A 57,671-nucleotide genomic window follows, 5' to 3' on the forward strand; every position below is an offset into this window, starting at 1 on the left:
ACCGTCCCGCTGCCGATGGCCGCGATGATCGTCGGCTGGATCTTCACCGAGATGGGCCGCCAGCCGTGGCTCGTGTTCGGGTTGCTCAAGACGAGTGACGGCGTCTCGCCGAACGTCACCGGGGTCGAGGTCCTCATCTCGCTCATCGTCTTCACGCTCATCTACGGCTCCCTGGCGGTGGTCGAGTTCCGGCTCATCAAGAAGGTCGCGCAAGAGGGCCCCGCCGCCCCGGCGGAGGTCGACGAGGAGACCGGCGAGGTCAAGCACGAAGTGACGGTCTACTGATGGATCTCCCCGTTCTCTGGTTCGCGATCGTCGGCGTCTTCTTCGTCGGCTACTTCGTCCTCGACGGCTTCGACTTCGGTGTCGGCATGTCCCTGCCGTTCCTCGGCAAGGACGACACCGACCGTCGGGTCCTGATCAACACGATCGGCCCGGTGTGGGACCTCAACGAGACCTGGGTCATCGTCGCGGGCGCCTGCCTGTTCGCGGCGTTCCCCGAGTGGTACGCCACGATGTTCTCCGGGTTCTACCTGGCGCTCCTGCTCATCCTCGCGGCGCTCATCGCCCGCGGCGTCTCGTTCGAGTACCGGCACCAGAACAAGCACCTCGAGTGGAAGCGCCGGTTCGACCTCATGATCATCGTCGGCAGCGCGGTGCCGTCGTTCCTCTGGGGCGTCGCGTTCGGCAACGTGGTCCGGGGCATCCCGATGGACGCCGGCCACAACTACACCGGCACGGTGTTCGACCTGCTCAACCCCTTCGCGCTGCTCACCGGCGTGGCGACGCTGCTGGTGTTCTTCACGCACGGCGTCGTCTTCGTCGCGCTGAAGACCGAGGGTGAGATCCGTGCGCGTGCGAAGCGCCTCGCGACCCGGGCGGGCGTGCTGACGATCGTCGTCGGCGCAGCGTTCCTGGTCTGGATGGCCTTCGTGCGGTCCACCCCGACGTCGATCGTCCTGTCGGTCGTCGCCGCGCTCGCCCTGGTCCTCGCGGTGCTCTGCAACGCCTGGGGCAAGGAGGGCCGGGCGTTCACGCTCATGGCGGTCACCATCGCCGCGATCGTCCTGGCGATGTTCACGGCGATCTTCCCGGACGTCATGCCCGCGACGAACGACCCGGCGAACAGCCTGAACGTCTACAACGCCTCGAGCGGCTCGTACACGCTCACGGTGATGAGCTGGGTGGCATTGATCTTCGTGCCCCTCGTGTTCGCCTACCAGGCGTGGACCTACTGGATCTTCCGCAAGCGCGTGTCCCGGGCCCACGTGACCCAGGCCGCGCACTAGGCGGCGACGGTGAAGCCGCTCGACCCGCGCCTGCTGCGGCTGTCGCGGACGGCCCGTGGCTTCATCGTCGCGGCCGCCGGCACCGGTGTCCTCCGCACGCTCGCGACCATCGCGATCGCGTGGGGGATCGCCGCGGCGGTGACCCTCGGCGTGGACGCCGTCCGTGACGGCAGCGTCCCGGACGCGTTCACCCCGGCGCTCGCGCTCCTCGGCGCGGCGTTCGTCGTCCGGGCCGTGGCCGCCTGGGCCACCGACGACCTCGCCGCACGTGCGGCGGCGAAGGTGAAGAGCGAGCTGCGCGCGACCGTCCTGGCCCGGGCGGCCGAGCGCGGACCGTCGTGGCTCGCCGAGCGCTCGAGTGCGGCCTTCGCGACCACGCTCGGCCCCGGGCTGGACGCCCTCGACACCTACTTCGGCCGGTACCTGCCGCAGCTGGCCCTCACCGCGATCGCCACGCCGATGCTCGTCGTCGCGATCGGGCTCGGCGACCTGACCAGCGGCCTGATCGTGCTCTGCGCCCTGCCGGTGATCCCGGTGTTCATGATCCTCATCGGCCTCGCGACGCAGGCGCTCCAGCGGAAGCAGTCGGACGCGCTCGCGAAGCTCGGCGGTGCCTTCACCGAGGCGGTCGAGGGGCTGGCGACGCTCAAGGTCTTCGGCCGTGCGCGGCGCCAGGTCCGACGCATCGGCACCGTCACCGACGAGTACCGCGGTGGCACCGTCGGGGTCCTGCGGCTGTCGTTCGTGAGCGGGTTCGCGCTCGAGCTCGCCGCGAGCCTGTCCGTCGCGCTCGTCGCGGTGTCGATCGGCATCCGACTCGTCGACGGCTCGCTCGGGCTCGGCGCCGCGATGTTCGTGCTCGTCCTCGCTCCGGAGGCCTTCGCCCCGATCCGCCAGGTCGGCGCCGACTTCCACGCGGCACAGGACGGCGTCGAGGCCTCGACCGCCGTGCTCGATGTCCTCGACGACACCACGGCGCCCGCGGCACGTCCCGGAGCCGTCCCCGCCGCCGACCACCTGGTGCTGGACCGACTCACCGTGCGCCGTCCCGACGTCGTGATCGGTCCGCTCGACCTCCGCGCCGGACCGGGCACGGTCGTCGTCCTGGCCGGCCCGAGCGGCTCCGGCAAGTCCAGTCTCATCGCCGCGGTCCGCGGTGCCCTGCCCCACGACGGCACGGTGACCGTGCCGGGCCCCGACGGCAGCACGGTCGCCGAGCGCACGACCTGGGCCGACCAGCGCCCACGACTCGTCCGCGGCACGATCGCCGAGAACGTCGCGCTCAGCGCGACCCCCGACGAGCCAGCGGTCCGCACCGCCCTGGGCGAGGCGGGGCTGGGACTCGACCCGCGCCTCCAGGTCGGTTCCGGCGGCAGCGGCCTGTCCGGCGGCCAGGCGCAGCGCGTCGCGGTGGCGCGCGCCCTGTACCGCGCAAGGCGGACGGGGACGCAGCTCGTGCTGCTCGACGAGCCGACTTCCGCGCTGGACGCCGACGCCGAGGCGCACGTCGTCCGCACGCTCCGCCGCCTCGCCGACGACGGGGCCGTCGTCGTGGTCGCGAGCCACCGGCCCGCGGTCGTCGCGACGGCGGACGTCCGCGTCGACGTGCGGCCGGACGGCGCGGTCGCGGTCACCCGTGTCGACGGGCGACCTGGTGGCGCGGTCGCGGTCACCAGCACGGACGGGGTGCGGGCATGACCCGGGAGGCGCGAGGGGCCCACGACGCCGGTTCCGGTCCGACGCGCCAGCGGCGGGGCGGCCGTGCCGGCGGGGACGCCTCCGTCCTGCGGCTCGCGATGCCGCACGGGGCCGGTTGGGCCAAGGCGGTCACGGCCGGTGCGCTCAGTGCGGTCTGCGCCGTGGCGCTCCTCGCCGCGAGCGGGTACCTCATCACGCGTGCGGCCGAGCACCCGCCGATCCTCTACCTGACGCTCGTGATGGTGGGTGTCCGCGCGTTCGCGCTCGGCCGTGCGGCGCTCCGGTACGTGGACCGCCTCGCCGGACACGACGCCTCGTTCCGGCAGCTCGCGGTCGTGCGCACCGAGATGTACCGCCGACTGTCGTCGATCGCTCCGGCGGGACTCGGCTCCACCGGTCGCGGCGACCTCCTCACGCGGCTCGTCACCGACACCGACCGGCTGCAGGACCTGCCCATCCGCGTCGTCGGTCCGCTCGTGTCCGCCGGCGTGGCCGCGCTGCTCTCCGTCGTCGCGGTCGCGTTCGTGTCGGTGCCAGCGGCGCTCGTGCTGCTCGTCGCCCTCGCCGTGGCCGCGCTGCTCGGGTCGGTCGTCACCCTCTCGATCGCACGGCGCTCCGACGAGCAGACGGCCGCGGAACGCGGGCACGTCGCCGACCTCGTGCTCGACACGGTGCGGACGCTCGACGTCTTCGCCGCATACGGCACGCTCGACGAACGGCTCGACCACATCGCCCGGCTCGACGCCCGGGTGACCGCGGCCGTGCGGCGCCGGGGGACGATCGAGTCACTCGTCGGGGCCCTGGTCGGTCTCGTCGGCGGTGGCGCGGTCATCGGGATCCTGGCCGTCGGCGCCCCCGCGGTCGTCACCGGCGCGCTCGACGGACCGCTCTGGGCCCTCGCCGTGTTCGTGCCGCTCGCCCTGTTCGAGGTCGTCGGCGGGGTCCCGCTCGCGGTGCTGACGCTGCGCCGGGTCCGAGCCGCGGCCGACCGGGTGGAGCGGGTCGTCCCGGCGGAGGTGCCGGCCGGCATCGTCCCGGAGCCGGACGCGGACGCCGATCCCGCTTCGCTCGTGGTCGACGGGCCCGTCGCCGTCTCGCTGCGCGACGTGACGGTGCGCTGGCCCGGTGCCGCGGCGGCCGCCGTCGACCGGGTGTCGATGGACCTCCGACCCGGCGAGGTCGTCGTGCTCGAGGGACCGAGCGGCGCGGGCAAGTCGACGCTCGTGGACGCGCTCGTCCGGTTCGTCGACCACGAGGGCTCGTACACGCTCGACGGGGTCGAGGCGAAGGACATGCACCCCGACGCCGTCCGCGCCCGCGTCGGGCTGATCGAGCAGGACCCGTTCGTGTTCGACCAGTCCGTGCGGCAGAACCTGCTGTTCGCCCGCGACACCGCGACCGACGAGGACCTGCTCGCCGTGCTCGACCGGGTCGGGCTCGGGTCGTGGGTGCAGCGACGCGGTGGACTCGACGCGGGCGTGGGGGAGCGCGGTGCCCTGGTGTCCGGCGGGCAGGCGCACCGGCTCGCGCTCGCCCGGGCGCTCCTGCACGCGTTCCCGGTGCTCGTGCTTGACGAGCCCACGGCCGACATCGACCCCGACCTCGGCGACACCGTGCTGCGCGACCTCGTCGGGGCCGCGCGGCAGGACGGCAGGACGGTCGTCGTCGTGTCGCACGTGCCGGTGGCGGCGGACCTCGTCGACCGGACGCTGCGGATGCGCGACGGGCGGCTCGCGGCGGTGTGAGCCGAGCACCTGCCGGTGGTGGGTCGACTCCGGTGCGGTGATCCGTTCCTCCAGGCTTATATCCTTGATGACCGGAGCGCGTCCGACGGACGTGATCCGTGCCTCCAGACTGAATGAGAGTTCCGTGACCACCGAGCCGTACCCCGAGGACCCGAACGCCTACGACTTCCGTCGTCTGCAGGAGAAGTGGCAGCCGCGCTGGGAGGAGCTCGGGCTCTTCACGACCGACCTCGACGACACGCGTCCGCGGAAGTACATCCTCGAGATGTTCCCGTACCCGTCCGGCGACCTGCACATGGGGCACGCCGAGAACTGGGCGCTCGGCGACTTCGTGGCGCGGTACTGGCGGCAGCAGGGCTTCAACGTGCTGCACCCGATCGGCTGGGACTCGTTCGGGCTGCCGGCCGAGAACGCGGCGATCAAGCGCGGGGTCGACCCGAAGGACTGGACCTACGCGAACATCGAGCAGCAGAAGGCGTCGTTCAAGCGCTACGCGCCGTCGTTCGACTGGACCACCGAGATCCACACCTCGGACCCCGAGTACTACAAGTGGAACCAGTGGCTGTTCCTGAAGATGTACGAGAAGGGGCTGGCCTACCGCAAGGACAGCTGGGTCAACTGGGACCCGGTGGACCAGACCGTCCTCGCGAACGAGCAGGTGCTGCCGGACGGCACCTCGGACCGATCCGGTGCCGTCGTCGTCAAGAAGAAGCTGACGCAGTGGTACTTCAAGATCACCGAGTACGCGGACCGGCTGCTCGACGACCTCAACCAGCTCGAGGGCCGGTGGCCGGCGAAGGTCATCGCGCAGCAGCGGAACTGGATCGGGCGCTCGGTCGGTGCGGACGTCGACTTCGTGATCGAAGGCCGCGACGAGCCCGTCACGGTGTTCACCACGCGTCCGGACACGATCCACGGGGTGACATTCCTCGTGGTGGCGCCGGACTCGGACCTGGCTGCTGCACTGGTGGCTGACGGATCCGTGTCGGACGACGTCCGGGCTGCGTTCGACGCGTACCTCGTCGCCACGCAGAAGACGTCGGAGATCGACCGGCAGAACGCCGACCGTCCGAAGACCGGTGTGCCGCTCGGTCGCTTCGCGATCCACCCACTGACGGGGGAGCGCCTGCCGATCTGGGCCGCCGACTACGTGCTGGCCGACTACGGCCACGGTGCGGTCATGGCGGTCCCGGCGCACGACCAGCGCGACCTCGACTTCGCGCGGGCGTTCGACCTGCCGGTGAAGGTCGTCGTCGACACGAACGCCGCGGTGACCGGGGCGATCCCGGTGATCCCCGAGGGTGCCTCGCTCGAGGACCTGCCCGCGCTCGACCCGGTGTCGACGGGTGAGGCCCTGACCGGCACCGGTCGGATGATCAACTCCGGCCCGCTCGACGGCATGTCCAAGCAGCACGCGATCACCGCGGCGATCTCCCTGCTCGAGGAGCGCGGCACCGGACGTGCCGCCAAGACCTACCGTCTTCGCGACTGGCTCATCTCGCGCCAGCGCTTCTGGGGCACCCCGATCCCGATCATCCACGGTGCCGACGGCACCGAGCACCCGGTGCCGATGGACCAGCTGCCCGTCCGGCTGCCCGACACCGAGGGGCTCGACCTCAAGCCGAAGGGCACCTCGCCGCTCGGTGGCGCGACCGACTGGGTGAACGTGCCGAACCCGGTGGACGGCACCCCCGCGCTCCGCGACACCGACACGATGGACACCTTCGTCGACTCGTCGTGGTACTTCCTGCGCTTCCTGGCGGCGAACGACGACACGCAGGCGTTCGACCCCGCCGTCGCACGCAAGTGGGCCCCGGTCGACCAGTACATCGGCGGCATCGAGCACGCGATCCTGCACCTGCTGTACGCGCGCTTCGTGACCAAGGTGCTGTTCGACCTCGGCTACCTCGACTTCACCGAGCCGTTCTCGGCGCTGCTCAACCAGGGCATGGTGCTGTCCGGCGGCTCGAAGATGTCGAAGTCGAAGGGCGGCGTCTCGCTCGGCGACGAGCTCGACGCGAACGGTGTCGACGCGATCCGCCTGGTGATGGGCTTCGCCGGGCCTCCAGAGGACGACATCAACTGGGAGGACGTCTCCCCGTCCGCCTCGGCCCGCTTCCTCGCCCGTGCCTACCGGCTGGCGCTCGACGTCACGTCGTCGCCGGACGTCGTGTGGGCGGACGGCGACCGCGCCCTGCGGCAGGTCACGCACCGGTTCCTGGCCGATGCGCCGGGAATGATGGAGTCGTTCAAGTTCAACGTCGTGATCGCCCGGCTCATGGACCTGGTGAACGTCACCCGCAAGGCGATCGACAACGGTCCGGGCGCGGCTGACCCCGCCGTCCGCGAGGCCGTCGAGACCATCGCGCTCGGCCTGAGCGTCTTCGCGCCGTACACCGGCGAGGAGATGTGGGAGAAGCTGGGCTACGAGGCCACCGTCGCCACGTACGGCTGGCGGAAGGCCGACCCGACGCTGCTCGTGCAGGAGTCGCTGACCGCGGTCGTGCAGGTCAACGGCAAGGTGCGGGACTCGTTCGAGGTGTCGAAGTCGATCGAGCCGTCGGAGCTCGAGGCGCTCGCTCGGGCGTCGGCGAACGTCCAGCGGTACATCGGGGACCGCGAGATCGTGAAGGTGATCGTGCGGGCGCCGAAGCTCGTGAACATCGCGATCAAGGGGTAGCGCGCCGTTCGTCCTCCACAGGTTGGGCGGGCGGACGGTCGTCCACCGATCGTCGTTGCGGGGTCCGGCCGGGTGGTCGGGCTCCGTAGCGTGCGGGCATGTCGTCTGGTGATGGTGGAGCCACGGGGCCGTCCGGCGGGGCTGGGGCGGTGTCGGCGGGTGGGTCTGCGCGGTCGTGGGCCGCTGGGCTGGCGTTGTCGCCGCGGACGGCGGTCCTGCTGGCAGGCCTCGTCGTCCTGGTCGCCGGGGTCGTGGTGGCGGTCGGGTCGTGGTCGGGTACGTCATCGTCGGCGGGCGGTGGGGGCGACGGTCAGCTGTCGGTGGCGGGTGCTCCGTCAGCGGTGCCGTCCCGTTCTCCGGCAGGGGGTCCTCCGTCCTCGTCGGCCGCCCCGCTCGTGGTCGTGCACGTCGTCGGGGCGGTGGCACGTCCGGGCATCGTGACCCTGCCCGGGGGCAGCCGTGTGTCCGACGCGGTCGAGCGGGCCGGGAGTGCTCGTGACGACGCGGACCTGGCTCGACTGAACCTCGCGCGGGTGCTGGTGGACGGCGAGCGGTTGTACGTGCCGAAGGTGGGGGAGACGGACATCCCGGCAGCGCTCGACGGCTCGAGCGGTTCGGTCGGTGGGGGCGGTGCCGGGTCGGATGGTGCCGGTGGTGGTGCCGGGTCTGCCGTCGATACCGTCGTCGACCTCAACACGGCCGACCAGACCCTGCTCGAGACCCTGCCCGGGATCGGGCCGTCGCTCGCCGGCCGGATCCTCGCGTGGCGCGACGAGCACGGACGGTTCGCCGCCGTCGAGGACCTGCTCGACGTCAGCGGCATCGGTGACGCCCGGTTCGCGGAGCTCCGCGACCGCGTGCGGGTCTGATCGGGGCCGGCGGTGGCGGTCGACCTCGCTCCCGGCGTGCGTGACCTGCGAGTGGCCGGTCCGGCGTCGGCCGCGTGGGTCTGCGCGGCGGTGCTGGTCGGGTTGCCCGGCAGCGCGGGGTGGTTCGTCCTCGCGGGCGCGGCCGTCGCGTGTGGCGGCATCGCATGGCTGGTGGTGGGGTGTCCGCGGCGGGCTCTCGGCGTCGTGGGGCTCGTGGTGGCGTCGGCCGCGTTCTGCACCACGGTGGCGGTCGCCGTGGTGGTCGGCGACGACCGGCGGAGCCCTGCCGTCCTCGACGGTGTCCGGACGGCCGCCGTCGAGGTCGTGCTCGACCGGGACCTCGCGCCGGGTGCCCGGTCGGTCGTCGGGACCCTGGTGGCTGCGGAGGACGTCGACGGGCTGCGTGTGCCGGTTCGGGTCGTCCCCGCAGCGCAGGGCGCGCCCGAGGCCGTCGCTGCGGGGAGTCGGGTGCACGGGGTGGCGACGCTCCAATCGGACGAGCCGGGGAACACGACGTCGTTCGTGGCGTTCCTGCGCGGCGGGGTCCGGACCGAGCCGCCGACGGGACTCCTCGCGGCCACCGATCGGGCGCGCCGAGCGTTCGTGTCCGCGAGCGCGACCCTGCCGGAACCCGGAGCCTCGTTGTTGCGCGGTCTGGCGATCGGCGACCGGAGCGGACTCGACCCCGCGACCGAGGCCGCGATGGAGACCTCGGCGCTCACCCACCTGACCGCCGTGTCCGGCGCGAACTGCGCGGTGATCGTGGGACTCGTGGTCGTGCTGGGGCGGGTCGTCGGCCTCCCGCGAGCGGGTCGGGCGGTGGTGGCGATCGCGCTCCTGCTGGCGTTCGTCGCACTGGTCCGTCCGGACCCCTCGATCGTGCGGGCGACGGTGATGGCGGTGGTCGTGCTCGTGGTGCACCTCGCGGGACGTCCGGTGCGAGGGGTCCCGCTGATCGCCCTCGCCGTGGTCGGGATGCTCGTCGTCGACCCCTGGTACGCCCGGTCGTTCGCGTTCGCCCTGTCGGTGCTCGCGACGAGTGGGATCGTGGTCCTCGGTCCGCCGCTGACGGCGCTGTTCGCACGACGGGTGTGGACGCCGGTGGCGGCAGCGCTCGCGATCCCCGTCGCGGCGCAGCTCGCCTGCTGGCCGGTCACCATCCCGTTGTCGGCCACGTTCCCGACCTACGCTGTCCCGGCGAACCTGCTGACCGAGCCGCTCGCGCCCGTCGTCACGGTGATCGGGCTCGCCGCGTGCCTGACCGCGCCGCTGTGGCCGTGGGGCGGTTCGGTGCTCGCCGCGGTGGCGTGGGCGCCCGCCAGCGCGATCGGAGGCATCGCGCACGGAGCGGCTGCGCTCCCGTACGCCGCCGCGCCCTGGCCAGCCGGCGTGCTCGGGGTGGTCGGCGCCGCCGTCGTGAGCGCCTCGGTCGCGGTGGCGGTCCTCGCGCCCCGAGCGGTCCGCTTCCGCCTGCTCCTCGCCGCGTGCACGGTCGCAGCGGTCGGGATCGTGTCCGTCGCCGTGCCGCGACTCGTCGTGCGCGCGGGGCTGCCGGGCGACTGGGCCGTCGCCGCGTGCGACGTGGGACAGGGTGACGCGGTGCTCGTCCGCGGCGGGAGCGGCACCGCACTGGTCGACGTCGGCGACGATCCGGAGCGACTCAGCGCGTGCCTGGACCTCCTCGGCGTCGACCGGGTCGACCTGCTCGTGCTGACGCACTTCGACCGGGACCACGTCGGCGCGGTCGCGTCGGTCGCGGACCGTGTGACGACCGCGCTCGTCGGGCCGACGGGTCGGGCTGAGGACGAGCGCGTCCTCCGGTCGCTCGTCGATGCGGGCATCGACGTCCGGACGGCCGACGACACGACGTCGGGCACGCTCGGGCCGCTCCGGTGGCGGGTGCTGTGGCCGCGGTCGGGTGCGCGGGACGCCGGCAACGACGCGAGTCTGGTCCTCCGCACGGAACCCGGGCCGGGCTGCACGTCGTGTGTCGCCGGGCTGTTCCTCGGAGACCTGGGGGAGACCGCGCAGCGCCGGCTCCGCGGTGTCCTGGCGACCCAGGCCGACACCGGAACGCAGGCCCGGCCCGGGACCACGATCGAGGTCGTGAAGGTCGCGCACCACGGTTCGGCCGACCAGGACCCGGTGCTCTACCGCGAGACCGCGGCCGCGGTGGGGCTCATCGGCGTCGGTGCGGACAACACGTACGGCCACCCGACCCGCTCGGCGCTGGACGTGCTCGAGGCCGCGGGCACCCGTGCGTACCGGACCGACCAGCAGGGGACCGTGGTCGTCGGACGGGACGGACCCGACGCCCTCCGGGTGTGGACGGAGCGTTCGGCGTCAGCGGTCGCCCGTAGGATCGAGGCATGGCCGCCAAGAAGCCCGTCCGCGCCGCAGCGAAGATCGACCAGGTGCCCTGGTCGGGCATCCGCCCTGCGCCGGTGGTGCTCGTCACGGGGCCCGAGACCTTCCTCGCCGAGCGAGCGAGCAGCGTCCTGCGTGACCTGCTCCTGGGCGAGGACCCCGCGCTCGAGGTGCACGACCTCGAAGCCGACCAGTACGCTCCCGGCCTCCTCGCCACCCTCGCGAGTCCGTCCCTGTTCGGCGAGCCCCGGTTGGTCCGGGTCACCAACGTCGAGAAGTGCACCGACGCGTTCATCACCGAGACGATCTCGTACCTCGGTGCCCCGGCGGACGACGTCACGCTCGTGCTGCGCCACGGCGGGGGAGTGCGCGGCAAGAAGCTGCTCGACACGATCCGCAGCGGTGTCGGCGGGGGCGTCGAGGTGCAGTGCGACGAGCTCAAGCGCGAGACCGACCGGATCGACTTCGTCACGGCGGAGTTCCGCGCTGCCCGACGCAAGATCGCGCCCTCGGCGGTTCGCACCCTCGTCGCGGCGTTCGCGGACGACCTGGCCGAGCTCGCGGCCGCGTGCCGACAGCTCCTCGCGGACGAAGCCGCCGAGATCACGGACAAGGTCGTCGACAAGTACTACGGCGGTCGCGTCGAGACGAACGCGTTCAAGGTCGCCGACATCGCACTCGCCGGCCGTTCGGCTCCGGCGATCGTCGAGTTGCGGCACGCGCTCTCGACGGGCGAGGCTCCGGTGCCGATCGTGGCGGCGTTCGCGTCGAAGATCCGCACGATGGCGAAGGTCAGTGCCTTCCGCGGGCCGAGCGGTCAGGCCGCCTCGGCACTCGGCATGGCGCCGTGGCAGGTGCAGCGGGCGCAGCGTGACGTCGCGGGGTGGAGCGAGTCCGGGCTCGCGAACGCGCTCATCAGCATCGCCGAGGCCGACACCGCGGTGAAGGGTGGCTCGCGCGATGCGCACTACGCGCTCGAGGTCATGGTCCGCACCATCGCCCGGCGCGGCGAGGCGCGCTGAGGCGAGCCGAGCCTCCTGAACTGCGCACGCGACGCGAGTCGGACGGCACCGCACACGCGTTGCGACGTTCTGCGTGTCGATCGACGCGCAGCATGTCGAACCGCGCGTGTCACGCCGCCAGGCGCCGGCGCCGCCCGCCCCGCCCCGCGCCGCGCGCCCCGCGCCGCGCGCCCCGCGCACGCAAACAGGCCCCGCACCGAACGGTGCGGGGCCTGTTCGACCAGAAGGGTCAGTGCGTCAGAGCGACGCGACCTTCTTCGCGATGGCCGACTTGCGGTTCGCAGCCTGGTTCTTGTGGATGACGCCCTTGCTCACGGCCTTGTCGAGCTTCTTCGACGCGAGGGTCAGGGCCGCGACGGCTTTGTCCTTGTCGCCGGCGACGACTGCCTCGTTCGTGTGACGGATGACCGTCTTGAGCTCCGAACGGTAGGCCTTGTTGCGCTCCTGGGCCTTGAGGTTGGTCTTGATGCGCTTCATCTGCGACTTGATGTTCGCCATGCGTGTTGCTCCTTGATCGTCTCTACGGGTGGTCGCGACCGCTGGGTAGAGGGGCCCTTGGTCGCATCGCGTTCCACCCGTGGGCGGGGAACGCGGAAGCCAGCCACCAACATTACCAGGCCGGAGCGTCTGGACCAAAGCACCGAAACGCCGAAACCGTGCCGCAACAACCGTTCGCTACCGTGACGAGCATGCCATCGCTCGCGCCCCGCATCGAGACCGTCCCCGCCTCCGGCATCCGCCGCGTGTTCGAGCAAGCCGCACGCATGCAGGCCGAGCAGACGGACCAGGCGACCGGCACGGACATCGCGATGCTCGTCATCGGCGAACCCGACGTGCCCGTCGCGGCGCACATCGGCGAGGCCGCCCGGCGCGCCTGGACCGAGGACCGCACCGACTACACCCCGAACGGCGGCATCGCCCCGCTGCGGGAGGCCATCCGCGACAAGCTCCGCCGCGAGAACCGGATCGAGGTCGACGTCGAGCAGATCTGGATGACGATCGGCGCGACGCAAGCGCTCTTCCAGGCGATGACCCTCGTGCTGAGCCCCGGTGACGAGGTCCTCGTGCCGGACCCCGGCTACACGACCTTCACGATGAACGCCCACATCATCGGAGCGACCCCGGTGCCGTACCGGCTCGAGCCGCAGCACGGGTTCGAGCCCGACCTGCAGGCCCTCGAGGCGAGCATCACCGAGCGGACCCGCGCCCTCGTCGTGAACTCGCCCTCGAACCCGCTCGGCTCGGTGTTCGGCGAGCAGACCCTCCGCGACCTGCTCGCCCTGGCGAAGCGGCACGACCTCTGGGTGATCAGCGACGAGGTCTACGAGTACTTCACCTACGGCACCCGCCACGTCAGCCTGGCGAGCCTCGACGAGGACGACCGCGTCTTCACCGCCTTCTCGCTGAGCAAGACCTACGCGATGACGGGCGTCCGTGTCGGGTACCTCGTCACGCCGAAGGGACTCGGCCCGACGATGCGGACGACCCAGGAGGCGATGATCAGCTGCGTCGCCGAACCCGACCAGTGGGCGGCCCTCGCGGCGATCGTGGGGGACCACTCCGCCGTGCAGGACGCCGGCGAGCACTACCGCGCCAACCTCGGCGTCGCGAAGGAGGTGCTCGACGCCGCCGGCATCCACTACCTCGACCCGCGCGGCGCCTTCTACCTGTGGATCGACATGTCCCACGCCTCGCAGGGCGACGTCGCGGAGTGGGCGCTCGGGTTCCTCCAGCGGGAGCGGGTCGCCGTGGCGCCCGGGAGCGCGTTCGGCCGGACCGGCGAGGGCTGGATCCGCGTCTGTCTCGCGGCGACGCCGGCGGACCTGCGCCGCGGACTGGGTGCGCTGCCGGCGCCGGAGCACGCCGTGGTCTGACCGGACGTGCGCGCCGCCGCCGCGCGGACGTGGGACAATCGTTCGACCGTCCGACCCACCCCGAGGAACCGTGAGCCCACAAGCATCCGCGCCGCTCGAGCCCGCCTCGACCCCGGCCGACGCGATCCGCAACTTCTGCATCATCGCGCACATCGACCACGGCAAGTCCACGCTGGCCGACCGCATGCTGCAGATCACCGGCATCGTCGAGGACCGCGCCATGCGTGCGCAGTACCTCGACCGCATGGACATCGAGCGCGAGCGCGGCATCACGATCAAGTCCCAGGCGGTGCGCATGCCGTGGGAGCTCGACGGGCAGACGTACGCCCTCAACATGATCGACACGCCCGGTCACGTGGACTTCTCGTACGAGGTGTCCCGGTCGCTCGCGGCGTGCGAGGGAGCGATCCTCCTGGTCGACGCCGCGCAGGGCATCGAGGCCCAGACGCTCGCCAACCTCTACCTGGCGCTCGAGAACGACCTCGAGATCATCCCGGTCCTGAACAAGATCGACCTGCCGGCGGCCGAGCCGGAGAAGTACGCGGCCGAGCTCGCCCAGCTCATCGGCGGCTCGCCGGACGACGTCCTGCGCGTGTCCGGCAAGACCGGCGTGGGCGTCGCCGAACTGCTCGACCGGGTCGTCGGCTCCGTGCCGGCCCCCGTGGGTGACGTGGACGCTCCGCCCCGCGCGATGATCTTCGACTCGGTCTACGACAGCTACCGCGGCGTCGTGACGTACGTGCGGATGGTGGACGGCACGATCCACCCGCGCGAGAAGGTCCAGATGATGTCGACCAAGTCGACGCACGAGATCCTCGAGATCGGCGTGTCCGCGCCCGAGCCGAAGCCGACGAAGGGCCTCTCCGTCGGCGAGGTCGGTTACCTCATCACCGGGGTGAAGGACGTCCGCCAGTCGAAGGTCGGCGACACGGTCACGACGGCGCAGAAGCCCGCGACCGAGGCGCTGGCCGGGTACACCGACCCGAAGCCGATGGTGTTCTCGGGCCTGTACCCGATCGACGGCTCGGACTACCCCGACCTCCGCGAGGCGCTCGACAAGCTCAAGCTGTCCGACGCCGCCCTCGTGTACGAGCCGGAGACGTCGGTGGCGCTCGGCTTCGGCTTCCGCTGCGGCTTCCTCGGCCTGCTCCACCTCGAGATCATCACCGAGCGCCTCAGCCGCGAGTTCGGGCTCGACCTCATCACCACGGCCCCGAGCGTGATCTACGAGGTCACGAACGAGGACAACACCGTGACCGAGGTCACGAACCCGTCCGAGTTCCCGGGCGGCCGCATCGTCGAGGTCCGCGAGCCGATGGTCCGTGCGGCCATCCTCGCGCCGAAGGACTACGTGGGCGCGATCATGGAGCTGTGCCAGTCGCGCCGCGGATCGCTGCTCGGCATGGAGTACCTCGGCGAGGACCGCGTCGAGATCCGGTACGAGATGCCCCTCGGCGAGATCGTCTTCGACTTCTTCGACCAGCTGAAGAGCAAGACCCAGGGCTACGCATCGCTCGACTACGAGCCCACGGGGGACCAGGCGGCCGACCTCGTGAAGGTCGACATCCTGCTCCAGGGCGAGCAGGTCGACGCGTTCAGCGCGATCGTGCACCGCGACAAGGCGTACGCCTACGGCACGCTGATGACCGAGCGCCTGCGCAAGCTCATCCCGCGCCAGCAGTTCGAGGTCCCGATCCAGGCCGCCATCGGCGCCCGGATCATCGCCCGCGAGAGCATCCGGGCGATGCGCAAGGACGTCCTCGCGAAGTGCTACGGCGGTGACATCACCCGCAAGCGCAAGCTCCTCGAGAAGCAGAAGGAGGGCAAGAAGCGCATGAAGATGGTGGGTCGCGTCGAGGTCCCGCAGGAAGCCTTCATCGCGGCGCTCTCCGGCGACGTCGAAGAGAAGAAGAAGTAGCGGAGCGCGTCAGACGCGGCGGGCGCGAGCCCGCAACGCTGCCAGGCCCAGTGCCGGGAGGCTCGCCGCGGCCAGTCCTGCGAGTGCGGTCCGCAGGATGACGAGTCCGGCAGCCGTGTCGTAGTCGGCCTGCGCCGCCGCGGCGAACCCGGCCACGACCGACCCGACCACCATCGCCAGCGTGCAGAACCCGAGCACGTAGGGCAGCCGGCGTGCCGAGTGCCGGCGCACCGCGAGCACGAGCGTCACCCCGAACAGGAGCACTCCCGCTCCGGCGCTGCACGCCCCGAACGCCGCGATGGCGTTCGCGGTGTCGAACACGTCGACGTCCCCCGGCGGCGTCGTGACGTACCGGGAGGGAGCGCCGAGGCCGGCCGTCGCCCACTCGACCGCGGCCCGTGCCGTCGCCGCCAGTCCGAACGCCGCGAGCGTCAGGACGGCGAACGCGGCCGTCGTGCGGTCGACGGACCGCGCGCGAGCGAGGGGGGAGCGGGGCACGCACCCACGATAGGGGCGTGTCGGACGGGTGTCGGGCCTCCAGTTCGGGGCGCGCGGAAAGCGGACCGCCGGTTGCGCACCCGAGGGCGACTCGGTTCGATCCGGGGGACGAGTCCCCAGTACAGTGGCCGCATGAGTACCCGCGGGAGCTACCGGACCGCCCTGACGTACGGAGCCGTGGGTGCGACCCAGGCGCCGGACCTCATGACGTACCCGCCGGAGGGGTTCGCCCCGTCCGAGTCGCGCTCCCGGATCGGCCACGGCGACCAGCGCTTCGAGACCGCGGTGACCCAGGCCCTGACCTGGCAGATCCAGGAGCGCAGCGGGATCCGCGTGCACGTCGAGGAACAGCCCGACGACGACGAGGTCCGCTACAACCCGGTGACCTTCGACGAGGACGGCGTGCCGATCGCCCCGGCCTCGATCGGGACGCCCCGGGTGGAGAAGTTCGCCCCGGACGGCACGCCGCTCGTGACGGCGGGGACGAGCGCGACGCTGACGATGCACGCGTTCGGCCAGACGGTGCAGGCGCCGGTCCGGGTCGTCTCGATCATCGACGAGACCGACCGCAAGGGCTTCGCGTACGGCACGCTCGAGGGGCATCCGCTCTCGGGCGAGGAGTCCTTCGTCGTCGAGCGGACCCCGGACGGCTCGGTGTGGTTGCAGATCCGGCAGTTCTCGCAGCCGTCGAGCCGGAAGTGGCAGTTCGTGGCCCCGTTGCTCCGTCGGCAGCAGCGCGTGATGGCGCAGAAGTACCTCGAAGCGCTCCGCGGCGACTAGGTCTGCTCGGCTAGGGGCCCTCGCCGACCGGGCGGAGCGGCGGCAGCGCCGCGATGGCGTCCTCGATGAGCGACGCGTCGTCGACGCAGTTCCGGGCGATCGTCACGGCACCCGTGGCGCGGAGCGCGTCGACGTCGAACACCCCGGTCGCCACCGCCAGGAACGGGATCCCGGCGGCCTCGGCTGCCTCGCCGTCCCGCGGGGTGTCCCCGACGATGACGGCCCGGGTGCCCGCGAGGGCATCGGCAGCACGCGCGGTCACCCCGCTGCGCTCGACCTCGGCGTCCCCGAAGTACGAGTGCTCCCAGTCGAACGCGTCGACGTCGAACCCGGCGCCCTGCAGCTTCACGCGGGCACGGTAGGGGGAGTTGCCGGTCAGCAGTCCGTTGCGCCAGCCGAGCTCGGCGAACCGTCGGACGAGGGCGATCGCACCCGGAGCCGGGCTCCGGTGGTCGCCGGACACGTGCCGTTCCTCGGTCAGGTCGTGCAGGTGACGGCTCACGGTGGGGATGAGCGAGTCGTCCAGGTCGTGGGCCCGGACGTGCTCGGCGATGAGCCCGGCGTCGGTGCGGCCGTGCTGGTGCCCGACGCGGAGGACGAGGTCGCGACCCACCGCCCGCTCGAGCGCGAGGTGGTAGAGGTTGCCCGGCGAGGAGGCGTTCATCACGAGGGTGCCGTCGATGTCCCACAGCACCGTGGTGGGGACGGGGTGGTGCTCCATGCCTCCATCATGACGGACAATGGAGTCCATGCCGAGTGCTCTCCCGATCGCCGATCCCGCACCAGCGGACGGGCTGCTCTCGCCCGCGGCGTCCGCGGGTGACGTCCCGTTCGGCGTCTACGTGCACGTGCCGTTCTGCCGCGTGCGGTGCGGCTACTGCGACTTCAACACCTACACGGCGTCCGAGCTCCGCGGGGTCCGGCGGGACGACTACGCCGGCCACGCCGTGCAGGAGATCCGTTTCGCGGCGGACGTCCTCGACCGCTCCGGCGTCCCGCGGCGCCCGGTGTCGACGGTGTTCTTCGGCGGGGGGACGCCGACGATGCTGCCGGCGTCCGACCTCGTGATGATCCTGCGGGCGATCGACGACACCTGGGGCATCCTGCCCGGGGCCGAGGTCACGACCGAGGCGAACCCGGACTCCGTCGACGAGTCGTCCCTGGCGACGCTGCGCGCCGGCGGGTTCACCCGCGTGAGCTACGGCATGCAGTCCGCGGTGCCGCACGTGCTCGCGACGCTCGACCGGACGCACGACCCCGAGCGCGTGCCGCTCGTCGTGGACGCCGCGAAGCAGCAGGGGCTCGACGTCTCGCTCGACCTCATCTACTCGACGCCGGGCGAGTCCCTCGACGACTGGCGCACCTCGCTGGACGCGGCCCTGGCGTGTGCGCCCGACCACGTCTCGGCGTACTCGCTCATCGTCGAGGACGGCACCGCGATGGGCCGGATGGTCGCACGCGGCGAGCTGCCGGCGCCGGACGACGACCTCGCGGCGGACATGTACGAGCTGGCCGACCAGGTCCTCGGCGACGCCGGGTACTCCTGGTACGAGGTCTCGAACTGGTCCCGCGGCGACCAGCAAGCGAGCCGGCACAACCTGTCCTACTGGAAGGGCCACGACTGGTGGGGCGTCGGCCCGGGCGCGCACTCCGCGGTCGCCGGCACCCGCTGGTGGAACGTGAAGCACCCGGCCGCGTACGCGAACCGGGTGCTGCAGGGCGAGTCGCCCGCGGCCGGCCGCGAGACCCTCGACGACGAGACCCGGTACGTCGAGCGCGTGCTGCTCGCCGCCCGGGTCCGCGGTGAGCTGGCGACGAGCGAGCTGGGCCAGGAGGCACGGGGCCGCGTCGCCGGCCTCATCGCACGTGGTCTCGTGGACGGGTCGGCCGCGGTGCGGGGACGGATCGAGTTGACCTTGCGGGGTCGCCTGCTCGCGGACGCGGTGGTCCGCGAGCTGCTCGACTGAGCTACTGCTTGATGAACTCGATCGAGAGCGGGTAGCGGTAGAACTGCCCGCGGTTGGCGGCGACGGCGGCCATGATCCCGAAGATGATCGTCAGGATCCCGATCACCGGCAGGAGCACCGCGCCGATCAGCACGATGGTCAAGAGGCCCGCGGCGACGTAGGCGATCGCCATCGTGATGTGGAAGTTCAGCGCCACGCGCGTGTGCTCGCGGATGAAGCCGCCGCGATCGCGCAGGACGAGGTAGGCCACGAGCGGCGCGACGAAGTTGAAGAAGATCCCGCCGATGTGCGTGAGCGTGGCCCAGAGGCGCTGGTCCTCGGGCGACATCGGCTGGGGCGGCTGGTACCCGCCCGGGAACTGGGGGCCACCGGGCTGCTGTCCGTAGGTCATGGCGGAAGCGTACTGGCAGGCGTGTGGAGAAGTCCCGGTCCGTCGGTGGTCGGGCGTAGGATCAGCAGTCGACACGTCCGAGTGCCAGATCGAGTGGAAGGGGTCCGGGTGGTCAGCGAACGCAGCCTCGAGGTCCTCAAGGCCATCGTGCGGGACTACGTCGCGTCACGCGAGCCGGTCGGTTCGAAGACGATCGTCGAGCGGCACGCCTTCGGGGTCAGCGCCGCCACGATCCGGAACGACATGGCCCAGCTCGAGGACGAGCAACTCATCGCGGCACCGCACACCTCGTCCGGTCGCGTCCCGACCGACAAGGGGTACCGCGTCTTCGTCGACCACCTCGCCGGCGCGCGGCCGCTGTCCAGCGCCCAGCGGCACGCGATCGAGACGTTCCTCGGGGCGCCGAACGACCTCGACGAGGTCCTCGGCCGCACGGTCCGGCTGCTCAGCCAGCTCACGAACCAGGTCGCCCTCGTGCAGTACCCCTCGATGGTGCGCGCGCGTGTCCAGCACATCGAGCTCGTCCGCCTCGGCGACAACCGCCTGATGGTCGTGCTCATCACCGACACCGCCCGGGTCGAGCAGCGCGTCGTGGAGACCGACGTGGCGCTCGACGAGGGCTCGCTCACCGAACTCCGCACGGTGGTGAACGGCGCCAGCGTCGGGCTGCTGCTGCAGGACGTCTCGACGGCGCTCCGCGCGGTGCCGCAGCAGATCCGCCCCGACGCCCAGCCGCTCGCCGGGGTCGTCGTCGCGACCCTCATCGAGCAGGTCGCCGCCAACCGGCAGGACCGCCTGGTGATGGCCGGTGCGGCGAACCTCGCCAAGAGCGAGCAGGACTTCTCGGGCGGGCTCTTCCCCGTGCTCGAGGCGATCGAGGAACAGGTGACCCTGCTCCGCCTGTTCGGTGAGATGCAGATCGACGACGGCGTCGCGGCGCGCATCGGCGTGGAGAACGCCGAGTACGGGCTCGACGCGACGAGCATCGTCGCCGGCGGCTACCTGGCCGGCGGCGAACTCGCCCGGCTCGGCGTGCTCGGGCCGACCCGGATGGACTACGGCACGAACATGGCCGCCGTGCGCGCCGTCGCACGGTACCTGTCCAAACTCCTGGGTGAACATTGACCAGGTGCCCACGCGCCTGAGCGAGCCGGTCCCGACGGGGCGACCCGCGCCTCCAGGCCCACCGACGACCACCAGAACCGCGGCGACCGCCGCACCTGACCGACCGAACCGAACCGACTGAGGGATACGTGGCAGACCACTACGACGTCCTCGGCGTCCAGAAGGACGCCTCCGATGCCGACATCAAGAAGGCGTACCGCCGTCTGGCGCGCGAACTGCACCCGGACGTGAACCCGAGCCCCGACGCGGCCGAGCGCTTCAAGGACGTGACGCACGCGTACGACGTGCTGAGCGACCCCGAGCAGCGCCGCCGGTACGACGCCGGGCCCCAGGCCGACAGCCCCTTCGGTGGCGGAGCCGGCGGGTTCAGCGACATCTTCGACGCGTTCTTCGGTGGCGGTGGCGGCGGCGGTCGTGGCAACGGCCCGCGCAGTCGTGCCGAGCGCGGACAGGACGCCCTGCTCCGCATCGACGTCGACCTCGACGAGGTCGTCTTCGGTACCCACAAGGACGTCGAGGTCGACACCGCGGTGCTGTGCGAGACGTGCGGCGGTTCCTGCTGCGCGCCGGGCACGAGCCCGCAGACGTGCGACATCTGCGGCGGCACCGGCCACATCCAGCGCCAGGTCCGCTCGCTCCTCGGCAACGTCGTGACGAGCGCGCCCTGCGGCACCTGCCGCGGGTACGGCACCGTCATCCCGAACCCGTGCCCGACGTGCCAGGGCCAGGGACGCGTCCGCGCCCGCCGCACGGTGCCGGTCGACGTCCCCGCCGGGGTCGACTCCGGGCTCCGCCTGCAGATGCCCGGCCAGGGCGAGGTCGGTCCGGCCGGTGGCCCCTCCGGTGACCTCTACCTCGAGATCCGGGTGCGCCACCACGACGTGTTCAGCCGCGACGGGGACGACCTACTCGCCACGCTCGAGGTCGCGATGACCGACGCCGTGCTCGGGACGACCGCGACGATCGACGGGCTCGACGGCCCGGTCGAGCTCGAGGTCCGGCCTGGTGTGCAGAGCGCCGACGTCCTCGTGATCAAGGACCGCGGCATCACGAAGCTCCGGGGCAACGGTCGCGGCGACCTCCGGGTCGGTGTGCAGGTCGTGACGCCGACGAAGCTCTCGCACAAGGAACGGCAGCTCGTCGAGCAGCTCGCGAAGTCGCACAAGGCCGCGAAGCCGCAGCTCGCCCGCTTCCAGCAGGGCATGTTCGGCAAGCTCCGCGACCGGTTCTTCAACTTCTGATGGCATCGCTCTACCTCGTCGGGTCGCTCGACGGCGTCACGGTCGGCGACACCGTCCCGCTCGACGGGGCGGAGGGACGCCACGCCGTCACGGTCGCCCGGGTCCGGGTGGGGGAGACGCTGCGCCTGTCCGACGGTCGTGGCACCGTCGTGACCGGGGCCGTGGCCGCGCTCGGGCGGGACACGCTCTCGTTGGCGGTGTCCACGGTCGCCGTCGACGACGCACCCACACCGACGCTCACGCTCGTGCAGGCGCTCGCGAAGGGCGGCCGCGACGAGATGGCGGTGCAGGCGGCGACCGAGATCGGTGTCGACCGGATCGTGCCGTGGTCGGCGGCCCGCAGCGTCTCCCGCTGGGACGGCGCGAAGGTCGAGAAGGGGCGCGCACGCTGGACGGCGATCGCGCACGAGGCGTCGAAGCAGGCGATCCGTTCCCGGGTGCCCGTCGTCGACGCGCCGGTGACGACCGGGCAGCTCGCGGCTCCGGCTCCCGGAGCGGCCGACGGTGCTCGCGCCGTCCTCGTGCTGGACCCGGTCGGCGACGTCCGGCTCTCCGAGTGGGAACCGCCGAGCGACGTCGCCGAGATCGTGCTCGTCGTCGGACCCGAGGGCGGCATCGACGGCTCCGAGTTCGACCGGCTGGTGGCCGCCGGCGCCGTCCGGGTCCGCCTCGGCGACACGGTGCTCCGGACGTCCACCGCCGGCCCGGCCGCGCTCGCGGTCCTCCAGACGCGGCTCGGTCGCTGGTAGCGCCCGGATCGGGAAGGCGTGGCGTCGGTACCGCGTTCTACGATGGAGCCATGAGCACCAGCACGCCCAGCATCTTCTCCCGGATCATCGCGCGCGAGATCCCGGCGACCGTCGTCGCCGAGGACGACCGCGTGATCGCCATCGAGGACATCGCGCCGAAGGCACCCGTCCACGTGCTCGTCATCCCCAAGACCGAGCAGTACCGGAACGTCACCGAACTCGCAGCCGGTGACCCGGACCTCCTCGCCCACCTGGTCGCCACCGCGCAGCGCATCGCCGACGAGCGTGCCGGCGGCCAGTACCGACTCGTCTTCAACACCGGCGAAGCCGCCGGTCAGACCGTGTTCCACGTGCACGCGCACGTACTCGCAGGTGAACTGCAGGAAGGCACCCTTGCCGGCTAACGAACCAGCACCCACCCCGGCCGACCCGACGGACGTGTCGGCCTCGATCCAGGTCGACGGCATCGCCATGGTGCAGCTGCTCGGCCCCCAGGACCGACTGCTCAAGACCGTCGAACGCCAGTACCCGGGCGTCCGCGTGCTCGTGCGTGGCAACGAGGTCACGCTGACCGGGCCCGAACGCGACGTCGCGCGCGCGCACGCCCTCGTCGACGAGCTCGTCGGCATGGTGAAGCGTGGACAGGACATCGGGCCGTCCGACATCCCCGTCTCCGCGAAGCTCCTCGACGAGGACCGCAAGCCGTCCGACACCTTCGGCACGCCGATCGTGTCGAGCCGCGGCAAGTCCGTGCGGCCGAAGACCGACGGGCAGCGGGCCTACGTCGACGCCATCGACGAGCACACGATCACGTTCGGCATCGGCCCCGCCGGTACCGGCAAGACGTACCTGGCGATGGCGAAGGCCGTCCAGGCGCTGCAGCGGCGCGAGGTCACCCGGATCATCCTGACGCGCCCCGCGGTCGAGGCCGGCGAGCGGCTCGGCTTCCTGCCGGGCACCCTCACCGACAAGATCGACCCGTACCTGCGCCCGCTCTACGACGCGCTCAACGAGATGATGGACCCCGAGCTGGTCCCGAAGCTCCTGGCCGCCGGCACGGTCGAGGTGGCCCCGCTGGCGTACATGCGCGGACGCACGCTGAACGACTCGTTCGTGGTCCTCGACGAGGCGCAGAACACGACGCCCGAGCAGATGAAGATGTTCCTGACGCGGCTCGGTTTCGGCTCGAAGATGGTCGTCACGGGTGACATCACCCAGGTCGACCTGCCGGGCAACCTGTCCGGGCTCCGGCTCGTCACGCGCATCCTCGGCGAGGTCGACGACATCCACTTCGCCCGCCTCGGCAGCGAGGACGTCGTCCGCCACACGCTCGTCGGACGGATCGTGGACGCCTACACCGTCTACGACGAGGAACGCCTCGCCGAGCAGTCCGGGTACCGCCCGGGCGGCCGGGGCAGTGCCGCCACGCCGAACCCCGCCGGTGCGAACCGCGCCGAGCGACGGGGGCGTCCGCCGCAGGACCGCCAGCGCTCCCCGTACCCCCAGAACGACTCCCGAGGAGGGAACCGGTGAGCATCGAGCTCAACAACGAGTCCGGCGTCGAGGTCGACGAGGCAGCCATCCAGCGCCTCGCCGCCTTCGCGCTCGACGCGCTCCACGTCCACGCCGATGCGGAGCTCGCGATCGTGCTCGTCGACGAGGGCGCGATGGAGCAGCTGCACGTCCGGTGGATGGACGAACCCGGGCCGACCGACGTCCTGAGCTTCCCGATGGACGAACTCCGTCCGGGCACCGAGGACGACCCGACGCCCGCCGGGCTGCTCGGCGACATCGTGCTCTGCCCGCAGGTTGCCGAGGAACAGGCGAAGACCGCCGGGCACTCGAGCACCGACGAGATGCTCCTGCTGACCTGCCACGGCATCCTGCACCTGCTCGGGTTCGACCACGCCGAGCCGGACGAGAAGGCGGAGATGTTCGGGCTGCAGGGCGAGATCCTCACGGCCTTCGCCGCCCAGCGCCGCGGGCGGTGAGCTGATGCTGCTCGTCGTCGGCCTGCTGGCGGTGGCGTTCGTGCTGGTCGTCGTCGGTGGCCTGCTCGCCGCGTCCGACGCCGCGCTCTCCGTCCTGTCCCGCGCCGACCTCGACGAGATCGCGCGGGAGAGCAAGCACCGCCGCGCCATCGAGGCGGTCGGCGACGACGTCGGGGCGCACGTCAACGCGCTCAACTTCTTCCGGGTGCTCGCCGAGACCGCCGCCGCCGTGCTCGTCACGATCGCGCTCGTGATGGTCTTCGACACGTGGTGGGTCGCGCTCATCGTGGCCGCCGCGATCATGACCGCGGTGTCGTTCGTGCTGGTCGGGTCCAGCCCGCGCAGCGTCGGTCGCGCGCACGCCGAACGGCTCATCGCGACCACGGGCGGGCTGGTCCGGGCCGTGCGCATCGTGCTCGGTCCGCTCGCCGGCCTGCTCGTGGCGATCGGCGACCGCGTCACGCCCGGGCGCGGGGGCAGTGCCTCGACGGTGTCGAGCGAGGAGCAGCTGCTGTCGCTCGTCGACGAGGCCACCGAGAGCAACGTCCTCGAGCAGGACGACCGCGAGCTCATCCACTCGGTCTTCGAGTTCAGCGACACCCTCGTGCGCGAGGTGATGGTGCCGCGCACCGACATGCTCACCGTCGACGGTTCGGACACCCTCGCGAGCGGCATGGAGCAGTTCCTCGCCGCGGGCGTCTCCCGCATGCCCGTCACCGGCAAGGGCAGCGACGACGTGCTCGGGGTCCTCTACCTGCGCGACGTGGCCCGGGCCCTGTACGAGCGACCGGGGTCCGGTACGAAGCGGGTCACGACGCTCCTCCGCCCGGCGGAGTTCGTGCCGGAGTCGAAGGCCGCCGACGACACCCTGCGCCACATGCAGGTCGCGAAGAACCACCTCGTGCTCGTCGTCGACGAGTACGGCGGCGTCGCCGGGCTCGTCACGATGGAAGACCTCATCGAGGAGCTCGTCGGCGACATCTCGGACGAGTACGACCGCGCCGTGGTCGACCGGGTCGAGGTCGAGCCGGGCGTCTGGCGGATCTCCGCCCGACTGCCGATCGACGACCTCGGCGACCTGTTCGGCATCGAGCTCGAGGACGACGACGTCGACACCGCCGGCGGGCTGCTCACCAAGGAGCTCGGCCACCTGGCGATCAGCGGCGACAGCGTCACCGTGTCCGGCGTCGTGCTCACGGCCGACCGGGTCGAGGGCAAGCGTCGCCACCTCATCACCGTGCTCGCCGAGCGCACGCCCGGACTCGCGGACGTCGAGGACGCCTTCGACGACGCAGCATCCACCACGACGGGAACCACGCACGCATGACCGACACCACGCCAGCCACCGCCGGACCGACCGAGCCGTACCGTGCCGGGTTCGTCTCGTTCGTGGGGCGCCCGAACGTCGGGAAGTCCACGCTGACGAACGCGCTCGTCGGCCAGAAGGTCGCGATCACCTCGTCGAAGCCGCAGACCACCCGCCGCGCCATCCGTGGGATCGTGCACCGACCGAACGGCCAGGTCATCATCGTCGACACCCCCGGCGTGCACCGACCGCGCACCCTGCTCGGCGAGCGGCTGAACGACCTCGTGCAGTCCACCCTCGGGGACGTCGACGTCATCGGGCTCTGCGTCCCGGCGAACGAGCCGATCGGCCCCGGCGACCGGTTCATCAACGACACGCTGGACCAGTACCCGCGTGCGAAGAAGGTCGCCATCGTCACGAAGATCGACCGGGCCGCCAAGGACAAGGTCGGGGAGCAACTGCTCGCGGTGTCGAAGCTCCGCGAGTGGGACGCCATCGTGCCGACCTCGGGCACGAGGGGACTGCAGCTCGAGGACCTGCTCGGCGTGATCACGTCGCTGCTGCCCGAGTCGCCCCAGCTCTACGACGACGCCGCGGTGACCGAGGAGACCGACGAGGAGCGGATCGGCGAACTCATCCGCGAAGCCGCGCTCGAGGGCGTGCGCGACGAGCTGCCGCACTCGCTCGCCGTCGTGATCGAGGACGTCGTCGAGCCCGACGAGGACGACGAACCGGACGGCCCGCTGCGCATTTTCGCGAACCTCTTCGTCGAGCGGGACAGCCAGAAGGCGATCGTCATCGGTCGCAAGGGTGAGCGCCTCAAGGACGTCGGGTCGCGGGCCCGCACCGAGATCGAGGCGCTGCTCGGCGGCCGCCACGTGTACCTCAACATCCGGGTGAAGGTCGCGAAGGAGTGGCAGCGCGACCCGAAGCAGCTCGGGCGACTGGGCTTCTGACCCGACCGTCTGCTGACGTCAACCTGGAGGCGGACGCGCACCGCGCCTCCTGGACGTACCGTGGTGTGGTGTTCCGTCCCATGCTGCGCGCGCAGGTGATCACCGACGTCGTGATCGCGGTCCTGCTCGGCGCGCTCGTGCTCGTCGTGACCGCGCGGGGACTGGACTCGCCGTTCGCGCTGCTGACGGTCCTCGGCATGACGGCAGCGCTGGCGCTCCGGCGCCTGTCGCCGGGGCTCGCGCTCGGTGTGGCGTGGGTGTTCGCCGTCCTCGAGATGGTCACCCTGCAGATGCCCGACCTGTCGAACGCGTTCATCGCCGGGGTGGTCTACTCGACGAGTCGCTACGGCAGCCGGCGCGTCCGGCTGGCGGGCCTGGTGTCGTCGATCGTCGGCCCGGTGACGGCGGCCGTCTACCTCGGTCTCGACGACTACCGGCAGCGGCAGGGCATCGTGACGGCGACGACGCCCGAGCAGGAGTCGCTCAAGGTCGCGATCGCGTACTTCGCGATCGTGCTGTTGCTGCTCCTCCTGCCGTGGCTCGCCGGTCTCGTGCTCCGCACCCGGCGGTCGGCGAGCATGAGCCGAGAGGCTCAGCTCCTCGCCGAGCGCGACGCCGCACGGGCCGATCGTGCCGTCGCCGTGGAGCAGGAACGCGTCCGGATCGCCCGGGACATGCACGACATCGTCGCGCACTCGCTGGCGGTCGTGATCGCCCAGGCGGACGGTGCCCGGTACGCGCTGAAGGCGGACCCGGCGATCGCCGACGAGGCGCTCGGGACGATCTCGAGCACCGCCCGCCGTGCCCTCGGCGACGTGCGCGAACTGCTCGGTGCGCTGCGGCACGAGCAGGGCACCGCACCGACCCCGGAGATCGACGACATCGACCGGCTGATCGGCGAGATGCGTGGCGTCGGCCTCGACGTGCGGGTCGAGCGCGAGGGCGATTCGTCTGGACTGCCGACCACGACACAGCTCGCCGTCTACCGGATCGTCCAGGAGAGCCTGACGAACGCGTGGAAGCACGGCGAGCCCAACACCCCGGTGCGCGCGAGCCTCACGTACCGGCCGGACACCGTCGAGATCACGGTCGTCAACCGGCGCGCCGACGACGGCACGCGCGGGCCCGGTACCGGACACGGGCTGGTCGGCATGCGCGAACGTGCCACCATGACCGGGGGGACGATGACCGCGGGACCGCGGGGCGACGACTTCGCGGTCGCGGTCCGGATGCCGTCCGTCCCCGCGAGCGGCCAGATGCCGCGCGGGCTCGTCCCGACCACACCCTCGACCCTCCAGGAGCGCACCGGCCGATGAACGACACCCCGATCCGCGTCGCGCTCGTCGACGACCAGGCCCTGTTCCGCACCGGCATCCGGATGCTCATCGACTCGCAAGCCGACCTGCAGTTCGTCGGCGAGGCCGGCGACGGTGCCGAGGGCGTGGAGCTCGTGCGGCGCGGGCGTCCAGACGTCGTGCTCATGGACGTCCGCATGCCGGTGATGGACGGCATCACCGCCACCGCCCGCATCGTCGAGGACAGCGGGACCGACGGCGCCAAGGTGCTCGTGCTCACCACGTTCGACTTCGACGAGGCAGCGGCGAAGGCGATCCGAGCCGGTGCGAGCGGCTTCGTGCTGAAGGATGCCGACCCGGAGTTCCTGCTCGCGGCGATCCGCACCGTGCACGCCGGGACCGCAGTGTTCGCGGCGTCGGCGACCCGTGAGCTCCTCCGCCGCTACGAGGACACGAGCGAGCAGGCGGCCTCGGTGCCGGCCGCGTTCGCCGACCTGACGCCGCGCGAACGGGAGATCTTCGACCTGGCGGCGCGGGGCTTCAGCAACAGCGAGATCGCGCAGCACGAGTACGTGAGCGAGGCGACGGTGAAGACGCACATCTCGCGCGTCCTCACGAAGCTCGAGCTGCGGGACCGGGTGCGGCTCGTGGTGTTCGCGCACGAGCACGGTCTGGTCGCGAAGGCCGACTGACCGCGGCTGCGGCTGCGCGCTGTGCGCTGCGCGATGACGGTCCGTCATCCGCCAGGATGACTTCTCCCCAGGCAGTGGAGCCGAGCGGACGATCCACAGGAGCCGCTGGGCCGACGCGGGGCGTGCCTCCTGGCCGTCATCGTGGAGTCATGACCACGAGCAGCAGACCGATCATCCGTCTCGACCGCGTTTCGAAGCACTACGGCGATGCCGTGCGGCGGGTGACGGCGTTGGACGATGTGAGCGTTGACATCGGTGCGGGGGAGTTCACGGCGGTGATGGGGCCGTCGGGTTCGGGGAAGTCGACGTTGATGCACGTCGCGGCGGGGCTCGACCAGGTGTCGTCGGGTCGGATCTGGATCGACGGGGTGGACGTCACGGGGTTGGGTGACAAGGAGTTGACGGAGTTGCGGCGTCGTCGGTTGGGGTTCGTGTTCCAGTCGTTCAACCTGGTGCCGACGTTGGATGTGGGGGAGAACATCCGGTTGCCGTTCCTGTTGGGTGGGCACAAGGTGACTCGCGAGGAGTCGGCGTGGATCGACCGTCTCGTCGAGATGCTGGGGTTGGGGGATCGGTTGTCGCATCGTCCGCACCAGTTGTCGGGTGGGCAGCAGCAGCGGGTGGCGATCGCGCGGGCGTTGGCGTCGCGGCCGGCGGTGGTGGTCGCGGACGAGCCGACGGGGGCGTTGGATTCGCGGACGGGTCGTGATGTGTTGCAGATCTTGCGGGGTGCGGTGTCGGAGTGGGGGCAGAGCGTGGTGATGGTGACGCATGATCCGGTGGCTGCGGCGAATGCTGATCGGATCCTGTTCCTGGCGGATGGTCGTGTGGTGGGGGATCGTCCGGCGATGGATGCCGCGGCGATCTCGACCACGATGCTCGGCATGGAGACCGCAGCGTGAACGGCGTCCGCGCGTTCGCCCCGACCGTCCTCGTCGCGGCGCTCGGCACCACCTTCGGGTCGGCACTGGTCATCGCGCCGGGGATCGTCACCGAGGCCCTGGCGGCCTCCGGTCTCTCCGAGCTCGGCCCGGTGAAGGCGATCCTCTCGGTCGTCGGGTGGCTCTTCCTCGGCATCGCCCTCTACGTCGGTGCGATCGTCACGGCGAACACCTGCGCCACGCTCATCGCCGGGCAGACCCGCATCATCGCGCTGCAGCGGCTCGTCGGGGCGACCGGCGCCTCGTTGCGCGCACGGATCACCCGGACCGGCCTCGTCGTCGGGGTCCTCGGCGGTCTGATCGGGGCGGTCGTCGGCACGGGGCTCAGTGCGCTCTTCGTCGTCGTGCTGCGGGGCAACGGGTTCCTGCCGGACACCGCGTACACGATCGTGCCGTGGGAGCTCGTGCTCCCGGTCGTGGCGGTCGTCCTCGCGACCTGGGGTGCGTTCGCGGCCGGTTCGCGGCGGGTGCTCACCGTGACGCCGCTCGAGGCGCTCTCGTCGAGCGTCGAACCGAGTCACGACGACGTCCGCTCCGGGACCGCCCGGAAGATCTGGGCGATCGTGCTCATGGCTGCGGGCGGCCTGCTCCTGCTCGTCGGGCTGCTCGCCAGCGCGCTCTCGCCCATCGCGGTCCTGCCGGCAGCGCTCGGGGGCTTCGTCTCCTTCGCCGGGGTTGCCGTCGGTGCGACGATCGTGATGCCGCCCGTGCTGCAGCTCATCGGACGCATCGGGGCCCGTGACCCCGTCGTCCTGCTCGCCGGCCGCAACGCCGTGCGCGCACCCGGCCGGTCCGCACGGGCGACCATCGGGCTCGTCATCGGCGTCACCCTGCTCGTCACGTTCGCCGTGGCGCTCGGCATCATGCAGCACGTGCTCGGTGCCCAGCTGCAGGCCATGGATCAGGGGCAGATGACGAAGGAGATGCTCGAGGGGCAGCGTGACTTCTTCGTCCAGCTGAACGCCGTGGTGAGCGTCATCGTCGGGTTCTCCGCCGTGATCGCCGCGGTGGGGGTCGTGAACGCGCTCGCCCTCGGGGTGCTGCAGCGCCGGCGGGAGCTCGGGCTGCTGCGGGTGCTCGGGCTGACCGGGGCGCAGGTCCGACGGATGATCGTCACCGAGGCCGTCCAGATGGTCGTCGCAGCCGTCGTCACCGGGCTCGTGCTCGGCACCTTCTACGGGTGGGTCGGTGGGCAGACGTTGCTCGGTTCGCTCGGCTTCGCGACGACGCCGGTGCTGCCGCCGTTGACGGTGGGGATCGTGGTCGTGGGGGCGTTGGTCCTCGCGGTGGTCGCGACGATCGCGCCGGTGCGGCGTGCGATGCGCGTTCCACCGACGGAGGCGCTGGCGGTCGACTGAGACTGCTGATCGCTCCTGATCACCCCATCGGATGACGCGGCGTGGGTCCGATATTGAAATACTGGACGCATGGACATGCAATCGATCATCCGTCTTGACCGCGTTTCGAAGCACTACGGCGATGCCGTGCGGCGGGTGAGGGCGTTGGACGATGTGAGTGTCGACATCGGTGCGGGGGAGTTCACGGCGGTGATGGGGCCGTCGGGTTCGGGGAAGTCGACGTTGATGCACGTCGCGGCGGGGCTCGACCAGGTGTCGTCGGGTCGGATCTGGATCGACGGGGTGGACGTCACGGGGTTGGGTGACAAGGAGTTGACGGAGTTGCGGCGTCGTCGGTTGGGGTTCGTGTTCCAGTCGTTCAACCTGGTCCCGACGTTGGACGTGGCGGAGAACATCCGGTTGCCGTTCCTGTTGGGTGGGCACAAGGTGACTCGTGAGGAGTCGGCGTGGATCGATCGTCTCGTCGAGATGCTGGGGTTGGGGGATCGGTTGTCGCATCGTCCGCACCAGTTGTCGGGTGGGCAGCAGCAGCGGGTGGCGATCGCGCGGGCGTTGGCGTCGCGGCCGGCGGTGGTGGTCGCGGACGAGCCGACGGGGGCGTTGGATTCGCGGACGGGTCGTGATGTGTTGCAGATCTTGCGGGGTGCGGTGTCGGAGTGGGGGCAGAGCGTGGTGATGGTGACGCATGATCCGGTGGCTGCGGCGAATGCTGATCGGATCCTGTTCCTGGCGGATGGTCGTGTGGTGGGGGATCGTCCGGCGATGGATGCCGCGGCGATCTCGACCACGATGCTCGGCATGGAGACCGCAGCGTGAACGGGCAGCACCGTGCGCGCCGCTCCCGGCGATGGTCCGTCCCGACACGAGCGCTCGCGGACAACGGCGGTTCGGTCGTCGTCGCCGTCCTCGCTGGCACCTTCGGTGGAGTGGTCGTCGCGGCTGCTGAGCTCGCAGGGCGGATCCTCGACGCGGGAGCGCGCACCGGCCAGAGCGGCACCGTCGCAGTCCTCCTCCCGCTGGCGGCGTGGGTCTTCTTCGGCGTCGCACTCTCCGTCGCGTCGGTCGTCACGGTGAACACATGCGGGACCGCGATGGCAGGTCGGACCCGGGTGCTCGCGCTCGAACGACTGCTCGGCGGGTCGGCGTCGCTGCTCCGCCGACGGCTGACCCGTGCCGGCGCGGTCGTCGGGATCATCGGGGCGTTGGCCGGGGTGCTCCTCGCGCTCGCGCTGGCGAACGTGGGGGTCGTCGTGGCGGGGTCGACCGGCATCGTCGAGGACTCGAGTCCGCTGGTGCCCCTGCAGTCCCTGGTCGTGTGGGTGACGGTCGCGGGCGCCGTGGTCATCGCGTTCCGGATCGGGTCCCGTCGGGTGCTCTCGCTCGCGCCCCTCCAGGCGCTGGGGTCGACGGTCGAGTCCGAGGTCTCAGCGCGCACGAATCCGTGGCGCACGGCGGTCGCGGTGGTCCTCTTCCTCGGGGGCTGGATCGGTGTCGCCGGCTCGATCGTCCTCGGAGCGACGTCGTACCTCGCCGTGCTGCTCGCCGTCGCGGCGGGGGCGGTCTCGTTCGCCGGTCTGGTGCTCGGGTCGCCGGTCGTCCTGCCGCCCGTCCTCCGACTCGTGGCCGCGGTCGGCCGGTTCCCGATGGCGATGCTCGCGGGCCGCAACGCCCTGCGGTCGCCGGCGCGCGCCTCCCGGGCCGCCGTCGGGCTCCTCATCGCGGTCACCCTCGTCGTGACGTTCTCGGTCGGGCTCGCCACCTACGAGGCCATGCTCGTCCGACAGGTCGACGGCGACCCGGTCTACTACCGCGGCATCCATGATCAGTTCGTCGCGCTCTCGACGATGTTCACCGTGCTGATCGGTGGTGCCGGCGTGATCGCGGCGGCAGGTGTGGTGAACGTTTCGTCGATGACCGTCGCACAACGCAGGCAGGAGTTCGGACTGCTTCGGACGCTCGGTGCGACCCGGCGTCAGGTGGCCGTGATGGTCACGGTCGAGACGGTGGTCATGGTGACGGTGGCGCTGGTCCTCGGCGTGCTCCTCGGTGTCGGCTACGGCTGGGCCGGCGCGTACTCGATCCTCGGGACGACGCAGGGAGCAGCGCTGATCGCGCCCGTCTTCCCGCTGTCGGCCGTCGCGGTGGTCGTGATCGGGACGCTCGCGGTCGCGCTCTGGTCGGTGCTCGGTCCGGTGCGGCGTGCGATGCGGGTGCCGCCGACGGAGGCGCTGGCGGTCGACTGAGACGCCGCTCGCGGTCGCTCGGGTCGCACGGGTCGCACGTTCGGTCGCTCGGGCCGGCCGAGGTCGCACGTTCGGTCGCTCGGGCCGGCCGAGGTCGCACGTTCGGTCGTTCGGGTCGGCCGAGGTCGCACGAAGTGTCGCTCGCGGTGCCTGCGGGCGACGGTTCGTGCGACCTCGACGCCCCGGCCGCGGCACGTCGTGCGACCTCGGACCCCGGGCCCCGGGTCGTGCGACCTCGGCGCCCCGCGACGGCTCGCTCTGTCACACGGACCGCCGCCGGTGCTACCGTGGACTCGATGTACTCGGCGCTCCTCCTCCTTCGCTGCCGCGACGAGGCCTGACACAACGGCCCACCTCGTCGCGGAGTCCGTCGTGGCCTGACCCACACCTGACGACGAAAGCGACGAAACGATGCAGAACACCCAGCGCCCCTCCGGGATGCCGATCCACAAGTACGTCCCGTTCCACGACCAGATCCGTGTCGACCTCCCGGACCGCACCTGGCCGACGAAGCGCATCGACGAGGCACCGCGGTGGTGCGCGGTCGACCTGCGCGACGGCAACCAGGCCCTGATCGACCCGATGGACTCCGAGCGCAAGCGCGCCATGTTCGACCTGCTCGTCCGCATGGGCTACAAGGAGATCGAGGTCGGGTTCCCGAGCGCCTCGCAGACCGACTTCGACTTCGTCCGCTCGCTCATCGACGAGGGCGCGATCCCCGACGACGTCACGATCCAGGTGCTGACCCAGGCGCGCGAGCACCTCATCAACCGCACGTACGAGGCGATCGACGGCGCGAAGCAGGCCATCGTGCACCTGTACAACTCGACGTCGATCGTCCAGCGCGAGGTCGTGTTCCGCACCGACGTGCAGGGCGTCGTCGACATCGCGGTGTCCGGCGCGAAGCTGTGCCGTGCGGCCGAGGCGAACCTACAGCACGACACGAAGGTGTTCTACGAGTACTCGCCCGAGTCGTACACCGGCACCGAGCTCGAGGTCGCGGTCCAGATCTGCAACGCCGTGCTCGAGGTCTTCGAGCCGACGCCCGACCGCAAGGTGATCATCAACCTGCCGGCGACCGTCGAGATGGCGACGCCGAACGTCTACGCCGACTCGATCGAGTGGATGTCCCGCAACCTGGCCCACCGCGAGGACGTCATCCTCTCCCTGCACCCCCACAACGACCGCGGCACCGCCGTCGCGGCCGCAGAGCTCGGCTACATGGCCGGCGCCGACCGCATCGAGGGCTGCCTGTTCGGCAACGGTGAGCGCACCGGCAACGTCGACCTGGTCGCACTCGGCATGAACCTGTTCACGCAGGGGATCGACCCCGAGATCGACTTCTCGGACATCGACCAGATCAAGCGCACGGTCGAGTACTGCAACCAGCTGCCGGTGCCGGAGCGTCAGCCGTGGGCGGGCGACCTCGTCTACACGGCGTTCAGCGGCTCGCACCAGGACGCCATCAACAAGGGCTTCCAGGCCATGAAGGCCAAGGCCGCGGCCGCCGGCAAGGACATCGACGAGATCGCGTGGGCGGTGCCGTACCTGCCCGTCGACCCGAAGGACATCGGCCGTTCGTACGAGGCCGTGATCCGCGTCAACTCCCAGTCCGGCAAGGGCGGCGTCGCCTACCTGCTCAAGACGGACCACTCGATCGACCTGCCCCGCAAGTTGCAGATCGAGTTCTCCGGGGTCGTGCAGCAGCGCACCGACGCCGAGGGCGGCGAGTTCTCGTCCGAGCGCATCTGGGACCTCTTCCGCGACGAGTACCTGCCCGCGGCCGACGAGTCCGACAAGTGGGGCCGCTACGAGATCACGAAGACGGCGACGTCGAGCGACTTCGACGGCACGACGAAGCTCTCGGTCGCCCTGCGCGTCGACGACGGCTCGATCACGTCCGACGCCGTCGGGACGGGCCCGATCGACGCGTTCCTCACGGTGATGCGGGAGCAGGGCGTCGACGTGACGCTCTACGACTACTCGGAGCACACGATGAGCGCCTCGGGTGACGCGCAGGCCGCGTCCTACGTCGAGCTCGACGTCGACGGCGTCCGGCTGTGGGGCGTCGGGATCGACGCCGACATCGCCACCGCGTCGCTCAAGGCGATCGTCTCGGCGGTCAACCGCGCGGTGCGCTCGGGGGCTGCGTCCGGCGCGTCGGAGCTGGTCTCGGCGTAACGCGTTCCGTCCAGGAGGTGCGGTGCGGGTCCGACCCGCACCGCGCCTCCTGTGCGTGGTCGCGCTGGTGCGTGCGTGCGTGCGTGCGCGCCGCGAGCGGGACGTTTCTGTACCGCTCGGCGGTGGCGAGCGGCGCCTTCCGCCCGTTCGGCGGACGTGAGCGGCGTGTCGCGCCCGCTCGACGCCCGCCCGCTCCGCGCCGCGAGCAGCGCGGCGCGGAACGTCGGTGGCGCGGGGGATACTGGACCAATGCCGCTGTACCGGGACGAGTGCGTCGTGTTGCGTACCCACAAGCTCGGTGAAGCCGACCGCATCGTCACGATGCTGAGCCGGCAGCACGGCAAGATCCGGGCGGTGGCGAAGGGCGTCCGGCGGACCGCGTCGAAGTTCGGGTCCCGGCTCGAGCCGTTCATGGTCGTCGACGCCCAGTTCTACGAGGGCCGCTCGCTCGACATCGTCACCCAGGCCGAATCGCTCGGTTCGTACGGCGCGCAGATCGTCGCCGACTACGGGGCCTACACCGCCGCCAGCGCGATGGTCGAGACCGCCGACCGCCTGAGCGAGGCCGACGCCGGACTGCAGCAGTACCTGCTCCTCGTCGGGGCCCTCCGGTCGCTGGCGCGCGGCGAGCACGTGACGAGTGCGACGCTCGACTCGTACCTGTTGCGCGCGATGAGCATCGCGGGGTGGGCGCCATCGTTCCGCGACTGCGCGGTCACCGGGGAGCCCGGGCCGCACTCGGCGTTCGTCGTGCAGCTCGGCGGCGTGGTGGCGGACCACGCGGCGCCTCCGGGGACACCGCGGCTCGACCCGGACACCCTGCAGCTCCTGGGCTCCCTGCTCGCCGGCGACTGGGGCACGGTGGACGCGTCGGACGAGCGCACGCGCTCCCGGGCGTCCGGCGTGGTGGCGGCGTACGCCCAGTGGCACCTGGAACGATCGCTCCGGTCGCTGCCGCACGTCGACCGCACCGAGCACCCGTCCCCGGTCCATCCGACACCGGGTGGTGTGCCCGCCGCGGTCGCCGCGACCCCGGCACCCACGCTGCCGGAGCCGCCGGTCCCGTCCGACCACGCCCCCGACAAGGCGCCCCGCAACGCGCCCGGCAATGCGACCGGCAACTTGCCGGGCAACGCGCCCGACCAGCCGTCCGACCACGGAGGAACCCCTGCATGAGCCCTCGCCGGTACGCCGAGTCCGAGCCGCTGAAGCCCGTCGACTGGACGGGTGAGCACCCTCCGGCGATCCCGCTGCAGTTCGTCCCCGAGCACGTCGCGATCGTGATGGACGGCAACGGCCGCTGGGCGAACCAGCGCGGCCTCACCCGGGTCGAGGGGCACCGCGCGGGTGAGGCATCGCTCCTCGACGTGGTCGCCGGCGCCGTGCAGATCGGCGTCAAGCACGTCTCGGCGTACGCGTTCTCGACCGAGAACTGGAAGCGCTCACCCGACGAGGTCCGCTTCCTGATGGGCTTCAACCGCGAGGTCCTGCACCGCCGCCGCGACCAACTGAACGCGTGGGGGGTCCGGATCCGGTGGGCGGGACGTCGGCCGCGGCTCTGGCGCAGCGTGATCGACGAGCTGCAGACCGCCGAGCGCATGACCGCCGACAACAACGTCTGCACGCTGACGATGTGCGTCAACTACGGCGGTCGGAACGAGATCGTCGACGCGGTGCGGGGCATGGCCGAGGACGTCGCCGCCGGGCGCCTCAAGCCGAGCCAGGTCACCGAGAAGGCCCTCGCGAAGCGGCTGTACGTGCCGGAGCTGCCGGACGTCGACCTCTTCCTGCGGAGCTCGGGGGAGCAGCGGACGTCCAACTTCATGCTGTGGCAGTCGGCGTACGCCGAGATGGTGTTCCTCGACCGGCTGTGGCCGGACTTCCGTCGCACCGACCTGTGGGGAGCGATCGAGCAGTACGCGCGCCGCGATCGACGGTTCGGCGGGGCGGTGGACGCACCGACGGCCTGACAGGAGGCGCGGGTCGGCGCCGACCCGCGCCTCCCGTCCGACGGTTCCCGGCTCGACCGAGCGCCCGCCTTCGGCTCAGCCGAGCAGGTGTGCCGCGCCGCGGACCGCGTCGAGCGCCGCGCGGACGCTCGGCACCCGGTCCGCGCCCCGTGCCACCACCACCTCGACGCGCCGCGCGAGCTCGTCGCTCGCCGGCGTGACCGAGACGCCGGGCGGCACCACGGTGGTCGTGAGCGCGAGGCGGGGGAGCAGGGCCACACCGAGGCCCGCCGCGACCAACCCGACGACCGCCGCGGCGTTGTCCGTCTCGAGGACGATGTCCGGGGTGAACCCGGAAGCGGCGCACGACGCGAGCAGGTGCCCTCGGCACCGCGGGCACCCGCCGATCCAGCGCGCCTCGCGGAAGGCGGCGAGGTCCGCGACCGCGTCGGCACCGTGCGCGGACCCGCTCAGTGCCGGGGCAGGCGTCACGAGGGCGAGCGGGTCGCGACCGAGCACCCGGGTCGTGAGCGTCGGGTCGGCGCCGACGTCGTCGCCCTGCAACGCGTGCGAGAACGTCAGCGCCACGTCCACCTCGCCGCGGCGGAGGAGCTCGACGGCCTCCGGCGGTTCGGCCTCGACGTACGAGGTCACCACGCCCGGGCTCGTGGCCGACATCGCGGCGAGCACCGGCGGCACGAGGGTCGACGACGCGCTCGGGAACCCGGCGATCCGCACCCGTCCGCGGGCGAGTCCGCCGACGGCGTCGAGGTCCTCCTGCGCTGCCGCGAGGGCCGCCTGCACGGCGAGGGCGTGGTCGGCGAGGACTCGTCCCGACTCGGTGAGCGTGACGCCGCGCGCTCCGCGGAGCACGAGCTCGTGGCCCGTCCGGCGTTCGGCGCGGGCGAGCAGCTGGCTCACCGCGGGCTGGCTGTACCCGAGGGCGGCGGCCGCGCGGCTGATCGAACCGGCGTCACGGACGGCGCGCAGCACGCGGAGGAGTTGGGGATCGAGGTCGTCCACAACGTCATGTTATGGGGGATCGAAGAAGCCTGCCCTGGTGTGATGGGCGACCCCGGGTCACCGTGGAGGCATGGACTCCTTCGTCGACGGCTCCGGCTACCTCGCTGCCTGCACCGCCGGACTCCCCACGCGCGGCACGCTCGCCGCCATGCGCGCCGACCTCGACGAGTGGGAGCACGCCGCGTCCACGCCGGTCGCCTACGGCGCGCTCGTCGAGGAGGGCCGCTCGCTCTTCGCGCGCATCGTCGGCGTCGATCGGGCCCGGGTCGCCACGGGGTCGCAGACGTCCGCCATGGTCGCGGTCGTCGCCGCTGCGCTGCCGGACGGCGCCGAGGTGGTGGTCCCCGACGGCGACTTCAGTTCGCTCGTGTTCCCGTTCCTCGCCCAGGCGCACCGCGGGGTCCGCGTCCGGAGCGTCCCGCTCGCCTCCCTCGCCGACGCGGTGCGGCCCGGGACGTCCCTCGTCGCCTGGTCCGCGGTGCAGTCGTCGAGCGGCGTCGTCACCGATCCGGGGCCGGTGCTCGAGGCGGCTCGGACCGTCGGCGCGCTCACGCTGTGCGACCTCACGCAGGCCGCCGGCGTGCTCCCGGTGGACGCGGCCCCGTTCGACGTGACCGTCACGCACGCGTACAAGTGGCTGTGCGCGCCGCGCGGGGTCGCCTTCTCGACGTTCTCGGACGCCGCGCTCGAACGGCTCCGCCCCGTGCAGGCCGGGTGGTACGCGGGCGCCGACGTGTGGGCGTCCTGCTACGGCCCCGCGATGCGGCTCGCCGACGACGCGCGTCGGTTCGACGTCTCGCCGGCGTGGCAGGCATGGCCGGGCGCGGTGGCTGCGCTCCGGCACGTCGCCGCGCTCGATGCGACGTCGTCCTGGAGGCACGCCACGCGTCTCACGGACCGGCTCGCCGACACGCTCGGGTCACCTCGGAGCGGTCAGGCGATCACGACGTTCGCGGACGCCGACGGCGCGGCCCTCCGGGCCCTCGCGGCAGCCGGGATCACCGCGAGCGGGCGGGCCGGTCGGCTCCGGCTGGCGTTCCACCTCTGGAACGACGAGGACGACGTGACGCGCGTGGCGGACGCGCTGGGCGCGGTGGACGGCTTCAGACCGGAGGGGTGAGGCCCGTTCTCCACAGGCACCGCGCCTCCCGTCCGCCGAGGCGCGTGGGGCCGGTACGCTTGCCCGGTACGTTTCCGAACCGGGCACCCAGCTCGGCGACCTCTGGAGCATCCCTTGGCACAGTCCTCCCGTCTCGACAGCGTCATCGCCCTGGCCAAGGGCCGTGGCTTCGTCTTCCAGTCGGGGGAGATCTACGGCGGATCGCGCTCCGCGTGGGACTACGGGCCCCTCGGCGTCGAGCTGAAGGAGAACATCAAGCGGCAGTGGTGGCAGCGGTTCGTCCGCGGCCGCGGTGACATGGTCGGCCTCGACTCGGCCGTGATCCTGCCGCGCAAGGTGTGGGAGGCGTCCGGGCACGTCGCGACCTTCACCGACCCGCTCGTCGAGTGCCTGCACTGCCACCACCGGTTCCGCGAAGACCACCTCATCGAGGCGTTCGTGGCGAAGAAGGACCGGCAGCCCGAGGGTGGCATGGCCGAGATCGCGTGCCCGAACTGCGGCACCCGCGGCCAGTGGACCGAGCCGCGCGAGTTCTCCGGCATGCTCAAGACCTACCTCGGCCCGGTCGAGTCGGAAGAGGGCCTGAACTTCCTCCGCCCCGAGACCGCGCAGGGCATCTTCGTGGACTTCGCGCAGGTCGTGACGACCAGCCGCATGAAGCCCCCGTTCGGCATCGGCCAGGTCGGCAAGGCCTTCCGCAACGAGATCACGCCCGGCAACTTCATCTTCCGGACGCGCGAGTTCGAGCAGATGGAGATCGAGTACTTCGTGCCGCCGGCATCCGCGCAGGAGCACTACGAGCAGTGGATCGCCGACTCGGTCGCGTTCTTCACCGACCTCGGCATCGACCCGGAGAACCTGCGGCGCTTCGACGTCCCGGACGGGGAACGCGCGCACTACTCCGACGCCACCGCCGACATCGAGTACCGCTTCGGGTTCGCGGGCACCGAGTGGGGCGAGCTCATGGGCGTCGCGAACCGCACGGACTTCGACCTCAACAACCACATCGAGTCCTCCGGCAAGGACCTCCGGTACTTCGACCAGGCCGCGAACGAGAAGTACGTGCCGTACGTCATCGAGCCGTCGTTCGGTCTGACCCGTGCGCTCATGGCGTTCCTGCTCGACGCCTACCACGAGGACGAGGCGCCGAACGCGAAGGGCGGCGTCGACAAGCGCACGGTCCTGCGGCTCGACCCGCGGCTCGCTCCGGTCAAGGCCGCCGTCCTGCCGCTGTCCCGCAACGAGCAGCTGTCGCCGGTGGCGCGCGGCCTCGCGGACGACCTGCGCAAGTACTGGAACGTGGACTTCGACGACGCGGGGGCGATCGGCCGTCGCTACCGTCGCCACGACGAGATCGGCACGCCGTTCTGCATCACGGTGGACTTCGACACGCTCGAGGACAAGGCCGTGACGGTGCGCGAGCGCGACACGATGTCGCAGGAGCGGGTGGCGCTCGACCAGCTGCAGGGGTACCTCGCGGCGCGGTTGCTCGGCGCGTAGGCGCGGCGCGGCCGGCGCGGCCGTTCGCACAACCAAAGGCACCCCGAACCACGCTGTGCGCGGCGCGGGGTGCTTATGGTTGTGCGCCGCGCCCGCCGCTCCCGGCAGCGCGGGAATGCGGCTGCGGCGGCCCCGGTTGCGACCAGCATGAACGACTCTGTGAAGGTCGATGTCTGGTCGGACATCGCCTGCCCCTGGTGCTACATCGGCAAGCGGAAGTTCGAGGCCGGCGTCGCCGCCTTCGCCTCGCCCCCGAACGGCGCCCCGGTCGAGGTCGAGTACCACTCCTTCGAGCTCAGCCCCGACACCCCCGTGGACTTCGAGGGCACCGAGGCCGAGTTCCTCTCCGGCCACAAGGGCATGCCCGTCGAGCAGGCGCAGCAGATGCTCGACCAGGTCTCCGGCATCGCCGCGAGCGTGGGCCTCGACTACGACTTCGAGTCGATGCACCACACCAACACGGTGAAGGCGCACCAGGTCATCCACCTGGCGAAGGAGCAGGGCAAGCAGCTCGAGATGGTCGAGCGCCTCTTCGCCGCCTACTTCGAGCGCGGTGAGCACGTCGGCCAGGACGAGTCGCTGGCGTCCCTCGCGGCCGAGGTCGGTCTCGACCCGGACGAGGTCCGCGCCACGCTCCGCGACGACTCGCAGCTCGCGGCCGTCCGCGCCGACCAGGCGCAGGCGCAGTCGTACGGCATCAACGGCGTCCCGTTCTTCGTCATCGACGGCAAGTACGGCGTGTCCGGCGCGCAGGACCCGGCTGCGTTCGAGCAGGTGCTGACGCAGGTCGTCGCCCTCCGCGGGTCGACCCCGTCGGACGTCGCCGAGGCCGAGCAGCGGTCCGCCGAGGACGCGGCAGCAGACGCGGAGGCGACCCGATGACGGACGTCCGCGTCGACGGCTCGGCCGAGCCGCGCCTCCAGTCCGACGGCCAGGAGGCGCGACCCGCCCTGCTCACGCTCGTCACGCCCGGCGGTGCGCCGGTCTGCGAGGGCGACTCGTGCTTCGTGCCCGGCGCCGAGGGCGTCTGGACCGAGGTCCCCGACTGAGCGGGTGCTAGCGGACGGGCTCCTCGTCGGTGATGTCGGCGACCGTCGCGCCGTACGCCGCGACCAGGTCATCGGCGTCGACGAAGGCGCTCGCGCCGTGCCGACCGGCGCCGAGGGCGACCCGGCGTCCGAGGATCCGTTCGTCGGCGTAGACCGGCAGGTCGCCGGTCGCGCCGATGGGCGTGATGGTGCCGCGTTCGTAGCCGGAGGCCTCGAGCGCGGTGGCGGCGTCGGGCATCGAGAGCTTGTTGACGCCGACGACGGTGCGGAGCTTCTTCCAGGCGATGGCACGGCCACCGGGCACGAGGGCGAGCAGGAAGCCGCCGTCGTGCCGCTTCACGACGAGGGTCTTCACGACGTCGCCGGGCTCGATGCCGAGCAGTGCGGCTGCCCCGTGCAGGGAGTCCGCGGCGGGTCGCTCGACCACGTCGACCCGGAGCCGTCGGGCCCGTGCGTCGGCGTCGAACCTGGTGATGGCGTCGGTCGTCATGTGGAGAACGCTACCGGCGTGCACCGACGTGGGAAGATGGGAGACGTATGACGATCACTGACGCACCCGGGACGGCGACCCGTCCGGCGAAGCCCCTGCGCATCGGCCCCATCGAGGTCGACGTGCCGGTCGTGCTCGCGCCGATGGCGGGCATCACGAACATGGCCTACCGCCGGCTCTGCCGCGAGTACGGCGCCGGCTTGTACGTGTGCGAGATGATCACCTCGCGCGCGCTCGTCGAACGGACCCCCGTGTCGATGCAGCTCATCCAGCACCACGAGTCCGAGACCCCGCGGTCGATCCAGCTGTACGGCGTCGAGCCGAACACGGTGGCCGAGGCGGCGACGATCCTCGTGGGCGAGGACCGCGCCGACCACATCGACCTCAACTTCGGGTGCCCCGTGCCGAAGGTCACGCGCAAGGGCGGGGGAGCGGCCCTGCCCTGGAAGCTCGACCTCTTCAAGGAACTCGTCACGAAGACGGTCCGCGCCGCCGGGGACGTGCCCGTCACCGTGAAGATGCGCAAGGGCATCGACGGCGACCACCTCACGTACCTCGACGCCGCCCGCATCGCGCGGGACGCCGGCGTCGCGGCCGTCTCCCTGCACGCCCGCACCGCCAACGAGCACTACTCGGGCCACGCGGACTGGTCGGCGATCGCGACGCTGAAGGAGACCATCACCGACATCCCGGTGCTCGGCAACGGCGACATCTGGTCCGCTGCCGACGCGCTCCGCATGGTCGACGAGACCGGGGCGGACGGCGTCGTCGTCGGGCGCGGGTGTCTCGGCCGGCCGTGGCTGTTCGGCGACCTCGCGGCGGCGTTCCGCGGCGAGGGGCTGCGCTACATGCCGTCCCTCGGCGAGGTGGCGGTGGCGTTCAAGCGGCACGCCGAACTGCTCGTCGAGTTCTTCGGCAGCGAGGAGCACGGCTGCCGCGACGTCCGGAAGCACGTCGCCTGGTACTTCAAGGGGTACCCGATCGGCGGCGACGTCCGGTCCGGGCTCGCGATGGCGTCCAGCCTGCAGGAGATCGACGACCTGCTCGGGCAGCTCGACCACGACGCTCCGTACCCCGGTGCCGACGCCGAGGGGCCCCGAGGTCGTGCGGGCCACCCGAAGCGCACCGCCCTGCCCGACCGCTGGCTCGAGTCGCGCGACGTCGACAGCGAGTTCCGCAAGGTCCTCGCCGCCGCCGAGCTGCACCACAGCGGCGGATGAGCGCCACGAGTTCGTACGGGCCGGCCGACGCCGAACGCTGGCTGCCCGAGACCCACGGCAACCGTCGGTCCGACTTCGCCCGTGACCGCGCCCGGCTCCTGCACTCGAGCGCGCTCCGACGGCTCGCCGCGAAGACCCAGGTGCTCAGTCCGACGACCGGGCTCGACTTCGCCCGGAACCGCCTGACGCACTCGCTCGAGGTCGCCCAGGTCGGCCGCGAGCTCGCCGACTCGCTCGGCCTCGACCCCGACGTCGTAGACACCGCCTGCCTCGCGCACGACATCGGGCACCCGCCGTTCGGCCACAACGGCGAGACGGCCGTGAACGCGTGGGCGGCGGGCATCGGCGGGTTCGAGGGGAACGCGCAGACGCTGCGGCTCCTCACCCGGCTCGAGCCGAAGGTGTACGGCGCCGAGCCCGAGGACCACCGTCCGTACGGGCTCAACCTCACGCGGGCATCGCTCGACGCCAGCTGCAAGTACCCGTGGCCGGCAGCCCAGGGCGTGTCCGAGGCGTCGTCCGGCCGCACCAAGTTCGGCTTCTACGACGACGACCACGACGCGTTCGAGTGGCTCCGTGCCGGTGCTCCCCGTCGGCAGCGCTGCATCGAGGCGCAGGTCATGGACCTCTCGGACGACATCGCGTACTCGGTGCACGACTTCGAGGACGCCGTCGTCGCGGGCTTCATCGACGTCGCTGCACTGGGCGACCGCGTCGGCGAGAACGACATCGTGTCGGCCATGCACGCCTGGGTCGGCTCGGACCTCAGCCGCGACGAGCTGCTCGAGGCGTTCGACCGGCTCCGCTCGTTGCCGCTGTGGATGACCTCCTACGACGGGTCGCGACGAGACCTGGCGCGGCTGAAGAACCTCACCTCGCAGCTGATCGGTCGGTTCGCGCGGACGGCGACCGCGGCGACGCGGGAGTCCTACGCCTCGGGCTCCCTCGTGCGCTTCGCGGCGTCGGTCGTGACCCCGCCCGAGATCATCGGAGAGATCGCCGTGCTGAAGGGCATCGTCGCGGCGTTCGTCATGACGCAGGGCGATCGACAGCCGGTGTACGAGGACCAGCGGCGCATCCTGACCGAGCTCCTCGACGCCCTGGCGGCGAGCGGCAGCGCCGACCTCGAGCCGGGCTTCGCGGCGGACTGGCGTGCTGCGTCCGACGACGCCGGGCGGTTGCGGGCCGTGGTCGACCAGGTGGCGAGCCTGACCGACCAGGGCGCGCTGGCGTGGCACAAGCGGCTCGTGGTCGGGGACCGCGAGACGGTGCACATCCCGGTCTGACGGTCGGGCCCGGGTCACGTGCGCTTCGCCCTGGCCGCGACCCGCGGCGGGGCGGCGCCGGCGGGGCGGGGCCGAGCCGCGCCTCCTGGCCGTTGTCCACAGGTCTCGTGACGGTCGGCCGACGTCGGTCGCACGAACTAGGATCGAGGGGTGGCTGGGAGGATCGCGCGGAACGACATCGACGAGGTCCGCTCGCGTGTCAACATCGCCGACGTCGTCGGCGACTACGTGACCCTGAAGTCCGCCGGGGTGGGCTCGTTGAAGGGCCTCTGCCCCTTCCACGACGAACGCTCCCCGTCGTTCCACGTCCGTCCCCAGGTCGGGCGGTACCACTGCTTCGGCTGCGGCGAGGACGGCGACGTCTTCGACTTCGTCATCAAGCAGGACCACACGACCTTCCAGGAAGCCGTCGAGCGGATGGCCGCGAAGATCGGCTTCACGCTCCACTACGAAGAGGGCGACGGCCCCCGCACCGACTACAACGCCCGCGCGCGGCTCATCGCCGCGAACGAGGCGGCGCAGCAGTTCTACACCGCGCAGCTCACGACGGCGGCGGCCGAGCCGGCCCGGCAGTTCCTCGGTGAGCGCGGGTTCGACCCCGCGGCGGCACAGCACTTCGGCGTCGGCTTCGCCCCGAAGTCGTACGACGCACTGCGGGACCACCTGCGCGGTCGTGGGTTCTCGCTCGAGGAGATCGTCTCCGCCGGACTCGTCAGCCAGGGCGACCGGTCGCCGTACGACCGGTTCCGCGGGCGCCTCATGTGGCCGATCCGCGACGTCACCGGGGCGACGATCGGCTTCGGTGCGCGGCGGCTGCTCGAGGACGACAAGGGCCCCAAGTACCTCAACACGCCCGAGACCCCGATCTACCACAAGAGCCAGGTGCTCTACGGGCTCGACCTCGCCCGGCGCGACATCTCGAAGCAGAAGCAGGTCGTGATCGTCGAGGGGTACACCGACGTCATGGCGTGCCACCTCGCCGGCATCACCACCGCGGTCGCCACCTGCGGCACGTCGTTCGGCGTCGACCACATCAAGGTGCTCCGGCCGATGCTCGGCGACTCGGCCAGCCGCGACCTCTCGCAGCTCGGCAACATCGTCTTCACGTTCGACCCGGACGAGGCCGGGCAGCGCGCTGCCTCGCGGGCGTTCGCGGAAGAGAGCCGCTTCGCGTCGCAGACCTACGTCGCGGTCGCGCCGGGCGGGCTCGACCCGTGCGACCTCCGGCTGGCGCGGGGCGACGCCGCGGTCACGCGCCTCATCGAGACGAAGCGCCCGATGTTCGAGTTCATCATCCGTCGCCGGCTCGCCGCGCACGACATCGAGACGGCCGAGGGGCGCGTCGCCGGCCTCCGCGACGCCGCACCGGTCGTCGCGGGCATCCGCGACCGGACGCTCGCGACGGCGTACACGCGCGAGACCGCCAAGTGGCTCGGCCTCGACATCCCCGAGGTGCGTCGCGCGGTCGAGAACGCCCGGCAGCGCGCGGGCGCGTCGACGACCGACCACCGCTCAGGAGGCGCGGCTCCAGCCACGCACGCCGGCTCCGGTGGCGAGGCGGTCGCCGTCCCGGACGAGCCCGTGGCCGGGCTCCGACTCCTGCCGAGCGACCCGATCACCCGCATGGAGCGCGATGCCGTGATGGCGATGGTGCAGCAACCCGGGCACGTCGGAGCGCCGCTCCTCGGGTTGGCGGCGGCCGCGACCTTCTCGGCGCCGATGCTGTCCGTCGTGCGGGACGCCGTCGTGGCGAACGTCGACGCGATCGGCGCGGGGGACTGGCTCGAACGGTTGCTGCAGGACGTGCCGGGGCCGTTCCGTGGCCTCGTGCAGGAGCTCGCGCTCGCACCGATCCCGGCCCGCACCGACGAGGACCTGGCCATCTACGCGCGGAGCATCGTCGTCGCGTTGGTGGAGCGGGACCTGCTCGCGCGGAAGGCATCGCTGCTCGGGCAGTTGCAGCGGGCGGACCCGACGGAGCAGGCCGATCGGCGGGCGGAGATCCAGCGGCAGCTCGTGGACATCGACGCGCAGCGGATGCGGTTGCGCGCGGACGCCGAGGCGGCGGCGAACCCGTAGGCGGGTCGCGGCGCCCACCTGGCTGCCGTGCGGTCGGACGCCCGTGGTCGCCCGCGGTCGCCCGCGCGGGGTCGTTCGCCTGGGGTCGCCCGCGCGGGGTCGTTCGCCGAGGTCGCACGACGCGCCGCGTGCGTGTCGCCGAGGTCGCACGAACGGCCGATCGGTAGCGCTCGGAGCGGCACTTCGTGCGACCTCGGGCCAGGGGCCAGCCACGCGCACGGGGTGGACCCGCGTGCGGTGGACGTGACCGGAGCGTCACCGGGGGATGCGGTGCGGACTGGTGCCGCGCCTCCAGGGTGCCGAGATCGCACGACGCGCCGCGTGCGTGTCGCCGAGGTCGCACGAACGGCCGGCGAGGCCGCCCGCGGACGGCACTTCGCGCGACCTCGGCGCTGCCGGCCGGCACGGTCGCAGGCTGGCGACGCCGAGCGGGCGGGACGCGCCGCGTGCCGGGCGGCGAGCGGGCGGAACATGCCGCATGCCGGGCGTGAGGGGTGTGCATTTCGCCCGCTCGCGACCCGGCGAACCCGGCGAGCCCGGCGAACCCGCCGGATCGCCGACGGCGACCGCGAGCGGGCGGAGCACGCTGCTCGCCGGGCGCGAGCGGTGCGGACATCGCCCGCTCGCGCGCCGGGGCGCCGGAGCGCCCGCCGGATGCCAGGCGCGAGCGGTGCGGACATCGCCCGCTCGCGCGCCGGGGCGCCGGGGCGCCGGCGGGGCCGGCAGAGCCGCGCGTTGCACCGCGCAACAATCCTGCGCGACGCGCCGGCCGGACACGCACGGATGATGCAACACGCGACGCGACCGTGCATTACAGCGGTGTAAACAAATCTCCCTCGGTTCGTGCAGTTCCGTGACAGGGTGATAGCAATGAGCGTTCCTGGCCGGGCACACAGTCGATCCACCTCCGGCCCAGGACCCTTGCATTCATCACCAAGAGAGGCATCGGACATGGCATCCGTGACCAAGTGGGGCAAGCGCGGCATCGCGCTCGGCGCCGGAGTGGCAGCGACGGCGCTGGTGCTCAGCGGCTGCGCGAGCAGCAGCGTGAGCGACACCGCCCTGAACGGCATCAGCATCGGGACGACCGACAAGATCACGTCGCTCGACCCGGCGGGCTCGTACGACAACGGCTCGTTCGCCGTGCAGAACCAGGTCTTCCCGTTCCTGATGAACACGCCGGTGGGCAGCCCCGACGTCAAGCCGGACATCGCGACCAAGGGCGAGTTCACGAACGACACCACGTACACGGTGACGCTCAAGAAGGGCCTGAAGTTCGCGAACGGGAACGACCTCACGTCGAGCGACGTGAAGTTCTCGTTCGAGCGCGAGCTGAAGATCAACAACGAGAACGGGCCGCAGTCCCTGCTCGCCAACCTCAAGAGCATCGACACGCCGGACGACACGACGGTCGTGTTCAACCTCGACCACGCCGACCAGACCTGGCCGCAGGTGCTCTCCAGCCCCGCCGGCCCGATCGTCGACGAGCAGGTCTTCTCGGCCGACAAGCTCACGCCGGCTGCGGACATCGTCAAGGGCAAGGCGTTCGCCGGGCAGTACTCGATCAGCTCCTACAAGGAGAACGACACGATCCAGTACAAGGCGAACAAGAACTACGACGGCCTCCTGGGCAAGCCGAAGACCGACGAGGTCACGGCGAGCTACTACACCAAGGAGACCGACCTCAAGCTCGCCGTCCAGAAGGGTGACGTCGACGTCGCCTACCGCTCGCTGACGCCGACCGACATCGCCGACCTCCGCAAGGACGACAAGGTGAAGGTCACCGACGGCCCCGGCGGTGAGATCCGCTACCTGGTCTTCAACTTCAACACGCAGCCGTTCGGCGCGAAGCAGTCGGACGCCGACGAGACGAAGGCCCTGGCCGTACGCCAGGCCGTGGCGGACGTCGTCGACCGCGAGAAGCTCGCCAAGGACGTCTACAACGACACCTACTCGCCGCTCTACTCGATGGTGCCGGACGGCCTCACCGGTGCCGCGAAGCCCTTCGAGGAGCTCTACGGCGACGGCGACGGCGGCGCGGACGTCGACAAGGCGAAGGAGACCCTGTCGAAGGCGGGCGTCACCGGCAAGGTGCAGCTCGACATCCAGTACGCACCGGACCACTACGGTTCGACGTCGGACGACGAGTACGCCGAGCTCAAGACCCAGCTCGAGAACTCCGGCCTGTTCACCGTGAACATCCAGTCGACGGTCTACACGACCTACGCACAGGAGCGCACGAAGGACGCCTACCCGGTGTACCAGCTCGGCTGGTTCCCGGACTTCTCGGACGCCGACAACTACCTGTCGCCGTTCTTCACGAAGGACAATTTCGTGCAGAACCACTACGACGACCCGACGATCCAGCAGCTCATCTCCGAGGAGCAGCAGGAGTCCGACAAGGACAAGCGCGCCGACCTCATCGAGCAGGCGCAGGAGCGTGAGGCGACGCAGATCTCGACGCTGCCGCTGCTGCAGGGCAAGTCGGTCGCCGTCGCGGCCAAGGACGTCAAGGGCCTGACCCTCGACTCCTCGTACAAGTTCCGGTACGCGACCCTCTCCAAGTAAGCCCGGCTCCGGTCCACGGGGGCGTTCCCACGAGGAGCGCCCCCGTGACCGCGTCCCCAACGGCACCGAAAGGCACCCGTCCCCGTGACCCTCAGCACCCCAGAGGCGAGCTCGGAACTGGCCACCGACCCCACCAAGCCCGAGGCACAGCGCAGTGCCAAGAGCAGCGGCGGCGGACTCGGCCGGTACGTCCTCGTCCGGTTCCTCCTCATCTTCCCGACCGTCTTCATCCTGGTGACGCTCGTGTTCTTCCTGATGCGCGTCATCGGGAACCCGATCACCGCATCGGTCGGCGGCCGACTCACGCCGTCCCAGCTGCAGGAACGCCTGCACGCCGCGGGCTACGACCGCCCGGTCTTCGTCCAGTACATCGAGTACCTCGGCAACATCGTCCGCGGCGACTTCGGCACGACGGCCACCGACAACCGGCCGATCACCGAGATCATCGTCACGTACGGCGGCGCGACCGCCGAGCTCGTCTTCTACGCGCTCATCGTCGCGCTGCTGCTCGGCATCCCGCTCGGCATGCTCGCCGCGTACATGCGCGACAAGTGGCCGGACGTCCTGTTCCGCGCGCTCGCGATCCTCACCTACGCGACGCCGGTGTTCTTCGGCGGCCTGCTGCTCAAGCTCGTCTTCTCGGTGTGGCTCGGCTGGCTCCCGCTCGGCGACCGCGCGTCCACGCGGGTGTCGCTCGTCCTCGACAACATCCAGGGCGCGACGGGCATCTACCTCATCGACGCCCTGCGCACCGGCAACGCCCAGATCATCGGGGACGTGCTGGCGCACGCCGTCCTGCCGGCACTGACCCTGGGGCTCCTCACCGCCGGCATCTTCCTGCGCCTGGTGCGCGCGAACATGATCGGGACGCTCGGTTCCGAGTACGTCGACGCGGCCCGCTCGCGCGGCGTTCGGGAGGCGCGGCTCGTCCGGACGCACGCGTTCCGTCCCGCCCTCGTGCCGATCATCACGGTGATGGGACTCCAGATCGCCATGCTCCTGGGCGGTTCCGTCCTCACCGAGACCACCTTCGGGTGGCGCGGGCTCGGCTTCGAGCTCAACCAGTACCTGTCGGCCCGCGACTTCGTCGCGGTCCAGGGCATCGTCGCGATGCTCGCGGTGATCGTCGCGGTGACGAACTTCATCGTGGACGTCGTCGCGGCCCTCATCGACCCGAGAGTGAGGTTCTAGAGATGGCTGACACCTCCCTCGTCGACCGCCACGAGCCGCTCTGGAAGCGGCTGCCCGTCGTGCTGCAGCTCCGCCGGAGCACGGGCTGGCAGCGCGCCATGCTCATCACCGGCGTGGTCATCTGCGCGCTGTACCTCCTCGTCGCGATCGCCGCGCCGCTCATCGCCCCGTACGGCTTCGGCCAGCTGCAGGGCGCCGACGGGCAGAGCTTCCCGCGCACCGGTGCACCGAGCGCCACGCACATCTGGGGCACGACCGTCGGCGGCTTCGACGTCTTCAGCCGCGTCGTCTACGGCGCCCGGACCGCGGTGCTCGTGGTCATCGTGGCCGTCGTCGTGTCGATCATCATCGGCGTCCTGCTCGGCATGGTCTCCGGTTACATCGGCGGCTGGCTCGACCGGATCCTCGTCGTCGTGGCGGACGCGATCTACGCGTTCCCCTCGCTGCTCCTCGCCATCGTGGTGTCGATCGTCATCTCGGGCGGCAACTCGAGCTACTCGGGCGGCATCATCGCCGCGGCGATCTCGATCACGGTCGTGTACGTCCCGCAGTACTTCCGGGTCGTCCGCGCCGAGGCCGTGCGGCTCAAGAACGAGGCGTTCGTCGAGTCCGCGCGGGTGATGGGCACGAACCCGTGGCGCATCATGACCCGGCACGTCCTCCGGAACTCGACGCGATCCCTCCCGCTGATCCTCACGCTGAACGCGAGCGACGCGATCCTGACGCTCGCGGGCCTCGGGTTCCTGGGCTTCGGCATCGGCCCGACCAGCGGCGCGGAGTGGGGCTACGACCTCAGCCGCGCGCTGTCCGACGTCGCGAGCGGCGTCTGGTGGACCGGCGTCTTCCCGGGTGTCGCGATCGTGGTGCTCGTCCTCGGCGTGACGTTCATCGGCGAGAGCCTCAACGACATCTCCGACCCGCGCCTGCGTGCGCGACGCCGGCTCAAGCAGCTGGTGTCCCGCAAGCAGACGGCCAGCACGGAAGGGGCGACCGCATGACGGACGCGACCAACCAGTCCCGCGCCTCCACGCGCCTCCAGGCCGGCGACACCACGACGGAACCGGTCGTCGTCGTCGACGACCTGACCGTCACCTTCGCGACCGACGGCGGTGCCGTCGACGCGGTCAAGGGCGTCAGCATCGACGTCCGCCCCGGCGAGGTCCTCGCCCTCGTCGGCGAGTCCGGCTCGGGCAAGTCCGTCACGGCGCGGAGCATCCTGCGCCTCATGCCGGAGACGGCGACGCTCGGCGGTGCGGTGTTCCTCGACGGCACGGACGTCGTGACCGTCGGCGCGCAGAAGCTCCGGAGCCTGCGTGGCACCGCCGGCGCGATGGTGTTCCAGGAGCCCTCCACGGCGCTGAACCCGGTCTTCACGGTCGGGTGGCAGATCGCCGAGGGGCTCCGGGCCCACGGCGGCGTCTCCGCGAAGGAGGCCCGCGCGAAGGCGATCGACTACCTCCGGCGCGTCGGCATCCCCGATCCCGAGACCCGGGTCGACCACTACCCGCACCAGTTCTCCGGCGGTCAGAAGCAGCGCGTCGTCATCGCGAGCGCGCTCGCCCTCGAACCGTCGGTGATCATCGCCGACGAACCGACCACCGCCCTCGACGTGACGGTCCAGGCGGAGATCCTCGACCTGCTCCGCCGGTGCCGCGACGAGTTCGGCGCGGCGATCGTCATCATCACGCACAACATGGGCGTCGTCGCCGACCTGGCGGACCGCGTCGCCGTGATGTACCAGGGCGAGGTCGTCGAGGAGGCCCCGGTCGCCGAGCTGTTCGCGGCGCCGCAGGCCGACTACACGAAGCGCCTGCTCGCCGCCGTGCCGCGGCTCGAGGCCTCCACCGGGGTCGCCCGCCGTGCGGCGATCAGTGACGACGTCGAGCCGCTCGTCCGCGCACGCGGGCTCGAGATCGAGTACCCGGGCCGGCTCGGGTCGCACGCGTTCAAGGCGGTCAAGGGCGTCGACCTCGACATCCGTCCCGGCGAGGTCCTCGGCCTCGTGGGGGAGTCCGGCTCCGGCAAGACGACCATCGGCCGCGCGATCGCCGGTCTGACGAAGATCACCGGCGGCTCGCTCGAGGTGCTCGGAACCGAGATGCTCGGGTACCGCGAACGCGACTTCAAGCGGCACCGCAAGGACATCGGGTTCGTCTTCCAGGACCCGGCGACCTCGTTCAACCCGCTGCTCACGATCTCGGAGTGCGTCGCCGAACCGCTCGTCGTGCACGGCGAGGTGTCGAGCCCGCGTGCCGCCCGGAAGCGTGTCGGCGAGCTGCTCGAGGCCGTGCAGCTCCCGGCGGCCTACGGCGACCGGTACCCGCACGAGCTGTCCGGCGGCCAGCGGCAGCGTGCGTCGCTCGCGCGGTCGCTCGCGCTCCGGCCGAAGCTCCTCATCGCCGACGAACCGACGAGTGCGCTCGACGTGTCCGTCCAGGCGCGCGTGCTCGAGCTGTTCCTCGAGCTGCAGCAGGACCTCGGGTTCGCATCGCTGTTCATCAGCCACGACCTCGCCGTGGTCGGCGCGCTCTCCGACCGGATCGCCGTGCTCTACCGCGGCGACCTGGTCGAGACGGGCACCACGGCCGAGGTCCTCGGCTCGCCGCAGCACCCGTACACGCAGCGTCTCCTGGCGTCACTCCCGGTGCCGGATCCGGCGGAACAGGCGGAGCGACGGCGTACGCTTGTGGAACTGGAGAACGCCGGGTCCTGACCCGACGCGACCACTCCCGGAGGCGCGGCTGACGTCGACGACGCACGCCGCGCCTCCTGGGCGGTCACCTCCACCGCAACACGCACGACGGTCGGTGCAGCCCGGTCCGTCGCGAACCGCCGCCAGGGGGCGGCGTGGAAGGGGACCCATGATCGCGGTCAACGGACCGGCGGTCGTCGCGGACGACGTGTCGATCGAGTACCGGAGCGGACGGGGGACGGATGCGATCCGGGCCGTCGACGGCGTGAGCCTCACGGTCCGTCAGGGGGAGATCCTGGCCGTGCTCGGCGAGTCCGGGTCCGGCAAGTCGACGTTCGCCGCGGCGATCGCCGGCCAGCTCGGCACCACCGGCGAGGGCGACGGCGCCCACCGTCGGCACATCGTCGGGGGCGAACTCACGGTGCTCGGGCAGAAGACGCGCGGGCTCCGACCGACGTCCCGCAAGCTCGAGCGGCTCAGCGGTCGCATCGGCTACCTGCCGCAGGACGGCGCAGACCGGCTCAGCCCGGACCTCACCGTCGGCGAGGCCATCGCGGAACCGATCTACGCACGTGACCGCCGGTTCGACCGCAAGGAGGCCGGCCTCATCGTCGCCCGCCTGGTCGACGCGGTGCACCTGCCGCTCGGGGTGATGCGGCTCAACACGTGGGAGCTCTCGAGCGGGCAGCGGCAGCGCGTCGCCCTCGCGAAGGCGCTCGTGCTCGAGCCCCAGCTGCTCGTCGCCGACGAACCCGCCCGCGGCGTCGACGTGCTCGTGCGGCAGTCGGTGCTCGAGGCGCTGGCGACCCTGCAGCGGAACCGGCAGTTCTCGGCGGTCGTGGTGTCGAGCGACCTGCGCGAGGCCCGGGCACTGGCCGACCGGGTGGCGATCATGGCCGAGAGCCGGCTCGTCGGCCTCGGCACCTTCGACGAGGTCCTCGACAACCCCGTCGACCCCTACGTCAAGACGCTCGCGTCGACGGCGGCCCGTCCGGTGAAGCGTCGGCAGCCGGCGTCTGCCGCACCCCGTCGGTCCTCGGCGCCGCGTCGGCCGGTCGCCGCCGGCACCGGTCCGCGCGCGGAGCGGCAGGAGAACGCATGAGCGCGGGTACGTCTTCGTCGTCGGGCGCGCGCGGGCACCGGGCCGTGGTGACCGACGCGGGTGCCGAGCTGCCGGTCGCCCCGCCGACCGCCGGACCGATCGCGATCCTGCCCGCCGGGGACGGCACCGCCCTCCACGAGGACGCCGTCGCCGCAGCCGGTGGGACCGTCGCTCCGCTCGGGGCGGACACCGCCGGACTCGTCTGGCTCGACCCTCGCGATCCCGCGGGGCTCGCCGAGGCGCTCGACGCCGCACCGTCCATCGGCTGGGTCCAGCTGCCGTTCGCCGGCGTCGACGCCTTCGCCTCGCTCATCGCCGAGCACGGCGACCGGGTGCTCTTCACCTCGGCCAAGGGTGCGTACGCCGAACCCGTCGCCGAGCACGCCCTCGCGCTGACGCTCGGGACGCTGCGGGTGCTGCAGAAGCGTGCCCGAGCGCGGTCGTGGGCGACCGAGCCCGAGGGCGTCTCGCTCTACGGCCGGAACGTGGTCGTCATCGGCGCCGGTGGCATCGCGCTGGAGTACATCCGCCTGCTCGCGCCGTTCGAGGTCTCGGTCACCGTTGTGCGCCGGTCGTCCTCGCCGGTTCCCGGGGCGGACCGGACCGTCACGACCGACCAGCTCGACGACGTCCTGCCCGATGCCGACGTGGTCATGATCGCCGCGGCGATGACCTCGGGGACCGCGAAGCTCTTCGGGCCCGCGCAGTTCGCGATCATGAAGCCGTCGGCACGGCTCGTGAACATCGCCCGCGGGGGACTGGTCGACACCGCCGCGCTCGTGGACGCCCTGCGCAGCGGTGCGATCGCGGCGGCCGGACTCGACGTCACCGACCCGGAGCCGTTGCCGGACGGACACCCGCTCTGGGACGAGCCGGGCGCGATCATCACGCCGCACCAGGCCGACACGCCGGAGATGGTGGCGCCGCTGCTGGCCGAGCGCGTGCGGGTGAACACCGTGGCGTTCCTCGGCGCGGCAGGCGAGGGCTTCGTCGGCGTGGTGGACCCGGTCGCGGGGTACTGAGCGCGGCACGCCCGGGATGCGTGGCGGATGCGCGGGGTCGCTCCCGGGTGCTGCTATGCTGTTACCCGTTGTTCGCACGACATTCGCCAGCGGACAGTGATCCTCGATAGCTCAATTGGCAGAGCAGCCGGCTGTTAACCGGCAGGTTGTTGGTTCGAGTCCAACTCGGGGAGCAGCACGGCCCTCACCTTCGGGTGGGGGCCTTTTGCGTGGCGTCGGAGCTCGCAGCGGACGCATGGCCGGAAGCTGTTAGCGTTCACAGGTGATCACCGTGCGCCGAGCCCTCGCCGCGGGCGTCGTCGCGGCCGCGGCGATCGGCCTCGTGGGGTGCACGACCGGCGCGGAGTCCGAGCCGGGCGACTCGCTCGACACCACCGCAACCTCGGGCGTCGCGGTGTCGGGCACGGCACCGATCGTCTTCGCGTTCGTCTGCGACGTGGGGACGTCGGACCGCTCCGAGACGTACACGACCTACTCCGCCGTGTGGGACGACGAGCGCACCGACTGTCGGGCGCAGCGGATCACCGGCACCGAGATGTCGACGCAGCAGCGCTCCGCGGTCGACGCCGCCGAGGGGGACGCCACGCTCGAGGAACTCGCGACCACCTGCGCGGTGCGGGGGACCGGGCCGTGGGCGGCCTCCGTCGACTCGTCGGCCGAGGCGCACGTCGCGGCCGGTCTGCTCGAGTACTGCCCGGGGCATCCGGAGACCGAGCGCCTGCGGGACGCGATCGCTGCCTGGCGGGGGTGAGCCGCGCCTCCTGGGCCTCGCCTTGCGTCCCCGCTGACCGGGCACTCGCCTCCCGTCCCCGCTGACCGGGCCCTCGCCTTGCGTCCCCGCTGGCCGGGCCCGAGCCGACGCGGTCCGCCGCCGTCAGCCCTCGGGGTGGTCGCGCCCGGGCAGCCAGGACTTGCCCGGGCCGCCCCAGCTGTTCTTCCTGATGGCCTTCGCGACCTGCTTGCCGTACGGGTGCACGAGCCGGTCCGCGTAGAGGTACCCGTCGAGGTGGTCGTACTCGTGCTGGAAGATGCGGGCGAGCCAGCCGTGGGCCTCGACCTCGAACGGCGTGCCGTGCTCGTCGACGGCACGGAGCAGCGCGCCCTCGGAGCGGCGGAGCGGGAACCGTTCGCCCGGGACCGAGAGGCAGCCCTCGGACTCCTCGTCCTCGTCGAGTTCCTCCACAGCCTCGGGAACGGCGGGGGTCGTCCACAGGACGGGGTTCACCGCGACGCCGCGGTGCAGGACCTCGTCATCATCGGTCCATGAGTACACGAACAGCCGCTTGCCGACGCCGACCTGCGGGCCGGCCAGTCCGACCCCGGGTGCGAGGTCCATCGTCTCGAACATGTCGGCGACCAGCGATCGCAGGTCGTCGTCGAAGTCGGTGACCTCGGCTGCACGCTCGTGCAGGACGGGTTCGCCGGTGATGCGGATCGGGAGAACGGCCATTCACCCAGGTTATCCGGCGGGGAACGGTAGCCTCGACGCGTGACGACGGACCTCCAGCTGCCCGACGCGGTGAACCTCACGCCGTTCCAGGCGCTCATGATCCCCGTCGCGCTCATCGGGGCGGTCTTCCTCTCACTGGGGGCGCAGTTCCAGAGCCGCGGGGTGCAGCGGGTGGAAGCGCGGCTCGGTCGGCAGTCGAAGGGACTCAGCGTCCGGCACGTCGTCGGGCTGGTCTCGAGTGGCTACTGGGTGCTCGGCACGCTCATGCTCGGCATCGCCGTGGTCCTGCAGCTGGTGAGCATCACGTACGCGCCGCTCATCGTCGTGCAGCCGCTCGGCGCCGTGGCCCTCGTGATCACGACCTGGTTCTCGTCGCGGTCCTCCGGGGTGCCGCTCGGCCGTCGGGCACGGCGAGCGGTCTGGACGTGCATCGTCGGCGTCGGCATCTTCGTCGGCATCGCGGCCTTCGTCGGGCACGAGAGCGCGATCACGAGCCGACAGCTCGTCACCGTGCTCGTGATCCTGGCCGTCGTGCTGGTGCTCGTGCTGGTGTCGTTCCGCCTCGTCGCGAAGCACAAGAACGCGCTGTACTACATCGTCGGCGCCGGCGTCCTCTACGGGTTCGTCGCGACGCTGGCCAAGGTCGTGCTCAACCGGTTCGTGAACGGCACGTTCGACTGGCTGACCGTGCTCGCGATCGTCGGGGTGGTCGTCGCCGCCTCGCTGGGCGGGTACTTCGTGCAGAACGCGTACT

49 protein-coding genes, 1 tRNA gene and 3 pseudogenes (2 of these 53 only partly in view) are annotated in these 57,671 nt (G+C 71.6%); 46 read left to right on the plus strand and 7 right to left on the minus strand.

What is annotated here, in order from left to right; translation table 11 throughout:
* The 8 genes and pseudogenes from ACIPKM_RS12455 to holA form a co-directional block, all read left to right on the plus strand.
* Positions 1–285: the 3' portion of a cytochrome ubiquinol oxidase subunit I gene (locus ACIPKM_RS12455; RefSeq protein WP_070418675.1), read on the plus strand. Its footprint begins 1,128 nt before the window's first position; the window shows 285 of its 1,413 coding nt (coding positions 1,129–1,413); its start codon lies off the left edge, out of view; it ends in the stop codon at positions 283–285.
* Complete coding sequence (gene cydB / locus ACIPKM_RS12460; RefSeq protein ID WP_071301876.1) at positions 285–1,289, plus strand: cytochrome d ubiquinol oxidase subunit II; 1,005 nt, start codon at positions 285–287, stop codon at positions 1,287–1,289. The genes ACIPKM_RS12455 and cydB overlap by 1 nt, the downstream gene beginning before the upstream one ends.
* 9 nt (positions 1,290–1,298) lie before the next feature.
* The gene (cydD, locus tag ACIPKM_RS12465; RefSeq protein ID WP_402736828.1) at positions 1,299–2,987 is read left to right on the plus strand and encodes a thiol reductant ABC exporter subunit CydD; all 1,689 of its coding nucleotides are present in this window, start codon (positions 1,299–1,301) and stop codon (positions 2,985–2,987) included.
* Entirely contained in the window at positions 2,984–4,732 is a 1,749-nt protein-coding gene (cydC, locus tag ACIPKM_RS12470) for a thiol reductant ABC exporter subunit CydC (RefSeq protein ID WP_083413730.1), read from the plus strand. Before cydD ends, cydC begins: the two co-directional genes overlap by 4 nt.
* A 67-nt stretch (positions 4,733–4,799) precedes the next feature.
* On the plus strand, positions 4,800–7,412 hold the full coding sequence (gene leuS / locus ACIPKM_RS12475; protein ID WP_402736829.1) for a leucine--tRNA ligase: 2,613 nt from the start codon (positions 4,800–4,802) through the stop codon (positions 7,410–7,412).
* 401 nt (positions 7,413–7,813) lie between these two features.
* Positions 7,814–8,281 carry a ComEA family DNA-binding protein gene (locus ACIPKM_RS12480; RefSeq protein WP_254791766.1) on the plus strand — a complete coding sequence of 156 codons (468 nt, stop codon included), beginning with the start codon at positions 7,814–7,816 and terminating at the stop codon, positions 8,279–8,281.
* A gap of 603 nt (positions 8,282–8,884) precedes the next feature.
* Positions 8,885–10,273, plus strand: a pseudogene (locus tag ACIPKM_RS12485) (ComEC/Rec2 family competence protein); the annotation flags it as partial.
* A 377-nt stretch (positions 10,274–10,650) separates the two neighbouring features.
* Positions 10,651–11,670, plus strand: coding sequence for a DNA polymerase III subunit delta (gene holA, locus ACIPKM_RS12490; protein ID WP_071301880.1), 1,020 nt, complete (start codon positions 10,651–10,653; stop codon positions 11,668–11,670).
* A gap of 237 nt (positions 11,671–11,907) precedes the next feature.
* On the opposite strand, the gene rpsT is transcribed toward holA, so the two are convergent.
* Entirely contained in the window at positions 11,908–12,168 is a 261-nt protein-coding gene (rpsT, locus tag ACIPKM_RS12495) for a 30S ribosomal protein S20 (protein WP_070418682.1), read from the minus strand.
* A gap of 191 nt (positions 12,169–12,359) precedes the next feature.
* Here rpsT and ACIPKM_RS12500 point away from each other — a divergent pair, with 191 nt between their 5' ends.
* Complete coding sequence (locus tag ACIPKM_RS12500; RefSeq protein WP_402736830.1) at positions 12,360–13,544, plus strand: pyridoxal phosphate-dependent aminotransferase; 1,185 nt, start codon at positions 12,360–12,362, stop codon at positions 13,542–13,544.
* Positions 13,545–13,614: 70 nt separating this feature from the next.
* Positions 13,615–15,462, plus strand: a complete 1,848-nt coding sequence (gene lepA, locus ACIPKM_RS12505; RefSeq protein WP_071294816.1) for a translation elongation factor 4 — start codon at positions 13,615–13,617, stop codon at positions 15,460–15,462.
* Positions 15,463–15,471: 9 nt separating this feature from the next.
* Here lepA and ACIPKM_RS12510 read toward each other — a convergent pair whose 3' ends face one another.
* A complete protein-coding gene (locus ACIPKM_RS12510; protein WP_071294817.1) occupies positions 15,472–15,960 on the minus strand; it encodes a hypothetical protein in 489 nt (162 codons plus the stop codon).
* A gap of 132 nt (positions 15,961–16,092) precedes the next feature.
* Here ACIPKM_RS12510 and ACIPKM_RS12515 point away from each other — a divergent pair, with 132 nt between their 5' ends.
* Complete coding sequence (locus ACIPKM_RS12515) at positions 16,093–16,740, plus strand: DUF1990 family protein (protein WP_070418685.1); 648 nt, start codon at positions 16,093–16,095, stop codon at positions 16,738–16,740.
* 10 nt (positions 16,741–16,750) lie between these two features.
* Here the strand turns inward: ACIPKM_RS12515 and ACIPKM_RS12520 are convergent, their stop codons facing one another.
* Positions 16,751–17,461, minus strand: coding sequence for an HAD family hydrolase (locus tag ACIPKM_RS12520; RefSeq protein ID WP_402736831.1), 711 nt, complete (start codon positions 17,459–17,461; stop codon positions 16,751–16,753).
* A 28-nt stretch (positions 17,462–17,489) separates the two neighbouring features.
* Between ACIPKM_RS12520 and hemW the strand changes: the two genes are divergently transcribed.
* Positions 17,490–18,707, plus strand: coding sequence for a radical SAM family heme chaperone HemW (gene hemW / locus ACIPKM_RS12525; protein WP_402736832.1), 1,218 nt, complete (start codon positions 17,490–17,492; stop codon positions 18,705–18,707).
* A 1-nt stretch (position 18,708) separates the two neighbouring features.
* Here the strand turns inward: hemW and ACIPKM_RS12530 are convergent, their stop codons facing one another.
* On the minus strand, positions 18,709–19,098 hold the full coding sequence (locus ACIPKM_RS12530; RefSeq protein ID WP_070418687.1) for a DUF4870 domain-containing protein: 390 nt from the start codon (positions 19,096–19,098) through the stop codon (positions 18,709–18,711).
* A 108-nt stretch (positions 19,099–19,206) separates the two neighbouring features.
* Here ACIPKM_RS12530 and hrcA point away from each other — a divergent pair, with 108 nt between their 5' ends.
* From hrcA to ACIPKM_RS12615, 17 genes and pseudogenes are all read left to right on the plus strand, one after another.
* Positions 19,207–20,223, plus strand: coding sequence for a heat-inducible transcriptional repressor HrcA (gene hrcA, locus ACIPKM_RS12535; RefSeq protein ID WP_071301979.1), 1,017 nt, complete (start codon positions 19,207–19,209; stop codon positions 20,221–20,223).
* Positions 20,224–20,351: 128 nt separating this feature from the next.
* Complete coding sequence (dnaJ, locus tag ACIPKM_RS12540; RefSeq protein WP_071294821.1) at positions 20,352–21,464, plus strand: molecular chaperone DnaJ; 1,113 nt, start codon at positions 20,352–20,354, stop codon at positions 21,462–21,464.
* Positions 21,464–22,213 carry a 16S rRNA (uracil(1498)-N(3))-methyltransferase gene (locus ACIPKM_RS12545; protein ID WP_071294822.1) on the plus strand — a complete coding sequence of 250 codons (750 nt, stop codon included), beginning with the start codon at positions 21,464–21,466 and terminating at the stop codon, positions 22,211–22,213. Before dnaJ ends, ACIPKM_RS12545 begins: the two co-directional genes overlap by 1 nt.
* Before the next feature lie 50 nt (positions 22,214–22,263).
* Positions 22,264–22,617 (plus strand): histidine triad nucleotide-binding protein, encoded by a 354-nt coding sequence (locus ACIPKM_RS12550; RefSeq protein WP_070418691.1) that lies wholly within the window; start codon positions 22,264–22,266, stop codon positions 22,615–22,617.
* Positions 22,607–23,746 carry a PhoH family protein gene (locus tag ACIPKM_RS12555; RefSeq protein WP_070418692.1) on the plus strand — a complete coding sequence of 380 codons (1,140 nt, stop codon included), beginning with the start codon at positions 22,607–22,609 and terminating at the stop codon, positions 23,744–23,746. Before ACIPKM_RS12550 ends, ACIPKM_RS12555 begins: the two co-directional genes overlap by 11 nt.
* Positions 23,743–24,204: an rRNA maturation RNase YbeY gene (ybeY, locus tag ACIPKM_RS12560; RefSeq protein ID WP_070418693.1), complete on the plus strand. Its 462-nt coding sequence runs from the start codon at positions 23,743–23,745 to the stop codon at positions 24,202–24,204. Before ACIPKM_RS12555 ends, ybeY begins: the two co-directional genes overlap by 4 nt.
* Positions 24,205–24,208: 4 nt before the next feature.
* Positions 24,209–25,531, plus strand: coding sequence for a hemolysin family protein (locus ACIPKM_RS12565; RefSeq protein ID WP_070418694.1), 1,323 nt, complete (start codon positions 24,209–24,211; stop codon positions 25,529–25,531).
* Complete coding sequence (era, locus tag ACIPKM_RS12570; RefSeq protein ID WP_070418695.1) at positions 25,528–26,466, plus strand: GTPase Era; 939 nt, start codon at positions 25,528–25,530, stop codon at positions 26,464–26,466. Before ACIPKM_RS12565 ends, era begins: the two co-directional genes overlap by 4 nt.
* 68 nt (positions 26,467–26,534) lie before the next feature.
* Entirely contained in the window at positions 26,535–27,782 is a 1,248-nt protein-coding gene (locus ACIPKM_RS12575) for a sensor histidine kinase (protein ID WP_139201858.1), read from the plus strand.
* Positions 27,779–28,453, plus strand: coding sequence for a response regulator transcription factor (locus ACIPKM_RS12580; RefSeq protein ID WP_071294824.1), 675 nt, complete (start codon positions 27,779–27,781; stop codon positions 28,451–28,453). The genes ACIPKM_RS12575 and ACIPKM_RS12580 overlap by 4 nt, the downstream gene beginning before the upstream one ends.
* Positions 28,454–28,602: 149 nt before the next feature.
* Positions 28,603–29,355, plus strand: a complete 753-nt coding sequence (locus ACIPKM_RS12585; RefSeq protein ID WP_402736833.1) for an ABC transporter ATP-binding protein — start codon at positions 28,603–28,605, stop codon at positions 29,353–29,355.
* On the plus strand, positions 29,352–30,752 hold the full coding sequence (locus ACIPKM_RS12590; RefSeq protein ID WP_402736834.1) for an FtsX-like permease family protein: 1,401 nt from the start codon (positions 29,352–29,354) through the stop codon (positions 30,750–30,752). The genes ACIPKM_RS12585 and ACIPKM_RS12590 overlap by 4 nt, the downstream gene beginning before the upstream one ends.
* A gap of 69 nt (positions 30,753–30,821) precedes the next feature.
* A complete protein-coding gene (locus ACIPKM_RS12595; RefSeq protein WP_139199189.1) occupies positions 30,822–31,568 on the plus strand; it encodes an ABC transporter ATP-binding protein in 747 nt (248 codons plus the stop codon).
* Positions 31,565–32,995, plus strand: coding sequence for an ABC transporter permease (locus ACIPKM_RS12600; RefSeq protein ID WP_083413732.1), 1,431 nt, complete (start codon positions 31,565–31,567; stop codon positions 32,993–32,995). The genes ACIPKM_RS12595 and ACIPKM_RS12600 overlap by 4 nt, the downstream gene beginning before the upstream one ends.
* Positions 32,996–33,406: 411 nt before the next feature.
* Complete coding sequence (gene leuA, locus ACIPKM_RS12605) at positions 33,407–35,176, plus strand: 2-isopropylmalate synthase (RefSeq protein WP_402736835.1); 1,770 nt, start codon at positions 33,407–33,409, stop codon at positions 35,174–35,176.
* 249 nt (positions 35,177–35,425) lie between these two features.
* A pseudogene (recO, locus tag ACIPKM_RS12610) lies at positions 35,426–36,148 on the plus strand (DNA repair protein RecO); the annotation flags it as partial.
* A 200-nt stretch (positions 36,149–36,348) separates the two neighbouring features.
* Positions 36,349–37,146: an isoprenyl transferase gene (locus ACIPKM_RS12615; protein WP_402736836.1), complete on the plus strand. Its 798-nt coding sequence runs from the start codon at positions 36,349–36,351 to the stop codon at positions 37,144–37,146.
* A 75-nt stretch (positions 37,147–37,221) separates the two neighbouring features.
* On the opposite strand, the gene ACIPKM_RS12620 is transcribed toward ACIPKM_RS12615, so the two are convergent.
* Positions 37,222–38,148 carry a LysR family transcriptional regulator gene (locus ACIPKM_RS12620; RefSeq protein ID WP_402736837.1) on the minus strand — a complete coding sequence of 309 codons (927 nt, stop codon included), beginning with the start codon at positions 38,146–38,148 and terminating at the stop codon, positions 37,222–37,224.
* 70 nt (positions 38,149–38,218) lie between these two features.
* Between ACIPKM_RS12620 and ACIPKM_RS12625 the strand changes: the two genes are divergently transcribed.
* From ACIPKM_RS12625 to ACIPKM_RS12640, 4 genes are all read left to right on the plus strand, one after another.
* Positions 38,219–39,268, plus strand: a complete 1,050-nt coding sequence (locus ACIPKM_RS12625) for an aminotransferase class V-fold PLP-dependent enzyme (protein ID WP_402736838.1) — start codon at positions 38,219–38,221, stop codon at positions 39,266–39,268.
* Positions 39,269–39,382: 114 nt separating this feature from the next.
* A complete protein-coding gene (locus ACIPKM_RS12630; protein ID WP_071294830.1) occupies positions 39,383–40,768 on the plus strand; it encodes a glycine--tRNA ligase in 1,386 nt (461 codons plus the stop codon).
* 147 nt (positions 40,769–40,915) lie between these two features.
* Positions 40,916–41,650: a DsbA family protein gene (locus ACIPKM_RS12635; RefSeq protein WP_402736839.1), complete on the plus strand. Its 735-nt coding sequence runs from the start codon at positions 40,916–40,918 to the stop codon at positions 41,648–41,650.
* Positions 41,647–41,817: a hypothetical protein gene (locus tag ACIPKM_RS12640; protein ID WP_175473623.1), complete on the plus strand. Its 171-nt coding sequence runs from the start codon at positions 41,647–41,649 to the stop codon at positions 41,815–41,817. The genes ACIPKM_RS12635 and ACIPKM_RS12640 overlap by 4 nt, the downstream gene beginning before the upstream one ends.
* A 7-nt stretch (positions 41,818–41,824) precedes the next feature.
* On the opposite strand, the gene ACIPKM_RS12645 is transcribed toward ACIPKM_RS12640, so the two are convergent.
* The gene (locus ACIPKM_RS12645; protein ID WP_402736840.1) at positions 41,825–42,307 is read right to left on the minus strand and encodes an aminoacyl-tRNA deacylase; all 483 of its coding nucleotides are present in this window, start codon (positions 42,305–42,307) and stop codon (positions 41,825–41,827) included.
* A gap of 47 nt (positions 42,308–42,354) precedes the next feature.
* On the opposite strand from ACIPKM_RS12645, the gene dusB reads away from it, so the two are divergent.
* From dusB to ACIPKM_RS12705, 12 genes and pseudogenes are all read left to right on the plus strand, one after another.
* Positions 42,355–43,527, plus strand: coding sequence for a tRNA dihydrouridine synthase DusB (gene dusB, locus ACIPKM_RS12650; protein WP_070418707.1), 1,173 nt, complete (start codon positions 42,355–42,357; stop codon positions 43,525–43,527).
* Positions 43,524–44,813, plus strand: a complete 1,290-nt coding sequence (locus ACIPKM_RS12655; protein ID WP_071294833.1) for a deoxyguanosinetriphosphate triphosphohydrolase — start codon at positions 43,524–43,526, stop codon at positions 44,811–44,813. The genes dusB and ACIPKM_RS12655 overlap by 4 nt, the downstream gene beginning before the upstream one ends.
* A 150-nt stretch (positions 44,814–44,963) precedes the next feature.
* Positions 44,964–46,892 (plus strand): DNA primase, encoded by a 1,929-nt coding sequence (gene dnaG / locus ACIPKM_RS12660; protein ID WP_071301894.1) that lies wholly within the window; start codon positions 44,964–44,966, stop codon positions 46,890–46,892.
* 951 nt (positions 46,893–47,843) lie between these two features.
* Positions 47,844–49,460 (plus strand): ABC transporter substrate-binding protein, encoded by a 1,617-nt coding sequence (locus ACIPKM_RS12665; protein WP_092387565.1) that lies wholly within the window; start codon positions 47,844–47,846, stop codon positions 49,458–49,460.
* Between the two features lie 243 nt (positions 49,461–49,703).
* Positions 49,704–49,802 (plus strand): annotated as a pseudogene (locus ACIPKM_RS12670) (hypothetical protein); the annotation flags it as partial.
* A gap of 183 nt (positions 49,803–49,985) precedes the next feature.
* On the plus strand, positions 49,986–50,651 hold the full coding sequence (locus ACIPKM_RS12675; protein WP_374115159.1) for an ABC transporter permease: 666 nt from the start codon (positions 49,986–49,988) through the stop codon (positions 50,649–50,651).
* Between the two features lie 2 nt (positions 50,652–50,653).
* Entirely contained in the window at positions 50,654–51,649 is a 996-nt protein-coding gene (locus ACIPKM_RS12680; protein ID WP_070418711.1) for an ABC transporter permease, read from the plus strand.
* A complete protein-coding gene (locus ACIPKM_RS12685; protein ID WP_229085309.1) occupies positions 51,646–53,364 on the plus strand; it encodes an ABC transporter ATP-binding protein in 1,719 nt (572 codons plus the stop codon). Before ACIPKM_RS12680 ends, ACIPKM_RS12685 begins: the two co-directional genes overlap by 4 nt.
* Positions 53,365–53,512: 148 nt before the next feature.
* Positions 53,513–54,445 carry an ATP-binding cassette domain-containing protein gene (locus ACIPKM_RS12690; RefSeq protein WP_070418712.1) on the plus strand — a complete coding sequence of 311 codons (933 nt, stop codon included), beginning with the start codon at positions 53,513–53,515 and terminating at the stop codon, positions 54,443–54,445.
* Positions 54,442–55,467, plus strand: a complete 1,026-nt coding sequence (locus ACIPKM_RS12695) for a D-isomer specific 2-hydroxyacid dehydrogenase family protein (protein WP_083413733.1) — start codon at positions 54,442–54,444, stop codon at positions 55,465–55,467. The genes ACIPKM_RS12690 and ACIPKM_RS12695 overlap by 4 nt, the downstream gene beginning before the upstream one ends.
* Positions 55,468–55,567: 100 nt before the next feature.
* Positions 55,568–55,640, plus strand: a tRNA-Asn gene (locus ACIPKM_RS12700).
* 89 nt (positions 55,641–55,729) lie between these two features.
* Positions 55,730–56,218, plus strand: a complete 489-nt coding sequence (locus tag ACIPKM_RS12705; RefSeq protein ID WP_402736841.1) for a hypothetical protein — start codon at positions 55,730–55,732, stop codon at positions 56,216–56,218.
* A 123-nt stretch (positions 56,219–56,341) separates the two neighbouring features.
* Here the strand turns inward: ACIPKM_RS12705 and def are convergent, their stop codons facing one another.
* Complete coding sequence (def, locus tag ACIPKM_RS12710) at positions 56,342–56,917, minus strand: peptide deformylase (RefSeq protein WP_071294837.1); 576 nt, start codon at positions 56,915–56,917, stop codon at positions 56,342–56,344.
* A gap of 39 nt (positions 56,918–56,956) precedes the next feature.
* Here def and ACIPKM_RS12715 point away from each other — a divergent pair, with 39 nt between their 5' ends.
* Positions 56,957–57,671, plus strand: partial view of a DMT family transporter gene (locus ACIPKM_RS12715; RefSeq protein ID WP_175475715.1) — the 5' portion only. It continues 197 nt past the right edge of the window; 715 of the gene's 912 nt are visible here — the first part of the coding sequence; the start codon lies at positions 56,957–56,959; its stop codon lies beyond the right edge, outside the window.

The organism is Curtobacterium sp. NPDC086286, assembly GCF_044746255.1.
Taxonomy (GTDB): domain Bacteria; phylum Actinomycetota; class Actinomycetes; order Actinomycetales; family Microbacteriaceae; genus Curtobacterium.

Bases quoted from the DNA above. Each gene is read 5' to 3' on its own strand.
- cydB (WP_071301876.1), top strand. From the start codon at position 285: ATGGATCTCCCCGTTCTCTGGTTCGCGATCGTCGGCGTCTTCTTCGTC.
- cydC (WP_083413730.1), top strand. From the start codon at position 2,984: ATGACCCGGGAGGCGCGAGGGGCCCACGACGCCGGTTCCGGTCCGACG.
- leuS (WP_402736829.1), top strand. From the start codon at position 4,800: ATGACCGGAGCGCGTCCGACGGACGTGATCCGTGCCTCCAGACTGAAT.
- holA (WP_071301880.1), top strand. From the start codon at position 10,651: ATGGCCGCCAAGAAGCCCGTCCGCGCCGCAGCGAAGATCGACCAGGTG.
- rpsT (WP_070418682.1), bottom strand. From the start codon at position 12,168: ATGGCGAACATCAAGTCGCAGATGAAGCGCATCAAGACCAACCTCAAG.
- ACIPKM_RS12500 (WP_402736830.1), top strand. From the start codon at position 12,360: ATGCCATCGCTCGCGCCCCGCATCGAGACCGTCCCCGCCTCCGGCATC.
- ACIPKM_RS12515 (WP_070418685.1), top strand. From the start codon at position 16,093: ATGAGTACCCGCGGGAGCTACCGGACCGCCCTGACGTACGGAGCCGTG.
- ACIPKM_RS12520 (WP_402736831.1), bottom strand. From the start codon at position 17,461: ATGGAGCACCACCCCGTCCCCACCACGGTGCTGTGGGACATCGACGGC.
- hemW (WP_402736832.1), top strand. From the start codon at position 17,490: ATGCCGAGTGCTCTCCCGATCGCCGATCCCGCACCAGCGGACGGGCTG.
- ACIPKM_RS12530 (WP_070418687.1), bottom strand. From the start codon at position 19,098: ATGACCTACGGACAGCAGCCCGGTGGCCCCCAGTTCCCGGGCGGGTAC.
- ACIPKM_RS12545 (WP_071294822.1), top strand. From the start codon at position 21,464: ATGGCATCGCTCTACCTCGTCGGGTCGCTCGACGGCGTCACGGTCGGC.
- ACIPKM_RS12550 (WP_070418691.1), top strand. From the start codon at position 22,264: ATGAGCACCAGCACGCCCAGCATCTTCTCCCGGATCATCGCGCGCGAG.
- ACIPKM_RS12565 (WP_070418694.1), top strand. From the start codon at position 24,209: ATGCTGCTCGTCGTCGGCCTGCTGGCGGTGGCGTTCGTGCTGGTCGTC.
- era (WP_070418695.1), top strand. From the start codon at position 25,528: ATGACCGACACCACGCCAGCCACCGCCGGACCGACCGAGCCGTACCGT.
- ACIPKM_RS12580 (WP_071294824.1), top strand. From the start codon at position 27,779: ATGAACGACACCCCGATCCGCGTCGCGCTCGTCGACGACCAGGCCCTG.
- ACIPKM_RS12585 (WP_402736833.1), top strand. From the start codon at position 28,603: ATGACCACGAGCAGCAGACCGATCATCCGTCTCGACCGCGTTTCGAAG.
- ACIPKM_RS12595 (WP_139199189.1), top strand. From the start codon at position 30,822: ATGGACATGCAATCGATCATCCGTCTTGACCGCGTTTCGAAGCACTAC.
- leuA (WP_402736835.1), top strand. From the start codon at position 33,407: ATGCAGAACACCCAGCGCCCCTCCGGGATGCCGATCCACAAGTACGTC.
- ACIPKM_RS12615 (WP_402736836.1), top strand. From the start codon at position 36,349: ATGAGCCCTCGCCGGTACGCCGAGTCCGAGCCGCTGAAGCCCGTCGAC.
- ACIPKM_RS12625 (WP_402736838.1), top strand. From the start codon at position 38,219: ATGGACTCCTTCGTCGACGGCTCCGGCTACCTCGCTGCCTGCACCGCC.
- ACIPKM_RS12635 (WP_402736839.1), top strand. From the start codon at position 40,916: ATGAACGACTCTGTGAAGGTCGATGTCTGGTCGGACATCGCCTGCCCC.
- ACIPKM_RS12640 (WP_175473623.1), top strand. From the start codon at position 41,647: ATGACGGACGTCCGCGTCGACGGCTCGGCCGAGCCGCGCCTCCAGTCC.
- ACIPKM_RS12645 (WP_402736840.1), bottom strand. From the start codon at position 42,307: ATGACGACCGACGCCATCACCAGGTTCGACGCCGACGCACGGGCCCGA.
- dusB (WP_070418707.1), top strand. From the start codon at position 42,355: ATGACGATCACTGACGCACCCGGGACGGCGACCCGTCCGGCGAAGCCC.
- ACIPKM_RS12655 (WP_071294833.1), top strand. From the start codon at position 43,524: ATGAGCGCCACGAGTTCGTACGGGCCGGCCGACGCCGAACGCTGGCTG.
- ACIPKM_RS12665 (WP_092387565.1), top strand. From the start codon at position 47,844: ATGGCATCCGTGACCAAGTGGGGCAAGCGCGGCATCGCGCTCGGCGCC.
- ACIPKM_RS12675 (WP_374115159.1), top strand. From the start codon at position 49,986: ATGCTCGCCGCGTACATGCGCGACAAGTGGCCGGACGTCCTGTTCCGC.
- ACIPKM_RS12680 (WP_070418711.1), top strand. From the start codon at position 50,654: ATGGCTGACACCTCCCTCGTCGACCGCCACGAGCCGCTCTGGAAGCGG.
- ACIPKM_RS12685 (WP_229085309.1), top strand. From the start codon at position 51,646: ATGACGGACGCGACCAACCAGTCCCGCGCCTCCACGCGCCTCCAGGCC.
- ACIPKM_RS12690 (WP_070418712.1), top strand. From the start codon at position 53,513: ATGATCGCGGTCAACGGACCGGCGGTCGTCGCGGACGACGTGTCGATC.
- ACIPKM_RS12695 (WP_083413733.1), top strand. From the start codon at position 54,442: ATGAGCGCGGGTACGTCTTCGTCGTCGGGCGCGCGCGGGCACCGGGCC.
- def (WP_071294837.1), bottom strand. From the start codon at position 56,917: ATGGCCGTTCTCCCGATCCGCATCACCGGCGAACCCGTCCTGCACGAG.